At 69.7% G+C, this 54,438-nt stretch carries 53 protein-coding genes, 1 tRNA gene and 5 pseudogenes (1 of these 59 only partly in view); 31 read left to right on the top strand and 28 right to left on the bottom strand.

Annotated elements, in window-relative coordinates:
* Positions 1-316 carry the 3' portion of a LolA family protein gene (locus tag MQH10_RS20190; protein ID WP_242565778.1) on the top strand. It extends 335 nt beyond the left edge of the window, so the window shows 316 of its 651 coding nt (coding positions 336-651); its start codon lies off the left edge, out of view; it ends in the stop codon at positions 314-316.
* A gap of 200 nt (positions 317-516) precedes the next feature.
* Complete coding sequence (gene xth, locus MQH10_RS20185; RefSeq protein WP_242565777.1) at positions 517-1,323, top strand: exodeoxyribonuclease III; 807 nt, start codon at positions 517-519, stop codon at positions 1,321-1,323.
* Here the strand turns inward: xth and MQH10_RS20180 are convergent.
* Entirely contained in the window at positions 1,320-1,529 is a 210-nt protein-coding gene (locus MQH10_RS20180; protein WP_242565776.1) for a hypothetical protein, read from the bottom strand. The genes xth and MQH10_RS20180 overlap by 4 nt on opposite strands.
* A 110-nt stretch (positions 1,530-1,639) precedes the next feature.
* Positions 1,640-2,326, bottom strand: a complete 687-nt coding sequence (locus MQH10_RS20175) for a response regulator transcription factor (protein ID WP_242565791.1) — start codon at positions 2,324-2,326, stop codon at positions 1,640-1,642.
* Between the two features lie 72 nt (positions 2,327-2,398).
* Here MQH10_RS20175 and MQH10_RS20170 point away from each other — a divergent pair, with 72 nt between their 5' ends.
* Complete coding sequence (locus tag MQH10_RS20170) at positions 2,399-2,890, top strand: L,D-transpeptidase family protein (RefSeq protein ID WP_272887050.1); 492 nt, start codon at positions 2,399-2,401, stop codon at positions 2,888-2,890.
* On the opposite strand, the gene MQH10_RS20165 is transcribed toward MQH10_RS20170, so the two are convergent.
* Complete coding sequence (locus tag MQH10_RS20165) at positions 2,881-3,549, bottom strand: YggS family pyridoxal phosphate-dependent enzyme (RefSeq protein WP_242565774.1); 669 nt, start codon at positions 3,547-3,549, stop codon at positions 2,881-2,883. The genes MQH10_RS20170 and MQH10_RS20165 overlap by 10 nt on opposite strands.
* Positions 3,550-3,601: 52 nt before the next feature.
* Here MQH10_RS20165 and MQH10_RS20160 point away from each other — a divergent pair, with 52 nt between their 5' ends.
* Positions 3,602-4,153: a thiamine phosphate synthase gene (locus MQH10_RS20160; protein ID WP_242565773.1), complete on the top strand. Its 552-nt coding sequence runs from the start codon at positions 3,602-3,604 to the stop codon at positions 4,151-4,153.
* Here MQH10_RS20160 and MQH10_RS20155 read toward each other — a convergent pair.
* Complete coding sequence (locus MQH10_RS20155) at positions 4,143-4,523, bottom strand: NtrZ family periplasmic regulatory protein (protein WP_242565772.1); 381 nt, start codon at positions 4,521-4,523, stop codon at positions 4,143-4,145. The genes MQH10_RS20160 and MQH10_RS20155 overlap by 11 nt on opposite strands.
* A gap of 262 nt (positions 4,524-4,785) precedes the next feature.
* Between MQH10_RS20155 and MQH10_RS20150 the strand changes: the two genes are divergently transcribed.
* From MQH10_RS20150 to MQH10_RS20125, 6 genes and pseudogenes are all read left to right on the top strand, one after another.
* On the top strand, positions 4,786-5,301 hold the full coding sequence (locus MQH10_RS20150) for a DUF3576 domain-containing protein (RefSeq protein WP_242565771.1): 516 nt from the start codon (positions 4,786-4,788) through the stop codon (positions 5,299-5,301).
* A gap of 124 nt (positions 5,302-5,425) precedes the next feature.
* Positions 5,426-8,013: pseudogene (leuS, locus tag MQH10_RS20145) on the top strand (leucine--tRNA ligase).
* 2 nt (positions 8,014-8,015) lie between these two features.
* Complete coding sequence (gene lptE, locus MQH10_RS20140) at positions 8,016-8,540, top strand: LPS assembly lipoprotein LptE (RefSeq protein WP_336605137.1); 525 nt, start codon at positions 8,016-8,018, stop codon at positions 8,538-8,540.
* Between the two features lie 9 nt (positions 8,541-8,549).
* Positions 8,550-9,602, top strand: coding sequence for a DNA polymerase III subunit delta (gene holA / locus MQH10_RS20135; protein ID WP_242565770.1), 1,053 nt, complete (start codon positions 8,550-8,552; stop codon positions 9,600-9,602).
* Position 9,603: 1 nt separating this feature from the next.
* The gene (locus tag MQH10_RS20130; protein ID WP_242565769.1) at positions 9,604-11,292 is read left to right on the top strand and encodes a tetratricopeptide repeat protein; all 1,689 of its coding nucleotides are present in this window, start codon (positions 9,604-9,606) and stop codon (positions 11,290-11,292) included.
* Complete coding sequence (locus tag MQH10_RS20125) at positions 11,293-11,967, top strand: glycosyltransferase family protein (RefSeq protein ID WP_242565768.1); 675 nt, start codon at positions 11,293-11,295, stop codon at positions 11,965-11,967. It begins immediately after the preceding gene.
* A gap of 267 nt (positions 11,968-12,234) precedes the next feature.
* On the opposite strand, the gene MQH10_RS20120 is transcribed toward MQH10_RS20125, so the two are convergent.
* The 6 genes from MQH10_RS20120 to MQH10_RS20095 form a co-directional block, all read right to left on the bottom strand.
* Positions 12,235-13,116: a ParB/RepB/Spo0J family partition protein gene (locus MQH10_RS20120; RefSeq protein ID WP_242565767.1), complete on the bottom strand. Its 882-nt coding sequence runs from the start codon at positions 13,114-13,116 to the stop codon at positions 12,235-12,237.
* A gap of 7 nt (positions 13,117-13,123) precedes the next feature.
* Positions 13,124-13,945: a ParA family protein gene (locus tag MQH10_RS20115; protein ID WP_242565766.1), complete on the bottom strand. Its 822-nt coding sequence runs from the start codon at positions 13,943-13,945 to the stop codon at positions 13,124-13,126.
* A complete protein-coding gene (gene rsmG, locus MQH10_RS20110; protein WP_242565765.1) occupies positions 13,935-14,594 on the bottom strand; it encodes a 16S rRNA (guanine(527)-N(7))-methyltransferase RsmG in 660 nt (219 codons plus the stop codon). Before rsmG ends, MQH10_RS20115 begins: the two co-directional genes overlap by 11 nt.
* Entirely contained in the window at positions 14,569-16,422 is a 1,854-nt protein-coding gene (mnmG, locus tag MQH10_RS20105; RefSeq protein ID WP_242565764.1) for a tRNA uridine-5-carboxymethylaminomethyl(34) synthesis enzyme MnmG, read from the bottom strand. The genes rsmG and mnmG overlap by 26 nt, the downstream gene beginning before the upstream one ends.
* A 270-nt stretch (positions 16,423-16,692) precedes the next feature.
* On the bottom strand, positions 16,693-18,030 hold the full coding sequence (gene mnmE / locus MQH10_RS20100; protein ID WP_242565763.1) for a tRNA uridine-5-carboxymethylaminomethyl(34) synthesis GTPase MnmE: 1,338 nt from the start codon (positions 18,028-18,030) through the stop codon (positions 16,693-16,695).
* A gap of 10 nt (positions 18,031-18,040) precedes the next feature.
* A complete protein-coding gene (locus MQH10_RS20095) occupies positions 18,041-18,280 on the bottom strand; it encodes a DUF6489 family protein (RefSeq protein WP_242565762.1) in 240 nt (79 codons plus the stop codon).
* A 165-nt stretch (positions 18,281-18,445) separates the two neighbouring features.
* Between MQH10_RS20095 and MQH10_RS20090 the strand changes: the two are divergent.
* Positions 18,446-19,140, top strand: a pseudogene (locus MQH10_RS20090) (dienelactone hydrolase family protein).
* An 8-nt stretch (positions 19,141-19,148) separates the two neighbouring features.
* A pseudogene (locus MQH10_RS20085) lies at positions 19,149-20,118 on the top strand (quinone oxidoreductase family protein).
* A gap of 323 nt (positions 20,119-20,441) precedes the next feature.
* Here MQH10_RS20085 and rho read toward each other — a convergent pair.
* From rho to hemE, 4 genes and pseudogenes are all read right to left on the bottom strand, one after another.
* A pseudogene (rho, locus tag MQH10_RS20080) lies at positions 20,442-21,865 on the bottom strand (transcription termination factor Rho).
* A gap of 380 nt (positions 21,866-22,245) precedes the next feature.
* Positions 22,246-22,704, bottom strand: coding sequence for a CopD family protein (locus MQH10_RS20075; RefSeq protein ID WP_242565761.1), 459 nt, complete (start codon positions 22,702-22,704; stop codon positions 22,246-22,248).
* Complete coding sequence (gene hemH / locus MQH10_RS20070; RefSeq protein WP_242565760.1) at positions 22,701-23,741, bottom strand: ferrochelatase; 1,041 nt, start codon at positions 23,739-23,741, stop codon at positions 22,701-22,703. Before hemH ends, MQH10_RS20075 begins: the two co-directional genes overlap by 4 nt.
* Positions 23,738-24,769, bottom strand: a complete 1,032-nt coding sequence (gene hemE / locus MQH10_RS20065; RefSeq protein WP_242565759.1) for a uroporphyrinogen decarboxylase — start codon at positions 24,767-24,769, stop codon at positions 23,738-23,740. The genes hemH and hemE overlap by 4 nt, the downstream gene beginning before the upstream one ends.
* 576 nt (positions 24,770-25,345) lie before the next feature.
* On the opposite strand from hemE, the gene MQH10_RS20060 reads away from it, so the two are divergent.
* The 5 genes from MQH10_RS20060 to dnaQ all read left to right on the top strand — a co-directional run bounded on the left by MQH10_RS20060 (position 25,346) and on the right by dnaQ (position 29,028).
* Entirely contained in the window at positions 25,346-26,197 is an 852-nt protein-coding gene (locus MQH10_RS20060) for a pyruvate, water dikinase regulatory protein (RefSeq protein WP_242565758.1), read from the top strand.
* A complete protein-coding gene (locus tag MQH10_RS20055; RefSeq protein WP_242565757.1) occupies positions 26,194-26,784 on the top strand; it encodes a Maf family protein in 591 nt (196 codons plus the stop codon). The genes MQH10_RS20060 and MQH10_RS20055 overlap by 4 nt, the downstream gene beginning before the upstream one ends.
* A complete protein-coding gene (aroE, locus tag MQH10_RS20050; RefSeq protein WP_242565756.1) occupies positions 26,781-27,629 on the top strand; it encodes a shikimate dehydrogenase in 849 nt (282 codons plus the stop codon). The genes MQH10_RS20055 and aroE overlap by 4 nt, the downstream gene beginning before the upstream one ends.
* A gap of 3 nt (positions 27,630-27,632) precedes the next feature.
* On the top strand, positions 27,633-28,256 hold the full coding sequence (gene coaE / locus MQH10_RS20045) for a dephospho-CoA kinase (protein WP_242565755.1): 624 nt from the start codon (positions 27,633-27,635) through the stop codon (positions 28,254-28,256).
* A gap of 64 nt (positions 28,257-28,320) precedes the next feature.
* Entirely contained in the window at positions 28,321-29,028 is a 708-nt protein-coding gene (dnaQ, locus tag MQH10_RS20040; protein WP_242565754.1) for a DNA polymerase III subunit epsilon, read from the top strand.
* Between the two features lie 37 nt (positions 29,029-29,065).
* Here the strand turns inward: dnaQ and secB are convergent, their stop codons facing one another.
* Complete coding sequence (secB, locus tag MQH10_RS20035; RefSeq protein WP_242565753.1) at positions 29,066-29,569, bottom strand: protein-export chaperone SecB; 504 nt, start codon at positions 29,567-29,569, stop codon at positions 29,066-29,068.
* Positions 29,570-29,740: 171 nt separating this feature from the next.
* Between secB and timA the strand changes: the two genes are divergently transcribed.
* The 3 genes from timA to MQH10_RS20020 are packed head-to-tail and all read left to right on the top strand — an operon-like array spanning position 29,741 to position 32,075.
* On the top strand, positions 29,741-30,355 hold the full coding sequence (gene timA, locus MQH10_RS20030; protein ID WP_242565752.1) for a TIM44-related membrane protein TimA: 615 nt from the start codon (positions 29,741-29,743) through the stop codon (positions 30,353-30,355).
* Between the two features lie 5 nt (positions 30,356-30,360).
* Complete coding sequence (locus MQH10_RS20025) at positions 30,361-31,557, top strand: MltA domain-containing protein (protein WP_336605136.1); 1,197 nt, start codon at positions 30,361-30,363, stop codon at positions 31,555-31,557.
* Positions 31,554-32,075: a Smr/MutS family protein gene (locus MQH10_RS20020; protein ID WP_242565751.1), complete on the top strand. Its 522-nt coding sequence runs from the start codon at positions 31,554-31,556 to the stop codon at positions 32,073-32,075. Before MQH10_RS20025 ends, MQH10_RS20020 begins: the two co-directional genes overlap by 4 nt.
* Positions 32,076-32,107: 32 nt before the next feature.
* Here the strand turns inward: MQH10_RS20020 and MQH10_RS20015 are convergent, their stop codons facing one another.
* From MQH10_RS20015 to MQH10_RS20005, 3 genes are all read right to left on the bottom strand, one after another.
* A complete protein-coding gene (locus MQH10_RS20015) occupies positions 32,108-33,364 on the bottom strand; it encodes a dicarboxylate/amino acid:cation symporter (RefSeq protein WP_242565750.1) in 1,257 nt (418 codons plus the stop codon).
* A 77-nt stretch (positions 33,365-33,441) separates the two neighbouring features.
* Complete coding sequence (locus tag MQH10_RS20010) at positions 33,442-35,349, bottom strand: pyrroloquinoline quinone-dependent dehydrogenase (protein ID WP_242565749.1); 1,908 nt, start codon at positions 35,347-35,349, stop codon at positions 33,442-33,444.
* A 79-nt stretch (positions 35,350-35,428) separates the two neighbouring features.
* Positions 35,429-36,349, bottom strand: a complete 921-nt coding sequence (locus MQH10_RS20005) for a CPBP family intramembrane glutamic endopeptidase (protein ID WP_242565748.1) — start codon at positions 36,347-36,349, stop codon at positions 35,429-35,431.
* 46 nt (positions 36,350-36,395) lie between these two features.
* Between MQH10_RS20005 and MQH10_RS20000 the strand changes: the two genes are divergently transcribed.
* The 3 genes from MQH10_RS20000 (at position 36,396) to MQH10_RS19990 (ending at position 40,277) form a co-directional block, all read left to right on the top strand.
* Positions 36,396-37,058: a hypothetical protein gene (locus tag MQH10_RS20000; RefSeq protein WP_242565747.1), complete on the top strand. Its 663-nt coding sequence runs from the start codon at positions 36,396-36,398 to the stop codon at positions 37,056-37,058.
* Between the two features lie 453 nt (positions 37,059-37,511).
* The gene (locus tag MQH10_RS19995) at positions 37,512-39,089 is read left to right on the top strand and encodes a globin-coupled sensor protein (protein WP_242565746.1); all 1,578 of its coding nucleotides are present in this window, start codon (positions 37,512-37,514) and stop codon (positions 39,087-39,089) included.
* 135 nt (positions 39,090-39,224) lie between these two features.
* Positions 39,225-40,277 (top strand): sensor histidine kinase, encoded by a 1,053-nt coding sequence (locus MQH10_RS19990; RefSeq protein WP_242565745.1) that lies wholly within the window; start codon positions 39,225-39,227, stop codon positions 40,275-40,277.
* On the opposite strand, the gene MQH10_RS19985 is transcribed toward MQH10_RS19990, so the two are convergent.
* Positions 40,274-41,284, bottom strand: a complete 1,011-nt coding sequence (locus MQH10_RS19985; protein ID WP_242565744.1) for a sodium:calcium antiporter — start codon at positions 41,282-41,284, stop codon at positions 40,274-40,276. The genes MQH10_RS19990 and MQH10_RS19985 overlap by 4 nt on opposite strands.
* A 280-nt stretch (positions 41,285-41,564) precedes the next feature.
* Positions 41,565-41,640 (bottom strand) — tRNA-Ala (locus tag MQH10_RS19980).
* A gap of 119 nt (positions 41,641-41,759) precedes the next feature.
* Between MQH10_RS19980 and MQH10_RS19975 the strand changes: the two genes are divergently transcribed.
* On the top strand, positions 41,760-42,065 hold the full coding sequence (locus MQH10_RS19975; protein WP_242565743.1) for a YggT family protein: 306 nt from the start codon (positions 41,760-41,762) through the stop codon (positions 42,063-42,065).
* Positions 42,066-42,072: 7 nt separating this feature from the next.
* A complete protein-coding gene (locus MQH10_RS19970) occupies positions 42,073-42,357 on the top strand; it encodes a DUF167 family protein (RefSeq protein WP_242565742.1) in 285 nt (94 codons plus the stop codon).
* A gap of 179 nt (positions 42,358-42,536) precedes the next feature.
* Here MQH10_RS19970 and MQH10_RS19965 read toward each other — a convergent pair whose 3' ends face one another.
* Positions 42,537-43,751 carry an ammonium transporter gene (locus tag MQH10_RS19965; protein WP_242565741.1) on the bottom strand — a complete coding sequence of 405 codons (1,215 nt, stop codon included), beginning with the start codon at positions 43,749-43,751 and terminating at the stop codon, positions 42,537-42,539.
* Between the two features lie 150 nt (positions 43,752-43,901).
* Positions 43,902-44,366 (bottom strand): chemotaxis protein CheW, encoded by a 465-nt coding sequence (locus tag MQH10_RS19960; RefSeq protein ID WP_242565740.1) that lies wholly within the window; start codon positions 44,364-44,366, stop codon positions 43,902-43,904.
* A gap of 153 nt (positions 44,367-44,519) precedes the next feature.
* Between MQH10_RS19960 and MQH10_RS19955 the strand changes: the two genes are divergently transcribed.
* The 3 genes from MQH10_RS19955 to MQH10_RS19945 all read left to right on the top strand — a co-directional run bounded on the left by MQH10_RS19955 (position 44,520) and on the right by MQH10_RS19945 (position 46,097).
* Positions 44,520-45,260, top strand: a complete 741-nt coding sequence (locus MQH10_RS19955; RefSeq protein WP_242565739.1) for an SIR2 family NAD-dependent protein deacylase — start codon at positions 44,520-44,522, stop codon at positions 45,258-45,260.
* Between the two features lie 63 nt (positions 45,261-45,323).
* Positions 45,324-45,653 (top strand): DUF6481 family protein, encoded by a 330-nt coding sequence (locus MQH10_RS19950; RefSeq protein WP_242565738.1) that lies wholly within the window; start codon positions 45,324-45,326, stop codon positions 45,651-45,653.
* A 192-nt stretch (positions 45,654-45,845) separates the two neighbouring features.
* Positions 45,846-46,097 (top strand): hypothetical protein, encoded by a 252-nt coding sequence (locus tag MQH10_RS19945; RefSeq protein ID WP_242565737.1) that lies wholly within the window; start codon positions 45,846-45,848, stop codon positions 46,095-46,097.
* Positions 46,098-46,109: 12 nt separating this feature from the next.
* Here MQH10_RS19945 and MQH10_RS19940 read toward each other — a convergent pair whose 3' ends face one another.
* Positions 46,110-47,876, bottom strand: a complete 1,767-nt coding sequence (locus tag MQH10_RS19940; RefSeq protein WP_242565736.1) for a chloride channel protein — start codon at positions 47,874-47,876, stop codon at positions 46,110-46,112.
* Positions 47,877-47,992: 116 nt separating this feature from the next.
* On the opposite strand from MQH10_RS19940, the gene MQH10_RS19935 reads away from it, so the two are divergent.
* Positions 47,993-48,334, top strand: a complete 342-nt coding sequence (locus tag MQH10_RS19935; protein WP_242565735.1) for a hypothetical protein — start codon at positions 47,993-47,995, stop codon at positions 48,332-48,334.
* 189 nt (positions 48,335-48,523) lie between these two features.
* Positions 48,524-49,033: a hypothetical protein gene (locus MQH10_RS19930; RefSeq protein WP_242565734.1), complete on the top strand. Its 510-nt coding sequence runs from the start codon at positions 48,524-48,526 to the stop codon at positions 49,031-49,033.
* On the opposite strand, the gene MQH10_RS19925 is transcribed toward MQH10_RS19930, so the two are convergent.
* The 4 genes and pseudogenes from MQH10_RS19925 to MQH10_RS19915 all read right to left on the bottom strand — a co-directional run bounded on the left by MQH10_RS19925 (position 49,030) and on the right by MQH10_RS19915 (position 53,320).
* Positions 49,030-50,445, bottom strand: a complete 1,416-nt coding sequence (locus tag MQH10_RS19925; protein ID WP_242565733.1) for a sensor histidine kinase — start codon at positions 50,443-50,445, stop codon at positions 49,030-49,032. The two genes, MQH10_RS19930 and MQH10_RS19925, sit on opposite strands and share 4 nt — an antisense overlap.
* Before the next feature lie 28 nt (positions 50,446-50,473).
* Positions 50,474-51,214, bottom strand: a pseudogene (locus MQH10_RS27150) (CHASE2 domain-containing protein); the annotation flags it as partial.
* A 43-nt stretch (positions 51,215-51,257) separates the two neighbouring features.
* A complete protein-coding gene (locus MQH10_RS19920) occupies positions 51,258-52,616 on the bottom strand; it encodes a FecR family protein (protein ID WP_242565732.1) in 1,359 nt (452 codons plus the stop codon).
* Entirely contained in the window at positions 52,613-53,320 is a 708-nt protein-coding gene (locus tag MQH10_RS19915) for a response regulator transcription factor (RefSeq protein ID WP_242565731.1), read from the bottom strand. The genes MQH10_RS19920 and MQH10_RS19915 overlap by 4 nt, the downstream gene beginning before the upstream one ends.
* Before the next feature lie 269 nt (positions 53,321-53,589).
* On the opposite strand from MQH10_RS19915, the gene MQH10_RS19910 reads away from it, so the two are divergent.
* Positions 53,590-54,054: a helix-turn-helix domain-containing protein gene (locus tag MQH10_RS19910; RefSeq protein ID WP_242565730.1), complete on the top strand. Its 465-nt coding sequence runs from the start codon at positions 53,590-53,592 to the stop codon at positions 54,052-54,054.
* Positions 54,055-54,065: 11 nt separating this feature from the next.
* On the opposite strand, the gene MQH10_RS19905 is transcribed toward MQH10_RS19910, so the two are convergent.
* Positions 54,066-54,438: calcium-binding protein (locus tag MQH10_RS19905; protein WP_419720794.1), on the bottom strand; the 373-nt coding region annotated here is incomplete at its 5' end.

Below are 54,438 nucleotides of genomic sequence, written 5' to 3'. Positions count from 1 at the left end.
GCTGATGGCCACGCCGCTCTCGATCTTCCTGGCCCGGCAGATCCGCCTGGACCGCGGCATCGTCGTGCGCAGCGTCTCGCGCATGGCCGACGGCTTTTCGCTGACCGCCCGCGACGGCAAGAAGGAGGCCGAGGGCGAGATCACTCTCACCTTCTCCAACACGCCTTTTGCTTTGGTCGGCTGGTCGGTGACCGACGCCCAGGGCATGTCCACGCGCATCCGCCTGGTCGACCTGGAAAAGGCCCCCGGCCTGCCCCCGTCGCTCTTCGTGCTGAACGATCCGCGGCCCAAATCAGTCGGCCGCGCGCGAATGTGACAATTCAACAACACGCAAGTTTTCGCGTCTTGTTAATTGACTTTTCATTCTGCAGTGGCATTAATGCAACTCATGACGCCAGTGCGAGCCGGCGTGATCCGTGCCGGAACCTATCCCCTCCCGGCCGCGGCATGAGAGACATCACTGCGCCCGGGCTTCTCCAGTGCCCGGGCGTTTTCTTTTAGGCTAAAGCCTCTCGCATGCGCCTTCGCCTCTGCACCTGGAACGTCAATTCCGTCCGCCTGCGCGCCGAACAGGCCGCCCGTTTCGTGGCTGAGAACGCCCCGGATGTCCTGTGCATGCAGGAGATCAAGTGCCAGGAGGCCGAGTTCCCGCGAAAGGCCTTCGAGGAGATGGGCCTGCCGCACATCCGGCTGGCGGGGCAGAAGGGTTGGCATGGCGTCGCCATCGCCTCGCGCCTGCCGATCGAGGACGCGCCCGCCCTCGCGGTCTGCCGTGAGGGCCACGCCCGGGTGATCGGCGCAAAGGTCGCCGGGGTCGAGATCCAGAACTTCTACATCCCGGCCGGCGGCGATATACCGGACAGGGCCGCCAATCCCAAGTTCGACCACAAGCTCGACTTCTTCGAGAAGCTGACCGCCGAGATGGCGCGGCGGGATCCGTCGGCGCCGCTCGCCATCGTCGGCGACCTGAACGTGGCGCCTGGGGAATACGATGTCTGGAGCCACAAGCAGATGCTCAAGACCGTCAGCCATACCCCGCCGGAGATCGAGGCCATGGCGAAGCTGAAGTCCAGCCTCGGCTTCACCGACATCGTCCGCGAGGCGATCCCTGATCCGCAGAAGCTGTTCTCCTGGTGGAGCTATCGCGCCGCCGACTTCCGCGCCTCCAACCGCGGCCTGCGTCTGGACCACATCTGGATCTCGCCGGGCCTGAAAGAGGCCGCTCTGCGGCTTGGGGCGGCGGCCGCCCGGGTGCATGACGATGTCCGCGAATGGGAACGCCCCAGCGACCACGCCCCGGTCAGCGCCGACTTCGTGCTCTAGACCGCGTGCAGGCCGGTCGCGGCCGAGCCCACCGCCACGCCGAGACCGAAGGCGACCAGCATCAGGCCGGCCGCGGCGATCAGGCCAAGCGCGAACCCGAACAGCAATATGGCGTCTTCCGAGGTCTGGGGCCGACGGCGCGGGCGGCCGGGCGTGCGCCGCCAGATCTCTCCCCAGGACCAGGCCCTGCTGACAATGGGCTCCATGACCGCCTCCCGACGTCCTGCCTTGACGGGCAAGATAGGCGTCGCCTCCCGCGTGGGGCGAGTCAGCCTACGCCCAGAGCGGGCGCATAGTCGGGGTGCGGATCAAGTCCTCAGGGCGCCAGCCGATAGCCGCCGGCCTCGGTGAGCAGCAGCTTGGCGTTGGAGGGGTCGGGCTCGATCTTCTGCCGCAGCCGGTAGACGTGGGTCTCAAGCGTGTGGGTGGTGACCCCGGCGTTATAGCCCCAGACCTCGGCCAGCAGCTCCTCGCGGCTCACCGGCTTCTCGCCGGCGCGGTAGAGGTACTTCAGGATGTTCGTCTCTTTTTCCGTCAGCCGGATCTTTTTCTGCGACTGGTCGATCAGCAGCTTGGCCGACGGCCGGAACTCGTAGCCGCCCAGGTGGAAGACCGCGCCCTCCGACTGCTCGTGGCTGCGCAGCTGGGCGCGGATCCGGGCCAGCAGCACGGCGACCTTGAACGGCTTGGTGACATAGTCATTGGCCCCGGCGTCGAGCCCGCGGATGGTGTCGTCGTCGGTGTCGGCGGCGGTGAGCATGATCACCGGGCAGGTGACGCCCTTGATCCGCATCTGCCGGCAGGCCTCGCGGCCATCCATGTCCGGCAGGTCGACATCCAGCAGGATCAGATCCGGCCGCCGCTCCACGGCCTCGCGCACGCCGTCCGTGGCGGTCGCCGCCTGGTGGACCTGGAATTCATCATGGAGTTCGAGCTGCTCGGCGAGTTCGCCGCGCAGATCGTCGTTGTCATCGACAACGAGCAGGGTCTTGCGTTGTGCCATGGGCGGAAACATGCACCGTGTCGGGCTTTCCCGCCAATCCTTCGAGGGGCTTAGGGCGTGATCTTCACGGCGATGTCAGATGGACGCTTCGATCTGGACGGGCGCTGGACCCGCTGCGCCCTGGGCAAGGGAGGGGTGAAGACGGCGGAGGCCAAGCACGAGGGCGACGGCGCCTCCCCTCTGGGGACCTGGACGCTCCGGCGCATTCTCTACCGGCCCGACCGCGGCCCGCCGCCGCTCACCGCCCTGCCCGCCCAGGCCATCGGCCCGGACGACGGCTGGTGCGACGCCCCGGCCGACCCGGCCTACAACACCCCGGTCCGCCTCCCCTACCCGGCCAGCGCCGAGCACCTGTGGCGCGAGGACCATGTCTACGACCTGATCGGGATCCTGGCCTATAACGACGACCCGCCGGTTCCCGGCAAGGGTTCGGCCATCTTCCTGCACATCGCCCGCGACGGCTATTCGCCCACCGAAGGATGCGTGGCCCTGGCCCGCGAGGACCTTTTGGAACTGCTGAAGAAGGCCCGGCCGGGCGACGCCGTGGCGATCGTTCAGGCCTGAGCAGCCGGCGCCCGCCCGCCGAACAGGGCCGAGCCCACCCGCACGCTGGTCGCGCCGAAGCGGACGGCGGTCTCGAAATCGTCGCTCATGCCCATGGAGAGTTTCGCGATCCCGTTGCGTGCGGCGAGGGCGGCCAGCAGGGCGAAGTGCGGGCCGGCCGGTTCGCCCACCGGCGGGATGCACATCAGTCCCTCGATCTCGAAGCCATGGGTCTTGCGCAGATCGGCGACGAAGGCGTCGGTCTCGGTCGGGATCACCCCGGCCTTCTGAGGCTCCTCGCCAGTATTGACCTGGACATAGAGCCGGGGCGCCTTGCCCTGTTTCTGGATCTCTTCGGCCAGCGCCCGGGCGATCTTCTCGCGATCGACGCTTTCGATGACGTCGAAGAAGGCGACCGCATCCCGCGCCTTGTTCGATTGCAGGGGGCCGATCAGCCGCAGCTCGATCTCCGCCCGGCGCTCGGTCCAGCGCTCCATGGCTTCCTGAACCCGGTTCTCGCCGAACACCCTCTGTCCCGCAGCCAGGACCGGCGCGACCTTGTCCCAAGCCTGTTGCTTGGAGACCGCGACCAGGGTCACATCCGCCGGCGCCCGACCGGCCGCTTCGGCGGCGCGGGCGATGCGGGCGAGCACGTCGTCGAGAGCGGGGGACGCGGACATTTCGGGTTCAGGCTTCTGGTCGGTGGCGAGGACGGCGCAAGCCTTAAGGCGCATGGCGGCCGCGCGAAAGCCCCTGCCCGCCCTGCTGGCCTTCACCGATCCGAGCCGCACCCCCGACGTCCTGGCTCTGGCCAGGTCCCTGCCCCGCGGCGCGGCCCTGGTCTATCGCGCCTTCGGGGCGCCGGACGCCCTTGCGGTGGCTCGGGCCCTGAGGGCGATCACCCGGGTCCGGGGCGTGACGCTGCTGATTGGCGCGGACGCGGGCCTCGCGGTCCGGGCCGGGGCGGACGGCGTCCATCTGCCGGAGCGGCTGGCCCATCGGGCCGCAGCGCTGAAGCGCGCCCATCCCGGCTGGATCGTCACGGCGGCCGCCCACGGTCCGCGGGCGAGCCGGGTGCGGGCCGACGCCCTGGTGGTCTCGGCGATCTTTCCCTCGCGCAGCCCCTCGGCGGGCCCGCCCCTGGGACCGGTCCGACTGGCGATCCTGGCGCGGCGCGCGATCGCGCCGGTCTACGCCCTGGGCGGGGTTAATGACAAAACAGCCCGCAGGCTGTTGCCTACGGGCGTGATCGGCATAGCGGCCGTGGAGGGCCTTAGAACTTGAAGGCGGTCTCGAGCTTGACCCGCGGCGCGCTGTCCTGCGGTTCAGTCTGCTTGTAGTTCGGCGCGACCTTGTCGCCCAGGGCCACGGCCCCGCCGATGCGGAGCGACGGCGTGACGCGGAAATAGGCGCCGGCCTGAATGTCGTTCCATTGCGCGTCCCGCCCGACCGGTTGGTCGAGGTTCAGCGTAACCCCCCAGCGCCCCTTGCGCGCGTCCCACTTCAACGACTTGGTCCCTTGCGGGGCCAGGGTCGAAACGTCGCTGCGCACGGTGAAATCGGTGGTCTTCTTCGCGGAGTCGGCATGCGCCGAGGACGCCGCGCCCGCGAGGAGCGCCGCACCCAGCAACGAAATGACCGTCCGGTAGGACATGACCACCTTCATGGGCCCCCATAGCCCCGACCCCGCCGTTTCGGGCGAGACCGTCGATTGGGCTTAGTCTTCCGCAGACCGCGGGGTCAACAGGTTCAGACGTCGCACCGGTCACATTGGTACGGTTCGCTCGCTTATGTGGCGACCATGCCACGCGATTCCTGTTTGGAGGTTCAAGAGCCGTTGTTATAGAGGGCACGGCGCGGGGCGGCGCCGCGCGGCGAAACCACCGACGCGGATCAACTGTTGGGAGCGGATACATATGCCGTTTGTGCGCGGAGTCTGGATGCGGGGCGTTGCGGCCGGGGTGTTGGCCCTGAGCGTGGCGACGCTTGGCGCCTGCTCAAGTGGTTCGGGACCCCGGACCTACCAGACCCAGAAGCCGGGCGGCTTCAGCCTTTTCCATATGGGCGGCGGCGGCGGCAAGGCCTCGACCCCCAGCGACCAGCCCGCCATCGGCGTCAACGGCTATCTCTGGCGCGCGACCCTGGACACCCTGTCCTTCATGCCGCTGGCCTCGGCCGACCCCTATGGCGGCACGGTGATCACCGACTGGTACACCAATCCGGAAAAGCCGGACGAGCGCTTCAAGTGCACCGTCTACATCCTGGACTCGCGCCTGCGCGCTGACGGCCTGAAGGTCGCGGTGTTCAAGCAGTCCAAGGACGCGAGCGGAACCTGGGTCGACACCGCCACGGCCGGCCAGACCGAGACGGATATCGAAAACGCCATCCTGACCCGGGCCCGGCAGCTTCGACTCTCGAACATCCGGGGCTGACGCTCCCGCGCGTTCGGGCGATTTCACGCAAACACCGGTCGAACGCGCGCCCGCCCGCCGGGCCGCGCGTTTTACCGTGCGCGCCTGGTTTCCCTAGACCCTGAAACCACGCTAAAGCCTGCCCATGGCCCGCTACAATCCCAAAGAGACCGAGCCCAAATGGCGTAACGCCTGGGCCGAGGCTGACGTTTTCCGCGCCGACCCGCCGTCGAGCGGCCGGCCGAAATACTATGCGCTGGAGATGTTCCCCTATCCGTCGGGACGTCTGCACATGGGCCATGTGCGCAACTATGCGCTCGGCGACGTCAAGGCCCGCTACATGAAGGCCAAGGGATTCAACGTCCTGCACCCCATGGGCTGGGACGCCTTCGGCCTGCCGGCGGAGAACGCGGCCATGGAGCGCGGCGTCGATCCGCGCGCCTGGACCTATGACAACATCGCCAAGATGCGGACCGAGCTGAAGCAGCTGGGCCTGTCCATCGACTGGAGCCGCGAGTTCGCCACCTGCGACGAGGCCTATTACGGCCAGCAGCAGGCCTGGTTCCTGGACCTGTGGACGCGCGGCCTGGTCTATCGCCGCGAAGGCGTCGTCAACTGGGATCCGATCGACCAGACCGTGCTGGCCAATGAGCAGGTGGTCGACGGCCGGGGCTGGCGCTCCGGCGCCGTGGTCGAGAAGCGCAAGCTGAACCAGTGGTTCCTGCGCATCACCGACTATGCCGACGACCTGCTGGACGGGCTGAAGACCCTGGATCGCTGGCCGGACAAGGTCCGGACCATGCAGGAGAACTGGATCGGCCGCTCCAAGGGCCTGAGGTTCGCGTTCAAGTTCGCGGACAAGGTTCCGGCCGGGTTCGAAAGCGGGCTGGAGGTCTACACCACCCGTCCCGACACCCTGTTCGGGGCGAGCTTCGCCGGCATTGCGCCCGACCACCCCCTGGCCGAGCAGATCGCCGCCGCCGATCCCAAGGCCGCGGCCTTCATCGCCGAATGCCGGCGGGGCGGGGCGTCCGAGGCCGAGATCGAGACCGCCGAGAAGATCGGCTACGACACCGGCCTGACCGTCGCCCACCCGTTCGACCCCGACTGGAAGCTGCCGGTCTGGATCGCCAATTTCATCCTGATGGACTACGGCACGGGCGCGATCTTCGCCTGCCCCGCCCACGACCAGCGCGACCTGGACTTCGCCCGCAAGTATGGCCTGCCGGTCAAGCCGGTGGTCCTGCCGGCCGGCGAGGACCCGGCGACCTATCAGGTCGGAACCGAGGCCTATGTCGGCCCGGGCAAGATCTTCAATTCCCAGTTCCTGGACGGCCTGGAGATCGAGGCGGCCAAGGCCGAGGCCATCGCCCGCATCGAGGCTCAAGGCGCGGGCAAGGGCGCCACCGTCTTCCGCCTGCGCGACTGGGGCGTCGCCCGTCAGCGTGGCTGGGGCTGCCCGATCCCGGTGGTCCATTGCGACAAGTGCGGCGTGGTCGCCGTACCCAAGGACCAGCTGCCGGTCGCCCTGCCGCTGGACCTGGACTTCTCCAAGCCCGGCAACGCGCTCGCGCGGCACCCGACCTGGAAGACCACCACCTGTCCGACCTGCGCCGGCCCCGCCCAGCGCGAGACCGACACGCTGGACACCTTCGTCGACAGCTCCTGGTATTTCGCCCGCTTCACCGATCCGACCGCGCCCGAGCCGATCAGCCACGAGGCGGCCGACTACTGGATGCCGGTGGACCAATATGTGGGCGGGGTGGAGCACGCGGTGCTGCACCTGCTCTATTCGCGCTTCATCACCCGCGCCCTGTCCGACGAGGGCATGTTGAGCGTGAAGGAGCCTTTCACCGGCCTGTTCACCCAAGGGATGGTCACCCACGAGACCTATCGCCGTCAGAGCGGCGAATGGCTGGAGCCGGCCGACGTCGAGATCACCGCCGAGGGCAATATCCGCCGGGCGGTCATGGTCGACAGCGGCGAGCAGATCATCATCGGCGACGTCGAGAAGATGTCGAAGTCCAAGAAGAACACGGTCGCGCCGGAAGAGATCTTCGACGTCTATGGCGTCGACGCCGCGCGCCTGTTCGTCCTGTCCGACAGCCCGCCTGAACGCGACACCCAGTGGACCACGGGGGGCGTCCAGGGCGCCTGGCGTTTCGTCAACCGGGTCTGGGACGAGTTCGACAGTCAGCCCGAAGCGGCGCCCGCCGCCGACATCGAAGGTGACGACGCGGCCAAGGCCGTCCGCCGCGCCTCGCACCGGCTGATCAAGGCCATGACCGAGGCCATCGAGACCTTCCGGTTCAATTCCGGCATCGCCCGGCTGTATGAGTTCCTGAACACCCTGAAGGAGCACAAGGCGGAGGGCGCGAGCCCCGCCCTGCTGGCCGCCCGCGCCGAGGCCCTGTCGGCCTTCGCCCGGCTGATCTCGCCCTTCACCCCCCACCTGGCGGAAGAATGCTGGGCGCGGATCGGCGGAACCGGCATGGTGGTCAACGCCCCCTGGCCGGACTTCGACCCCGCCCTGACCGAGGACGCGGTGCGGATCCTGCCGGTGCAGGTCAATGGCAAGCGCCGGGGCGAGATTTCGGCCCCGCGGGCGCCGAACCGGCGGATGTGGAGAAGTTGGTGCTTGACGATCCCGAGATCACACGGCGCCTTGAGGGCCTGACCATCCGCAAGGTGATCGTGGTCAAGGACCGCATCGTCAACATCGTGGCCGCGTGAGGATGATGACCCGAAACCCGCTCTCCGCCCTGGCGACCGCCGCCGCCCTCCTGGCCACGGGCGTCAGCCTGCAGGCCTGCGGCTTCACCCCGCTCTATGCGACACCGGGCGTCTCCAGCGCGCTGTCCTCGGTGCATGTCACCACGCCGGAAGGCCGGGTCGGCGAGCTGATCCGCGAGCATCTGGACGACGCCCTGGCGCATAACCCCAGCGCGCCTTCGACCTATCGCATGGACCTGCAGCTGGGCGAGCAGCGCTATCCGCGGGGCGTGCGGGTCGACAACGTCGCCACCCGCTACGAATACGTGCTGACCGCCGTCTACACCCTGGTCTCCAGCGCCACCGGCGCGACGGTGAAGACCGGCCGGGTGCGGGTCGAGGTGACCTACGATTCCGCCGACCAGCCCTATGCCTCGATCGCCGCCCAGCAGGACGCCCAGGACCGGGCGTCGGAAGAGGCCGCGCGCAAGATCGAGCTGGAGCTCGCCACCTGGCTCGCCAAGCCGAAGACGGCCAAGAAGCCCTGAGGGCAGGGGATGATCCTCAGCCGCCGGCCTGATATCGAGCGCTTCCTGGGGCAGCCGGACAAGGAGATCCGCGCCGCCCTGATCTATGGCCGCGACATGGGGGTGGTGCGCGACCGCGCCAACCAGCTGAGCCTCAAGGTCTGCGACCGGCCGGACGACCCCTTCGACACCGCGCTGCTGACCGATGTCGACATCGAGGCCGAGGCCGGCCGGCTGGAGGGCGAGCTCGCGGCCCAGTCGATGATGGGCGGCCGCCGGCTGGTGCGGCTGAAGCTCGGCTCCGACAAGGTGGGGCCCGACCGCACGGCCGCCGAGGCCCTGGCCCGGCACATGGCGGGCGAACTCAATCCCGACGCCTTCTACCTCATCGAGGCCGGCAATCTCGGCCGCGAGTCGGGCTTGCGCAAGGCCGCCGAGAAGGCGCCGGGCTGCGCGACCATCCCCTGCTATGAGGATGAGCCTGGGGATGTGGCCCGCCTCGTCCGCGAGACCCTGGCCAAGGACAATGTCTCCCTCACCTCGGACGCGCTCGCCATGTTCGTGGCCCGCATGCCCAAGGAACGCGGTGTGGCGCGCCAGGAGATCGAGCGCCTGGCCCTGTTTCTCGGCCCGGGCTCGGGAATCTCGGCCAATCCCAAGGACCTTGAGGACTTCCTGGGCGTGGAACCCGAAGCCTCGCTGTCCGACGCCGCCGCCGACGCCTTCGGCGGACGCCTGGGCGAGGCCCAGCAAGGGCTCCGCCGCGCGGCCCAGGAAGGGGAGGCGGGTCCCGCCGCCGTCCGGGCCATCGGAACCTATCTCGGCCGGTTGCGCCGCACCCTGACCCTGGCCAAGAGCGGCGCCGGCCTGCAGGAAGCGGCCAAGGCGTCGGGCGTGTTCTGGAAACAGGAGCGGGAGTTCCTGCGCCAGGCCCGCAGCTGGACGCTCGCCGAACTCGACAAGCTGCAGCCCGAAGTGCTCGCCGCCGACAAGGCCTGCAAGACCGCGGGATCACCCGACAGCCTGATCGCCGAACGCCTGGCCCTGCAGATCGCCGGCCGGGCCCGTCGACTGGGGCTCTGACTTGGCCCCGGACGGCTTCCAGACGGCGAGCCGGCTGGCGCAGGAGGGTCAGTTCGCCGCCGCCGAGCAGGCCGCGCGACGTTTCGCCCGGGACAATCCGCGCCACCCCGGGGTGTTCAGCCTGCTGGGGAGGTTGGCGGCCGACGGCCGCGCGGAGGAGGCGCTCGCCGCCTATGACCAGGCCCTGGCCCTTGCGCCGGATCATGCGCCGACGGTGAGCAATCGGGCCCAGGCCCTGCGGGCGCTCGGCCGGTCCGCGGAGGCCCTGGCGGCCTATGACCGGGCGCTGACCCTGAAACCCGACTACGCGGTCGCCTGGTGCAATCGGGCCGAGACCCTCTGCGCCCTGGACCGGGCGGAGGAGGCGGTCGAGTCCGCGGACCGGGCCGTCGCCCTCGATCCCACCCTGGCCGAGGCGCACGCCAACCGGGCCCAGGCCCTGAACGCCCTGGGGCGACACGCCGACGCCCTGGCCGCCGCGCAACAGGCGCTCACCCTCCGTCCCGCCGCCCCCCGCGCCTTGCGTCACGGAGGCGACGCCCTGACCGGTCTGGGTCGCAGCGCCGAGGCCGAGCAGGCCTATTGCCAGGCCCTGTCCCTCGCGCCGAGGCTCGCCGAGGCCTGGATCGGGCGCGGCCTCGCCCGTCAGGCCCAGGGCCGTCACGCAGAAGCCCTGGCCGATCTCGATGAGGCGGTCCGTCTCGACCCGGATTCCGCCGACAGCCGTTATCACCGCGGCCTGCTGCGGCTGATGACTGGCGATTTCGCCGGGGGCTGGGACGATTATGAGCACCGCTGGGGGCGGGAGGGCTTTCTTCGACGCTCAGCGCCGGCCCGGCTCGTGGCCCTGCGCGATCAACTCCGCATCCGCGCCGCGCCCGCGGATCTCGCAGGCCGCAAGGTGCTGGTCGTGGGGGAGCAGGGGATCGGCGACCAGGTGATGTTCGCCAGCCTGCTGGTCGATCTCGCGCGGGACGCGGCGGAGATCACCTGCGTCTGCGATCCCCGGCTCCTGCGCCTGTTTCGCCATTCCTTCCCGCAGATCGCCTTTGTCGGTCTCGACCGCCTCGGCGCAGTGGAGACGGCCGGCTTTGACGAAATCCTGCCCCTGGGAGGGCTGGCCTACGCCTATCGGCAGGGGCGCTCGGCCTTTCCAGGCGCGCCCTATCTGTCGCCGAGCCCGGAGGTGGTCGCCAGGTGGCGCGCGCGCCTGGGGCCGGGGAGACCGAAAATCGGGGTGTCCTGGCGCGGGGGCACGGATCTGACCGGGGCCGCGGGACGTTCCCTGTCCCCCGAGGCGCTCGCGACCTTGATCTCCATCAAGGGCGTGACCTGGGTCAGTCTGCAGTATGGCGACACCGCGCCGGTCGAGGCGCGGCAGGCAGGCGGTGACGCCGTCACCGTCTTTCCGGCGTCGGAGATCGACGATTTCGAGGACCTAGCCGGCCTGGTCATGAGCCTCGACCTGGTGGTGTCGGTCCAGACCGCCTTGATCCATTTGACCGGCGCCCTGGGCCAGCGCTGCCTAACCCTGATCCCGAGCGCGCCGGAGTGGCGATATGGCGCGACGGGAGCGACCATGCCCTGGTACAGCTCGGTGGAACTATGCCGCCAAACGACGCCCGGGGACTGGAACGGTCCGTTCGATCGCGTCGCCGCCGCGGTCCGCGCTGCAAGAGAGTCTGTCTGAATGCTCAATATCTATATCGGCTACGACAAGAACGAGATCGTCGCCTACCACGCCCTTTGCCAGAGCATTCTGGAGACCGCGTCGCAACCCGTCCGCATGACGCCGATCAATCTGCGCAACCTGACCCAGGTGTTCACCCGCGACCGCAACACCCTGCAGTCCACCGAATTCTCGATGTCCAGGTTCCTGACGCCCTGGCTGTCGAACTACGAGGGTTGGTCGCTGTTCATGGACTGCGACATGCTGGTGCGGGCCGACCTGGCCGAACTCTTCGCCCTGGCCGATCCGGCCTATGCGGTCATGGTCTGCAAGCACCTCTATGAGCCGAGCGGCGACGTGAAGTTCCTCGGCAACGTCCAGACGCGCTACGCCAAGAAGAACTGGTCGAGCGTCATGCTGTTCAACAACGACCGCTGCCGGGCGCTGACGCCCGACTATGTGAACACCGCCACCGGCCTGGAGCTGCACCAGTTCAAATGGCTGGAGGACGACAGCCTGATCGGCGGCCTGCCGCTGGAGTGGAACTGGCTGGTCGGGGAGTACCCGTACGAGGACAAGGCGAAGATCGCCCACTACACCCTGGGCGGCCCCTACTTCCCCGCCTATCGCGACACGGACTACGCCGATGAGTGGCGGGCCGTCCGCGACCGCACCTTCTCAGCCAAGGAAGACTGAGAACGCTTCTCGCCCGCCTGATGGGCGAGGGGAGGGCGGTATTTGTACGCGCCTGTCAAATCACGGCGGGGCGTGTGGGGCTAGGGCCTCCAGGGGCCGAAAATCGGGTGTTTGCGGCCGCTCGTACCTGTTCCGATTTCTCTCGATTCCAGAACCGGTTAGGGCCGAAAACCCGCTTATCCACAGGCTGTTCTGGCGAACCGGCCGCACTCGGCTACGGTTCTCGGGCTTCTGTGCGCCACAGAGGCGATTTCAGAAGCCCGATTTTCAGGCCTTGGTGAGCCGGCGGCAGACCTCGTCCAGCTGCTCGAGGGTGGCGTAGCGGATGCGAAGTTCGCCGACCCCACCGCGGTCGAGCACCTCGACCTTGAGACCCAGCACCTCCGACAGGTCGACCTCCAGGGCCTGGGTGTCGGTGTCCTTGGCAAGCGGCGCCTTGGCCGACTTCGGCGCGGGCGCCGGGCCGCCGGCCGCCTTGCGGGCCAGGGCCTCGGTCTCGCGGACCGACAGGCCGCGGGCGATGACCTGCTCGGCGAGCGCCACCGGATCGGGCGCGCTGAGGATCGCCCGGGCGTGGCCCGCGCTAATCTGGCCGTTCAACACATAGTCGCGAACCTCGGGCGGCAGGTTCAGCAGGCGGACCGCATTGGCGACATGGGCGCGGCTCTTGCCGACGGCGTCGGCGACCTCGCCATGGCTGCGGCCGTGGATCTCGACCAGCTGCTGATAGGCGCTGGCCTCTTCGATCGGGTTCAGCGCGGCGCGCTGGACGTTCTCGATGACCGCGATCTCCAAGACCTGGGCGTCGTCCAGCTCGCGAACCAGGGCCGGCAGCTCATGCAGGCCGGCCTTCTGGCTGGCGCGCCAGCGGCGTTCACCGGCGACGATTTCGAAGTGGCCGTCCATGTCGGGGGCGGCGCGCACCAGGATCGGCTGCAGCACGCCCTTCTCGCGGATCGAGGCGGCGAGCTCCTCGATCTCAGCCTCCGCGAAGACCCAGCGGGGCTGCTTCTCATTGCGGTGGATCAGCTCGATCGGAATGTCGCGCAGGCCGGCCGCCGCGGCGGCACCGCCCGTAACCGGCGTCTCTTCGACCTCGCCCAGCAGGGCCGAGAGCCCCCGGCCCAGTCCGCGTTTCTCTGCCATCATAGGATCCTCAGGCGGCTTGGGCGCGGCGATCGCGCTCGCGCACCACCACTTCGCGGGCGAGCTTCAGATAGGCCTGGCTGCCGGCGCATTTCAAATCATAGACCAGGGCGGGCTTGCCGTAGCTCGGCGCCTCCGACACCCGGACATTGCGGGGGATGACGGTCTGATAAACCGTCTGGCCGAAGTGGCTGCGCACGTCACTGGCCACCTGTTCGGACAGGCTGTTGCGCCGGTCGTACATGGTCAGCACCACGCCCTGGATCTCCAGGTTCGGATTGAGGCTGCCGCGCACCAGCTCGATGGTCCGCATCAGCTGGCTGAGGCCTTCGAGGGCGAAGAACTCGCACTGCAACGGCACCAGGACGGCGTCGGCGGCGGCCATGGCGTTGACCGTCAGGAGGTTGAGCGACGGCGGGCAGTCGATCAGCACATAGGTGTATTCGCCCGACTGGCGGATCGGATCGATCGCGTCGCGCAGCTTGAAGGAGCGGCGGGCCTGCTGGCCCAGCTCCAACTCCACCCCGGACAGGTCCGGATCGGCCGGCACCAGGTCGAGACCCGGCAGCTCGGTCTTGACCACGGCCTGGGTGATGGGGGTCTCGCCCATCAGCACGTCATAGAGGGTGGTCTTGCGCTGGGCGTGGCGGATGCCGAGCCCCGTCGAGGCGTTGCCCTGGGGATCGGAATCGATCAGCAGCACCTTTTCCCCGACGGCGGCGAGCGCCGTGCCGAGATTGATGGCCGTGGTGGTCTTGCCCACCCCGCCCTTCTGATTGGCGATCACCAGCACGCGTAGGGCGCGTTTTCCCGGTTCAGACTTAACGGCCACGGCCCAGCCTCCTAACGCGCACGATCTGGCCTCTCACATCACTCAAGCTGGGCAATACTTCGGCCTCGAAATCCCAAGATTTAGCTGCATCGTCCAATTCGGCCGCAACATCTTGTCCCTTTAGGAACAGTGCCACCGCGCCACGCTGCAGGTAGGGCCGGCTATACCCAAGCAATCGCGAGAGGGGCGCGCAAGCCCGAGCCGTGACGATATCCACAGCCAGTGACAAGTCTTCCGCACGAGAATTATGAACGGTCGCCGGAAGCGCCAATCCATCGACCACTTCGGTCAGAAAGCGGCAGCGCTTGGCCATGGATTCCACCAGATGGACGTGGAAGCCTGGACGGCTTTTCCCGAGGATCGCCAGCACGATGCCCGGCAATCCTGCGCCCGTTCCGAGGTCGGCCCAGGTGAGCGCCTCGGGCGCCAGGGGCAGGATCTGAGCGGAGTCCCAGGCGTGCCGCGACCAGAAGATATCTAGCGTCGCGGGACCCACCAGGTTCATCCGCTGGTTCCAATCGACCAGGTATGACCGGTATTGCTCAAGGTCGGCGAGGGCCTGGGCGTCAGCCCCCGTCACCGCGGCGAAGCTCGCGGCGTCGGTCACCACGGGGAGGACCGGATCAGGCTGCGGTGCGGCGACGGACATGGGCCAACAGGGCTGAGAGGGCGCCGGGGGTCACGCCCTCGATGCGGGCGGCCTGGCCAAGGGTCAGGGGGCGGACGGCGATCAGCTTCTCGCGGACCTCGTTGGAGAGGCCGCCGACCGCGCGATAGTCGAGTTCCGGGTCGAGGCGCAGGTCCTCGTCGCGACGGAAGGCCTGGGCGTCGGCCGCCTGGCGGTCCAGATAGCCGGCATAGGCCGCGTCGATCTCGATCTGCTCACGAATCTGGGGCGCCCAGTCGGAAAGCTCCGGCCAGATCCGGGCCAGATCCTCGAAGGCGATCGTGGGATAGGCGAGCAGCTGGGTCACGTCCCGGCGCTGGCCATCCGCCTTCACCGGCAATCCGGCCTTGTCGGCCTCATTCGGGGTGAGGGTCAGAGCGGCGGCGCGGGCGCGGGCGGCGGCCAGCGCCTGGGACTTGGCGGTCCAGGCGGTTTCACGTGCGTGGCCCACCAGGCCGAGCGCCAGACCACGGTCGGTCAGGCGCTGGTCGGCGTTGTCGGCACGCAGGGACAGGCGGAATTCCGCCCGGCTGGTGAACATCCGATAGGGTTCGGTGACGCCCCGGGTGACCAGGTCGTCAATCATCACCCCGATATAGGCCTCGTCCCGGCCAAAGATGGCCGGTTGGGACCCGCCTGCGGCGCGGGCGGCGTTCAGGCCGGCGACCAGGCCCTGGGCGGCGGCCTCCTCATAGCCCGTGGTGCCGTTGATCTGGCCGGCCAGATAGAGACCGGGCAGGCGCTTGACCTCCAGAGCCGGCGAAAGCTCGCGCGGATCGACGTAATCGTACTCGATCGCATAGCCGTAGCGTTTCACGTGCACGGCCTCGAGGCCCGGAATGGTCCGCAGGAACAGATCCTGGGTCTCCGGCGACACCGAGGTCGAGATGCCGTTGGGATAGACCGTGTCGTCGTCCAGGCCCTCAGGCTCCAGGAAGATCTGATGGCTGGTCTTGTCGGCGAACCGGACCACCTTGTCCTCGATGGACGGGCAGTAGCGGGGGCCGCGGCCATTGATCCGGCCGCCATAGACCGCCGACTCCGACAGCCGCTCAGCGATGATCTTGTGGGTCTCTTCCGTCGTGAAGGTCACGCCGCAGGCGATCTGGCGCGTGGTGATCCTGTCGGTCAGGAAGGAGAAGGGGACCGGATCGGCGTCCGCCTCCTGGGTTTCCAGCCGGTCCCAGGCGATGGTGGTCCCGTCCAGGCGCGCCGGGGTGCCGGTCTTCAGCCGCCCCATGCTGAGGCCCAGGCTGTAGAGCCGGTCGGACAGGCCGATGGCCGGCGCATCACCGACCCGCCCCGCCGGGGTGCGGGTGTCGCCGAGGTGAATGATCCCCTTCAGGAAGGTGCCCGTGGTCAGCACCACACGGCCGGCGGCATAGGTTTCACCGGTCGCGCCGACCACGCCGGCCACCTGGCCGTCCTTGATCACCAAGTCCTCGACCGCTTCGGCCCGAATGGTGAGGTTCGGCGTGGCAGAAAGCTCCGCCTGCATGGCCTGGCGATAAAGCTTGCGGTCGATCTGAGAGCGGGGTCCCCGCACTGCCGCGCCCTTGGAGCGGTTCAGCATGCGGAACTGGATGCCGGCGACATCGGCCAGACGGCCCATGACCCCGTCCAGGGCGTCGATCTCGCGGACCAGATGGCCCTTGCCCAGGCCGCCGATGGCCGGGTTGCAGCTCATCTCGCCGATGGTTTCGAGCTTGTGGGTCAGGAGCAGGGTGCGCGCGCCGAAGCGGGCGGACGCCGCCGCCGCCTCGCAGCCCGCATGGCCGCCGCCGATGATGATCACGTCCCAGACGCTCAAGGTCTCGCCCTCATCCACCCCATATGGGCGGGCTGGTCCTATAGCGGAAGGCGCGCGGGGTTTCACGTGAAACCGAGAGATTCAGGCGGGGAATGGACGAGTATGGGTCGTGGCGGGGATTACCCCTCACCCTGACCCTCTCCCGGCAAGCGGGGAGAGGGGACAGTTTGGCGCTTCAGGCCTGGGCCTGCTCCCTCGCCCCGTTTACGGGGAGAGGGCGGGGTGAGGGGCTATCCACGGCCTCTCCGAGGGTGTTTCACGTGAAACAGCTTATTTTCCAATGCAGAAGCTGGAAAACACCCGGTCCAGCACGTCCTCGGGGTGGATGCGGCCGGTGATCCGGTCCAGCGCTCGGCCGGCGAGGCGCACGTCCTCTGCGGCCAGTTCCAACTCCTCTTCATGCGCACGGGCCCGGGTCAGACGTTCCAGGGCCTCGCCGAGCAAGGCCGCATGGCGCAGGCGGGTGGCGGCCGGGGGTTCGGAACCGGCCAGGGCCTCGACCACGTGGTCGGTCAGAACGGCTTCCAGGGCCGAGAGGTCGGCCGTTTCACGTGCGCTGATCCGGTGCAGCTCCAGCTCCAGGGCGCGGCATTCCAGCTGGGCGCGACCCGTCTCGGCGCCGGGGGGCAGATCGGCCTTGCTGATCACGCAGAGATCGCCGGCCTTCAGACCCGGCGGCGGCGGGGCGGGGGTCTGGCCCGCGCCGTCCACCACCCAGATCCGCAGATCGGCGCCCCGGGACCAGGCCCGGGCGCGCCGCACACCCTCGGCCTCGATCTCATCGGCGGTGTCCCTTTGGCCCGCGGTGTCGGCGAGCACGACCTTGTAACCGCCCAGGCGCAGATGGACCTCGATCACGTCCCGTGTCGTGCCCGGGGTGGCGGTCACGATCGCGGCTTCGCGGCCCGCCAGGGCGTTGAGCAGGGTGCTCTTGCCGGCGTTGGGCGCCCCAACCAGGGCGATCCGGTAGCCGTCGCGCACGCGCTCCGCCCTCTGGACGCCCTCAAGGGCGGCCTGAAGCTCGGCGATCAGGTGATCAAGGTGCGGCCCGGCCCGCTCGGCGACATCGGCCGGCACCTCCTCGTCGGGAAAGTCCACGGCGGCTTCGAACATGGCGAGGGCCTCGACCAGGGCGTCGCGCCATCCGGCCTGGGCCCGGCCGAGCGCGCCGCGCAGCTGATCCAGGGCCTGGCGACGCTGGGCCTCAGTCTCCGCGGCGATGAGATCGGCGACCCCCTCGGCCTGGGCCAGGTCGAGCTTGCCGTTCTCGAAGGCCCGGCGGGTGAATTCGCCGGGTTCGGCGAGGCGGAGACCCAGGTCCGTGAGCGCCTGGAGCAGGGCGGCGACCACCGCGGCCCCGCCGTGCACGTGAAACTCGGCGCTGTCCTCGCCCGTATAGCTGGCGGGTCCGGGGAACCAGAGGGTCAGGGCCTGATCGATGGCCTGGCCGTCGGGGGTCTTCAGGGTTCTCAGGCCCGCCATGCGCCGGCGGGGCAGGCGGCCGGCCAGGGCGGCCAGGGCGCGACGGGTCTGCGGTCCGGACAGCCGGACCACCGCCACCGCCGCCTGGCCCGGGGCCGTGGCGGGGGCGAAGATCGTATCGGTCACGTGAAACGGCTCACTTCGGCCGGGCGGCGGCCATGCCCATGTCCATCAGTTTGCGGAACTGCTCCTGGGCGCCGACGCCGAAGGCGGTCCAGTTCTTCAGGAGCTCCTCGGGCGACAGCATGGAGATGTTGGCGCTCATCCGGCTCTGCATCTCCTCCACCAGCTTCTCATTGAGGGCGGTGACGTCGGGCAGGCCCAGAAAGGCCCGGGCTTCCAGCGGGGTGCAGTCGATCTCGACGGTCATCTTCATGGCACGGACCTTTCGGTTGAGGCGCCTGTTATGGGGGGCGTCGGCGAGGCGCCGCAAGGGGAGTCGCCCAACGGGCTCTCCCCAACCGCTTTTCCCATACCCACCTGTCGCCCTGGCGCGTTAGGAAGGCGCCAGACCTTTCACGTGAACCCCAGGGAGCCGCACATGGGCGAGACCATCAGCATCACCACCTCAGACGGAAGCTTCTCCGCCTATCTGGCGCGGCCGGCCAAGGACAAGGCCCCGGCCGTCGTGGTCATCCAGGAGATCTTCGGGGTCAACGCCGTCATGCGCGAGATCGCCGACGGCCTGGCCGCCCAGGGCTATCTGGCCATCTGCCCGGACCTGTTCTGGCGGATCGAACCGGGCGTCGACATCACCGACAAGTCGGAGGCCGAATGGAAGAAGGCCTTCGCCCTGATGAACGCCTTTGACGCCGACAAGGGGGTCGAGGACATCGCCGCGGTGATCAAGTACATCCGCGCCGAACCCTCCTGCACCAGCAAGGTCGGCGCGGTCGGCTTCTGCCTGGGGGGCAAGCTCGCCTTCCTGACCGCCGCCCGCACCGACTGTGACGCGAGCGTGTCCTACTACGGCGTGGGCATCGAGGGCCTGACCGGCGAGGCCGACAAGATCACCCGGCCCCTGATGCTGCACATTGCCGAGGAGGACCAGTTCGTCCCCAAGCCGGCCCAGGCGATCATCCTGCAGAACCTGAAGAATCATCCGCAGATCACCATCCACACCTATGCCGGCCGCGACCACGCCTTCGCCGGCCGGGCGGCGAGCACTATGACGAGGCCGACGCCAAGCTGGCCGGCGGCCGCACCCTGACCTTCTTCCAAGCGAACCTGGGATGAGCCGGACCATGCGCGCCATCCGTTTCGACCGCACGGGCGGTCCCGAGGTCCTGACCCTGGCCGAGGTCCCGGTCGGCCCCGAAGGCCGGGGAGATCCTGGTGAAGAACCAGGCCGTCGGCATCAACTTCATCGACACCTATCACCGCACCGGCCTCTATCCGGTGAAGCTGCCCTCCGGGATCGGCATGGAAGGCGCGGGCGTGGTCGAGGCCGTGGGGGAGGGGGTCACCCGCTTCGTTCCCGGCGACCTGGTCGCCTACGCCTCGGGACCGATCGGCGCCTATGCCGAGTTTCACGTGGTCGCCGCCGAGCGGGCCGTGAAGCTGCCGGCCGGGGTCACCGCCGAGGTCGGGGCCGCCGTGTTGCTCAAGGGCATGACGGCCGAGTTCCTGATCCGGCGCTGCTATCCGGTCCAGGCCGGCCAGACCATCCTGGTCCACGCCGCCGCCGGCGGGGTCGGCCAGATCCTGGTCCAGTGGGCCAAGATCCTGGGCGCCACCGTGATCGCCACCGTCGGGTCCGATGACAAGGCCGCCCGGGCCAAGGCGCTGGGCGCCGACCACGTGATCCTCTATCGCGACCAGGACGTCGCCGCCGAGGTGCGCAAGCTCACCGGCGGGGCCGGCGTGCCAGTCGTCTATGACTCGGTCGGCGCGGCGACCTTTGAGGGCTCGCTCGGCAGCCTCGCCCGGCGCGGCATGCTGGTCTCCTATGGCAATGCCTCGGGACCGGCGCCGGCGATCGAGCCGGGGCGGCTGTCGCGGATGGGTTCGCTCTATCTGACCCGCCCGACCCTGTTCGACTATGTGGCCACCACCGCCGAGCTCGATGAGAGCGCCGGCGCCCTGTTCGGCCTCATCGCCGCAGGCCGGATCGAGGTCGAGATCGGCCAGACCTTCCCGCTGGACCAGGCCCGCCAGGCGCACGAAGCCCTGGAAAGCCGGGCGACTGTGGGCGCGAGTTTGCTGATTCCGTAGTCGAGGACTCCCTCCCCCTCGTGGGGAGGGACAGGCCGCGTCAGCGGCCAGGGTGGGGGACTGCGGCGACAGCTAGGGCCCCACCCGTCTGGCGCTTCGCGCCAGCCACCCTCCCCATGAAGGGGAGGGAGTGGGGGATTTCACGGGAAACCTTCGGAATTTCAGGGGCTTAGGCGTCTGCCGCCTCGGCTCCGCCCCTGTTTCACGTGAAACACCAATAGATTCAACACCCTAATTCCCAAACAGAAACCCCCCGGCGCGGAGGCCGGGGGGTGTTGCCGTTCGGGGTCTGGCCGAGGCCGGGGACGCGCCCCGGCCGGTCGTCAGGTGTTCATCGACTGGAAGAAGTCGTCGTTGTTCTTGGCGTTGCGCAGCTTGTCGAGCAGGAACTCGATCGCGTCCTGGGCGCCCATCGGGTTGAGGATCCGGCGCAGGATGTAGGTCTTCTGCAGCTGGTCCTTCGGGGTGATGAGCTCTTCCTTCCGCGTGCCGGACTTGAGCACGTCGATGGCCGGGAAGATGCGCTTGTCGGCGACCTTGCGGTCCAGGATGATTTCCGAGTTACCCGTGCCCTTGAACTCTTCGAAGATGACTTCGTCCATCCGGCTGCCGGTGTCGATCAGGGCGGTGGCGATGATGGTGAGCGAACCGCCTTCCTCGATGTTCCGCGCCGCGCCGAAGAAGCGCTTGGGGCGCTGCAGGGCGTTGGCGTCCACACCGCCGGTCAGCACCTTGCCCGAGGACGGGACGACGGTGTTGTAGGCACGGCCCAGACGGGTGACCGAGTCCAGCAGGATGACGACGTCGCGCTTGTGCTCGACCAGGCGCTTGGCCTTTTCGATGACCATCTCGGCCACCTGCACGTGGCGGGTCGCCGGTTCGTCGAAGGTCGACGAGACCACTTCACCGCGCACGGTGCGGCGCATGTCGGTCACTTCTTCCGGCCGCTCGTCGATGAGCAGCACGATCAGATAGATCTCGGGGTGGTTGGTCTCGATCGACTTGGCGATGTTCTGCAGCATCACCGTCTTGCCGACCCGCGGGGGGCGGTGATCAGGCAGCGCTGGCCTTTGCCGAGCGGGGCGACGATGTCGATGATCCGGCCGGAGCGATCCTTGATGGTCGGATCGTCGAGCTCCATCTTCAGCCGCTCGTCCGGATAGAGCGGGGTCAGGTTGTCGAACAGGACCTTGTGGCGGACGTTCTCGGGGTTCTCGAAATTGGTCAGGTCGACCTTCACGAGGGCGAAGTAGCGTTCGCCTTCCCGCGGCGCCCGGATGCCGCCGTCGACCGTGTCGCCGGTGCGCAGGCCGAACTTCCGGATCTGCGAGGGGCTGACATAGATGTCGTCGGGGCCGGGCAGGTAGTTGGCTTCCGGCGAGCGCAGATAGCCGAAACCGTCGGGCAGGACCTCGAGCGTGCCGGAGCCGGAGATCTCGATCCCCTCCTCGGCCAGCGTCTTGAGGATCGCGAACATCATGTCCTGCTTGCGCATGGAGTTGGCGTTCTCGATCTCCAGGGTCTCGGCGAAGGAGAGCAGGTCGGCGGGCGACTTGTCCTTCAGCTCCTGCAGCGACATGCGGGTCAGGCCAAGCGCCGCGATGGCGGCCTTGACCTCGGAGGACTGGCCGTCCTCGTCGTCGCCCTCGGCGTCCTGGGTGGTCTGGCTTTCGGCCTCGGCGGCCTGATCGGCCTGGGCTTCAGCGGCCAGGTCTTCGCCGAGGGTGTGGGGGGTGTCTTCAGACATCAATTCAACTCGTCATAAGGCGCGCGCGACCCGGGGCCGCGACGCCATGCTGGAAACTCTGTCGACGGCCTGGCGGATGTGAAAATCCGGGGGCGGCGCGTCGTATGGATCTTTTGGGGCCGGGCCGCGGCGGCGTCCATGGGGGAGCGCGCGGCGCCGGAAAGAGGCGGGGCGTGGGCCACGGCGAACCGCCAGCGAACCACGTGGGATCAGCGGAACCACGTTGGGGAGCGTGGGTCAAGGGTGGTGGTGGTTCTCAGCCCGATGCCCTCTCCCTCGGGAGAGGGTGGGGTGAGGGGCCTGGCGCCAAAGACGTCTCGCTCCGCGAGCCGCCCCTCACCTAACCTCTCCCCGTATGCGGGGAGAGGAACAGGGCGGTTCTAGTTCCCGAATTCCGTCGTCACGGCGATGACCATGATCGCCGCGGCGAGGAAGGGGAGTTCGTTGGTGGCGCGCCAGAACTTGGCCGACCGGGGCCGTTCCCCCGCCGCCAGCTTCTTGCGGGCGCCGGCCAGGAACCCGTGCCAACTGACCAGGAAGATGATCCCGGCGATCTTGGTCAGCATCCAGGGCTTGAGCAGGAAGCCGTAGCCGCCGCGGATCTGGGTCGCATCGATATATATGAGCGCTAGGCCCAGAATGAAGGTGATGATCATCGCCGGGTTGATGATGATCCGCAGGAGCTTGGCCTCCCACACCTGGAAGTGGGCGTCGAACTCGCTGCCGGGAGGCGCCGTCTCGGTGTGGTAGGCGTAGAGCCGGGGCAGGTACATCATCCCCGACATCCAGGCGATCACCGCGATGATGTGCAGGCCGCGGATCAGGTCGTACCAGTTCATGCGAGCGTTCCTTCCCGTCGTTTCGCACATTGGCCATGACCGGCCGGACAGAGCCAAGCGCCCTCAGGCGCAGAACCGCCGGCGCGGGGCAGGGCGTGATCGACCGCCTGCTTCAGGGCGCCGATGAAGGCCTCGTCGATCCCCACGGCCGGCGCGCGCAGATAGGGGGCGCAGCCGACCTGATGGGCGATCTCGGCGTATTCGTGGTCGAGCTCGACCAGGGTTTCCACATGCTCGGACACGAAGGCGATCGGGGTGATCAGCACCCCCTTGCCCTCGGCGCCGGCGCGGCGGATCTCGGCGTCGGTGGGCGGGCCCAGCCACTTCATCGGCCCGACCCGGCTCTGATAGCAAACCTTCCAGTCCGGCAGCTGGGGCAGGCGGGCGGCGACGGCGGCGGCCGTGGCCTCGATCTGGGCCTGGTAGGGATCGCCGCCCTGGATCACCTTTTCCGGCAGGCCGTGGGCGGAGAACAGCAGGCGGACATTCTTGGGCTCGCCGGCCTTGGCCCAGGTTGCGGCGATCTGGCCGACATGAGCGGCGATCAGCCCCTCGGCGGTCGGATAGCAGCAGACGGTGCGCGTGCGGCCCGGCCCCTTATAGTTCGCTGCCCAGTCCTTCAGCGACGAGGCCGAGGTGGTGGTCGAGAACTGGGGATAGAGCGGCAGAAGCACGATCTCGTCCGGCGCGAAGTCGGCGACCTCGGCCGCGGTCTGATCGGCGAACGGCTTCCAGTAGCGCATGGCGATGAACACGCGGGCCTCGCGCCCAGGTTCGGCCAGGTTCAGCGCCGTCTCCAGCGCCTGGGCCTGGGCCTTCGTCTCCGGCAGCAGGGGCGAGCCGCCGCCCATGATCGCGTAATTGGCCTGGGCCGGCTTTTCCCGACGCGAGGAGATCAGGGCCGCGAGCGGATAGCGCAGCAGGGCCGGGACCGAAATGATCGCCGGGTCCTTGAACAGGTTGTAGAGAAAAGGGCGAACCGCGTCGGGCCCGTCCGGGCCGCCGAGGTTGAAGACGACGACCGCGAGCCGGCTCATGCCCCCACCACGCGGCGGATGGCCCGGTCGAGATGCTCGATCGGCGTCTGGGGCATGACCCCGTGGCCGAGATTGAAGATGTAGGGGCCCTGGTTCCAGGCCTCGATCAACGCATCGATGCGCGCGTCGAGCGCCGGCCCACCCGCGAGCAGCAGCAGATTGTCGAGCGCCCCCTGGATGGTCTTGCCGCCCGCCTGGATCTGACGCCCGAGCGCGAGCGGCGCCTGGGTGTCCAGCCCCACGGCCTGAACCGGAACCCGGGCCGCATAGTTGGCGACCAGGGCGCCGGCGCCCCGCGGGAAGCCTATGAACGGAACATCGATCCCGGCGGCGCGAACCTTCTCCACGATCGCCGTGTGCGGGCCGATGACGATCCGCTCGAACAGGTCCTCGGGCAGACCTTCCGCCCAGCTCTCGAACAGCTTCAGGGCCTGGGCGCCGGCCTTGGCCTGCATGACCAGATATCGGGCGGTGGCCTCCACCAGCACCTCCAGCAGGGCGTCGAGCTTCTCGGGGTTCTGATAAGCCCAGAGCCGGGCCTCCTCGCGCTTCGAGCCCCGACCCTCGATCATGTAGGTCGCCACGGTCCAGGGCGCCCCGGCGAACCCGATCAAGGCCCGCTCGGGCTCCAGCTCGGCCCGGACCCGGCTGGCGGTCTCGCCAATATTGGCCAGGCGACCGGTCGAGGCTTCGATCTGGTCAGCCAGGGCGGCGATCTCCGGCAGGGGCTCCAGCCGCGGCCCCTCGCCGGTCTCGAACCAGACCTTCTGGCCCAGGGCCTGGGGGATCAGCAGGATATCGGCGAAGAGGATCGCGGCGTCCAACGGGAAACGGCGCAGGGGCTGGAGGGTGACCTCGGCCGCCATCTCGGGATTGTAGCACAGGGTCAGGAAGTCCCCGGCCTTCTCCCGCAAAGCCCAGTACTCCGGAAGGGATCGGCCCGCCTGCCGCATGAACCACACCGGCGGACGCGCCAGGGTCTCGCCGGCCAGGGCGCGAAGAAGCTTGGGTTTCACGGGATCGGTCATGGCCCCCTTAAATCGCCTTCGCCGCTCAGGCTCAAGTGCGACCCTTGATCCGGGATGCGCCCTCGTCCCGGAAAGCCTCTCTACCTGTCTTAAGGTTTGATTAGGTTTTTAGGAGGGGTAGCGACAGGGCCTGGGAATCGTGGGGGAAAACGCTCGCGCGGATCGGTCGGCGCCGGTCCCGTCCCCAGCCTTTCCCACGCCTGTCCGCCCTGGTGATTCACCGGCTGTGGAAAACGGGGACGACGCCCAAGCCCCTCGAAGGCCTTAACCTTTCATTAACCCCGCCGGGGGCGCCCGCGGGGCGGAACGGCGACGCTCGTTAATCCTCTCTTAACCTTTACACACCCACCCCGAAGCCTGCGGGACCTGAGGACGGCTCGTGCGCCGAAGGCCGCTTTCATCCCCGTCATTGTGCGGCGGTCGGCGAACGCGGCGCCTATCCCCAATCGCCGCGGGCTTCGCTAAGAAGATGTCGACCGTTTCGTCCCCAAGTTTATGTCTCGCCGACGGTGCGGCCTCCTGTCCCAGGGCCCGTTCCCGCCAGGGTTCCAAGACAAGGCGCGCTTCCGAGCTCCCATGACCACTAACCCCACGCGCTTCGCCACCTACTTCCATGTGCACCTGGTCTCCGACTCCACGGGCGAGACCCTCAACGCCATGGCCCGCGCGGTCTGCGCCCGGTTCGAGAACGTCCTGCCGATCGAGCACATCTACGCCCTGGTCCGTTCGCCCCGGCAGCTGGAGCGGGCGCTCACCGATATCGAGGCGGCGCCCGGCGTGGTGATCCACACCATCGTCGACGACGGCCTGCGCGCGGCGCTGGAGGACGGCTGCCGCAAGCTCGACATGGCCTGCATCGCCGCCCTCGACCCGCTGGTCTCGTCCCTGTCGCGCTATCTGGGCGCCTCGCTGAGCCGGCGGGTGGGCGTGCAGCACGCGCTCGACAACGACTATTTCAACCGGATGGACGCCCTGAACTACGCCATCGGCCATGACGACGGCCAGGGCGGGCAGGATCTCGACCAGGCCGATGTGGTGCTGGTGGGCGTGTCGCGGACCTCCAAGACCCCGACCAGCATCTATCTGGCCCACCGCGGCATCCGGGCGGCCAATGTGCCCCTGGTGCCGGGCCGGCCGATCCCGGAAAAGCTCTACACCCTGCGCCACGCCCTGATCGTCGGCCTGTCGATCTCGCCCGACCGGCTGATCCAGATTCGCAGGAACCGGCTGCTCAGTCTGAAAGAGAACCGCGAGTCGACCTATATCGACATCGAGGCGGTGCGCGACGAGATCGTCCAGGCCCGCCGGCTCTATGAGCGGATGGGCTGGCCGGTGATCGACGTGACCCGCCGCAGCGTCGAGGAGACCGCCGCCTCGGTGCTGAACCTGCTGCATGGCGGACACGGGTCTGTGGAGGTGATGGGGTGAGCGTGATCCTGGCGTCGAAGAGCGCGGCGCGGACCGCGGTGTTGAAGGGCGCCGGCGTGCCGTTCGAGACCGCGGTGTCCGGCGTCGACGAAGACAGCGTCAAGACCGCCTTGCTCGCCGAAGGCCAGGACGCCCGGGCCATCGCCGAGGCCCTGGCCGAACTCAAGGCCGTGAAAATCTCGCGAGGCCGTTCCGGCCTCGTCATCGGGGCGGACCAGACTCTGGAGTTCGAAGGCGGGCTCTATGACAAGGCCGAGACCCTGGAGGCGGCGCGCGGGCGGCTGAAGATGCTGCGCGCCAAGCCGCACCAGCTGCATTCGGCGGTGGTGGTGGCGAAGGACGGCGCGCCCATCTGGCGCGAGCTGGTGTCGGCCACGCTCACCATGCGCGACTTCTCCGACGCCTTCCTGGAGGACTATCTGGCGAATGAGGGCGAACAGGCTCTGGGGTCGGTCGGCTGCTATCGGCTGGAAGGGCCCGGCGCCCAGCTGTTCTCCAGGATCGAGGGCGACTATTTCACCATCCTCGGCCTGCCGCTGATGGGTCTGCTCGAGCTGCTGCGAAACCACGGGATCGTCGCCCGATGACGCTCAGCGGAAAGACCCGGGTCGCCGGCGTGGTCGGCCAGCCGATCGCCCACTCGATGAGCCCGGTGCTGCACAACGCCTGGATCGCCGCGACGGGGCTCGACGCCGTCTATGTGCCTTTCGCCATCGCGAACGGCCGCTTCGCGGCCTTTGTCGAAGGCTTGCGTGGCGGATCGGTGGCGGGCCTGAACGTCACCCTGCCGTTCAAGGGCGAGGCCCTGGCCGCAGCGGATGAGGCGACCGCCCGCGCGACCGCCGCCCAGGCCGCCAATGTCCTGGTGTTCCGCACTGACGGCTCGGTCCTGGCCGACAACACCGACGGCCTCGGCCTGCTGCGGGCCTTCGCCGAACAGGCCCCGGGGTTCGACCCCAAGGCCGGGGCGGTGACGATCCTGGGCGCCGGCGGCGGCGCACGGGGCGCCGCGGCGGCCTTCGCCGAGGCCGGCTGCCCCGACATCCGCATCGTCAACCGCACAAAGGCCAAGGCCCAGGCGATCGCCGACAGCCTTGGCGGCGCGATCTCGGCCTGGGGCCTCGATGAGGTCTCGGCCGCTTTCCGCGGGATCCAGGCCCTGGTCAACGCCACCTCGGCCGGCATCGCCGACGGCGCGACCCTGGACGTGCCGCTGGCCGCGACGCCGCAGGTCTGCGTGGTGATGGACATGGTCTATAAGCCACTGAAGACCCCGTTCCTGGCGGCGGCCGAGGCGGTGGGCCGGCGAACCGTCGACGGCCTCGCCATGCTGATCGGCCAGGCGGTCCCGTCCTTCGAAGCCTTCTACGGCCAGAGCCCGCCCGCGGACGTAGACGTGCGCGCCCTGGCGATCCAGACCCTGGGACTTTGAGACATGATGATCATTGGCCTGACCGGCTCCATCGGCATGGGCAAGTCGACCACCGCGGCCATGTTCCGCGAGGCGGGGATCCCGGTCTATGACGCCGACGCCGCCGTGGCCGACCTCTATGTGAAGGGCGGCGCCGCGGTCGAACCCCTGGAGGCGGCCTTTCCCGGCGTGACCCGCGACGGCGCCGTCGACCGCGAGGCCCTGCGCCAGCGCGTGCTGGGGAACGACGAGGCCATGGCCAAGCTCAATGCGGTGGTCCATCCCCTGGTGGGCAAGGACCGCATCGGCTTCTTCGAGCGCGCCAAGGCGGCGAACGCCGACATCGTCGTGCTCGACATCCCCCTGCTGTTCGAGACCGGCGGCCACGCCAATGTCGACGCCGTGGTTGTGGCGTCGGCCCCCGCCCACATGCAGCGCGAACGGGTCCTGGCCCGCGAGGGCATGACCGAGGCGCGGCTCGACGACATCCTCAAGCGCCAGACCCCCGACGCCGAGAAGCGCGCCCGCGCCCAGTTCGTCGTCGACACGAGCCAGGGCCTGGACCACGCTCGCGCCCAGGTCCGCGAGATCATCGCCGTCCTGCGCGACCCCCTTCGGCGGCCGGCGAGGGTCGTCGAGCCGAAGTGATCTAGCCTGTGCGTATCGTCGCGGGCGGCTTGAACCCCGCCCCGGATCGCGCCAAGAAAACCCCATGGCCCGAGAGATCGTCCTCGACACCGAGACCACCGGCTTCGAGCCGCACCTGGGCCACCGCCTGGTCGAACTGGCCGCGCTGGAGATCGAGGAGTTCCTGCCCACTGGGCGGAGCTTCCACGTCTATATCGACCCGGAGCGCGACATGCCGCCCGAGGCCGAGAAGGTCCACGGCCTGTCGGCGGAGTTCCTGCGGGGCAAGCCCAAGTTCGCCGCACCGGAAGTGAGCCAGGCCTTCCTGGAGTTCGTCGGCGACGCCCCGATCATCGCCCACAACGCCAGTTTCGACCGCGCCTTCGTTAATCACGAACTGGCCCAGATCGGCCTGCAGGTCCTGCCGGAAGAGCGCTGGATCGACACCCTGGCCATGGCCAAGAAGCGGTTCCCGGGGATGCACAACTCCCTGGACGCGCTCTGCAAGCGCTACAAGATCTCGCTGTCGGAACGGGAAAAGCACGGCGCCTTGATCGACGCCCGCCTGCTGGCGGCGGTCTATCTGGAGCTGAAGGGCGGCCGCGAGCGCGGGCTGGAGCTGGTCGCCGAGCAGAGCCGCAACCAGTATGTCGGCGCCCGCCGCGACAACGCCTACGCCGCCCGGCCCCGGCCGCTGGCTCCCCGCTCCACCGACGAGGAGCGTGCGCGCCATGTGAGCTTCATCCTCGAGGTGATGAAGAACGACACGCTCTGGAAGAAGCACGGGTTCTAAGGCCCTCGCCCGCGCAGCGGGCGAGGGAGAAGAGCGATCAGGCGTTGCCGAGCACCACGACGCCGTCAGATTGGGCCTTGCGGGCCGCATAGACGCCGGCGAAATCGATCGGGTCGAGCAGGAAGGGCGGGAAGCCGCCGTCCGAGGTGACGTCGGAAATGACCCGACGGGCGAAGGGGAACAGGAAGCGCGGGCACTCGATCAGCAGCACCGGCTCGAGATCCTCGGGGCTGACGCCCTCGATCTGGAACACGCCGCCATAGAGCAGCTCGATGTGGAACACCGGGCCGTCCTCGCGGGTGGCGCGGGCCGACAGCTTCAGGTCGACTTCGAAGAATCCGTCCTCGCGACCGCGGGCGTTCATCTCCACGCCCATGTCGATCTGAGGCTGGGTGGCCCCGGCGCGCAACGCTTCGGGCGCCCGCGGGTTCTCAAAGGAGAGGTCGCGGATGAACTGGGCCAGGACGCGAATGCCCGGCTCGGCCGGAGCCTGGCCGTTCCCACCACCGTTTGCGGCCGCCGCCGGGTCGATATCGCTCATCTGAAAGGAAAATCCGTCTGATCTGAGCGTCTGTTCACGCCCTGTTTGTGGGCGGGGCTGCTATCATGGCGACCCCGTCTATGCAATCTCGCCTCCGGTCCGCGCGACCTTACGCGACAGCCCCGACGTTCTATATTAATCCCACGTCTCCCTGCGAGCCCCGATAGTCGATTGCAAGTCCTCCAACTGATCATCTTCGCCGGTCTCGCCGCTGTGGTGCTGTTCCAGCTCTATTCCGTGCTGGGGCGCCGTGTCGGCCGCCAGCCCGAGGACGCCGCCGCCGAGGCCGTGGCGCCGGCTGGCCGCGTGCCCGATCGCCCCGCCGAGGATCCGGCCCAGGGCGGGGTCACCCTGTCGGGCCTGGCCGCCGTGAAGAGCCGCGATCCCGGCTTCGACCTGCCGCACTTCCTGCAGGGCTCGCGCCAGGCCTATGAGACCATCGTCCGCGGCTTCGCCGCCGGGGACCGCGCCGTGCTCAAGCCGCTGCTGGCGCCGGTGGTGATGGACGCCTTCGAGGCCGCCATCGCCCAGCGCGAGACCGAGGGGCGGACCGAGAGCGTCGAATTCACCCACAGCCCGCGGGCCGATCTGGAGAAGGCCGACATGGTCGGCGACCTCGCCCAGCTCACCGTGCGCTTCCTGGCCGAGTTCCGCAGCCGCGGCAAAGGCCCGGAAGGCGAAAGCGTCGAGGATCGCCGCACGGCTGAGCTCTGGACCTTCGAACGCAATCTGAAGAGCCGCGACCCCAACTGGATCCTGATCCGCGTCGACGCCGCCGAGGCGTGAGGCCGGTGATCCCGTCGCTCAATCCCTCTCTCTCCCGGGGGAAGGGAAGGTCGTTCGCCGCCGCCCTGGGCCTGGCCCTGTTCCTCGCCGCCTGCGCCACCGCGCCGCCGCCCAAGGTCACGCCGGGTCCGCCGCCGGGGTCGACCCCCGCGCCCGCCCCGGTCGAGCAGGTCCAGCCCGAGACCTTCGCCGATCTGCCCGGGTGGGACGCGGAGGACCACGCCGCGGCCTTCACGGCCTATCGCTCGGTCTGCGGCGCGGCCAAGGATCCGATCGCCAAGGCGATCTGCCGCCGGGCCCGGTCGGTGGAGAGCTTGGCCGAACCTGAGGCCCGCGCCTTCTTCGAGGACAGTTTCCGCCCCGAGCGCATCGTCGGCGAAGGCGTCATGACCGCCTATTTCGCCCCGGAATATCCGGCCCGCAAAGCCCCCGACGCCGAGTTCTCGGCGCCGCTCCGGCCCCGGCCCGCCGACCTGGTGCTGGGCGGACCCGCCGGCAAGGACCCGATGCAGCGCCAGGCCGACGGGTCGCTCGGCCCCTATCCGGACCGGGCCTGGATCGAGACCGAGGGTCCGCCGGACGCGCTCGCCTGGATGCGGCCCGAGGACCTGTTCTTCCTGCAGATCCAGGGCTCGGGCGTGCTGACCTATGAGGACGGCTCGCGGATCAAGGCCCTGTTCTCCGCCACCAACGGCCGACCCTTCGTGGGCGTCGCCAATCTGATGCGTGACAAGGGCCTGCTCGCCCCGGACAATATCTCCGGCGAATCCATCCGGTCCTGGCTGGCGGCGCACCGCGGCCCAGAGGCCGATGCGGTGATGCGGCTCAATCCGCGCTTCGCCTTCTTCCGCCTGGCGCCCGACGACGGCCAGCCGCCGATCGGCGCCGCGGGCGTGCCCCTGCCGGCCGGTCGCGCCATCGCGGTCGACGCCAGCCGACACGCCATGGGCGAGCTCTTCTATGTCGACGCCACCGCCCCCATGCTGACCGGCGCCTTCCCGACCTATCGCCGGCTGGTCACGGCGCTCGACGTCGGCGGGGCGATCAAGGGCGATATCCGCGCCGACCTCTATCTGGGCCAGGGCCCCGTGGCGGGAACCGAGGCCGGCCGCGTGCGCCATGTGCTGCGGATGCACCGCCTGGTCCCCAAGCCCGGCGACGACCCGATCGGGACGGTGCTGGGCCAGGGCGCGCCCAAGTGAAACGGCCGATCCGGGCCGAGGAGCTCAGGCTCTGGACCATGGTCGCCCAGACCGTTCACCCCCTGCCTGGCCGGGCCCTGCCGCGCGACGCCGCCGATCCGCCCGCGCCCCCCATCGATCCCCAGGCGCCGGCCGCGCGCATCCCGCCGCCGGAACGCCCCGCCCCGCGCAAGGGCCGGACCCCGCCGCTCGATCCCATCGAACCCGGCCGCAAACACCGCATCGCCAAGGAGCGGGAGGAGATCGGCGCCCGCATCGACCTGCACGGCCTGACCCAGGACCGCGCCCGCGCCGCCCTGGAGGGCTTCATCCGCCGCAACTGGGACGAGGGCCATCGCGCCGTGCTGGTGATCACTGGCAAGGGCCTGCGCGGCGACGGGATCCTGCGGCGCGCCACCCCCGAATGGCTGGCGGCGCCGGCCCTGCGCGAGATGGTGGCCGGGGTGTCCGAGGCCCACCGCCACCACGGCGGCGGCGGCGCGCTCTATGTGGCGCTGAAGCGCCGCCCCCGCCCTTAATCCCCCGCCCCGCTTTGCGGGGAGAGGAGAAGTCAGGCCGGCTCCGTGTCCGCCACGCCGCCCTTGCCCCAGCGGTTGGCCCAGGCGGTGACGCCGACATGGGCGGTCACATTGCCCACAGTGCGCGAGAAGTCCGGCAGGGTCTCGACCGCCAGCAGCAGGGGCAGCAGGTCCATGGGCAGGCCCATGGCCATGGAGATCGGCACCAGGGTGGTGAAGAAGGTGACCGAGCTGGCCACCCCCACGGTCGCCAGGCTGACCAGGCAGGCCACCACCACCCCAATGGCCAGCCGGCCGGGATCGAGATGGATGCCGTAGATGTGGGCGACATAGATGGCGACGGCCAGGTTGCCGGGCGGGCTGGTCAGGCGGAACACCGCCACGGCCATGGGCATGACCACGCCGCGCACCCGCTGGGTGACGCCGATCTGCTCGGTCGCCTCCAGCATCACCGGCAGGCAGGCGAGCGAGGATTGGGTCGAGATGGCCATGGCCTCCACCGGGATCAGGGCCGAGATCAGCCGCCCGAAGGGCACGCGCCCGCCGATCACGGCCATGACCAGGCCGAAAGCCCCGGCCATCAGGCACATCAGGCTGACGATCACCACATAGTGGCCGAGCACGCCCACCGCGCCGAATCCGGTCTGGGCGCCGACCACCAGGGCCAGGAAGAAGACGCCGACCGGGGCGGCGAACAGCACCCAGTCGACGATCACCATCATGGTCGCCTGGACCGCGTCGAACAGGGCGAAGAGATGGGCCCGGCGGGGTTCGCTGATCCGGCTGGCGGCGAGCCCGAAGGTCAGGGCGAAGACGCAGATCGAGGCGATGGCCCCGTCCGCGGCGGCCTTGATCGGATTGGCCGGCACGAAGGACTTCAGCCAGTCGGCGAGGGGCGGGACCGGCGGGATGCCGGCGGCCGCGCCCTGGGCGGCGCGACGCAGGCCCTCCGCCGCCTGGGACGGAGCAGGCCAGAGATTGAGCAGGGCCGGGGCGACGAAGGCGGTGAGCGTCGTGGCGGTGAGCAGCACGATCGCGAAGGTGACCAGGGCGCGGGCCGCCAGTCCCCCGGTCTGGACCGTGCCCGCCGCCTGGGCCACCCCCACCACCAGCAAGGAGAAGACCAGCGGAATGATGGTCATCCGCAGGGCGTCGAGCCAGACCCCGCCCAAAGCGCTGGCGTAGCCGACAAGCTGGGCCTGGAAGGCGGGATGGGCGGCGCCGAGGGCGCCCCCCAGGGCGAGGCCGAGCAGCAGGCCGGCCAGGATGCGGGTCGTGAGCGAATTCATGCGCCCTAGACTTAGGGCCAAGATCGATCCTGACCAGCGTAACTTTGTGACCCAGCGCCCCGCGACGCCGATGGCGACTATTGCGGCAGGGCGAAAGCCACGACCTGGTCGCCCGGCTTGGTCTGCGACTTGGCGTGGCCGCCGGCGGCGATGACCACATATTGCCGGCCCTTCCAGACATAGGTCATGGGCGTCGCCTGGCCCCCGGCCGGCAGCCGGCCCTTCCACAGCTCCTTGCCGGTGCGGGCCTCGAAGGCGCGCAGGTAATTGTCCATGGCCGCCCCGATGAACACCAGCCCGCCGGCGGTGACGATGGGGCCGCCGAAATTGGGCGTGCCCGACCCCTTCAGCAGCAGTTGGGAGCCGGGGGCCAGGTCGCGGGTGGTCCCCAGCGGGACCCGCCACAGCACCTTGCCCTCGTGCAGGTCGACGGCCGACAGCTCGCCCCAGGGCGGCGGGTTGCAGGGCAGGCCGATGGGCGAGCGCAGGAGTTCGCGCTTCATGCCGAAGGCCGCCCCCGCGTTGGGGCTGACCTCCAGGTCGGGATGGGCGGCGCGCTCGGCGGCGAAGCGGTCGCGGGGGATCAGGGTCACCTTGTGGATCGCGCTGGAGGTGTTGACGAAGACCAGGTCGAGGCCGGGATCGAAGGCGATCCCGCCCCAGTTCGAGCCGCCGCCGGTGAAGGGATAGAGGATCGTGCCCTCGACGCTCGGCGGGGTGTAGAGCCCCTCATTGCGGGCGCCCTTGATCTGATCGGCGCAGGCCTGGCGCTCCCACGGCGTGACGCCGAAGGCGTCGGCCGCCTTGATCCGGTTGGGGGCGAGAGGCGCGGGCGCGATGGGGAAGGGCTGGGTCGGCGACAGCTGCTCGCCGATCGCGCCGCCCTGGGGCACGGGCCGTTCCTCCACCGGAATGATCGGCCGGCCGGTCTCGCGGTCGAGGGTGAAGATCAGGCCCTGCTTGGTGGTCTGGATCACCGCCGGCGCCGTGCGACCCTTGTAGGTGACGGTCGCGAGCGTCGGCTGGGCCGGGACGTCATAGTCCCAGACATCGTGGTGGGTGGTCTGGAACGCCCAGGCGAGCTCACCCGTGGCGGCGCGCAGGGCGACGACCGAATTGGCGTGGCCGTCATTCCCCGGCCGGGCCGCGCCATAGAAGTCGGGGCTGGGGCTCGACGTCGGCAGGAAGACCAGGCCGCGGGCTTCGTCCACCGACATCGGCGCCCAGACATTTGCCGCGCCCGCATGGACCTTGGGACCGGCGCCGGCCAGGGGGTCGAAGCTCCAGCGCGGCGCGCCGGTCACCGCGTCGAAGGCGTGGACAGCGCCCGAGGTCTCGACCTGGCGCTGATTGTCGTCGATCGAGGAACCGGTGATCACCACGCCTCCGACCACCACCGGCGGGGAGGTGATCTGGGCGCTGCCGGGCCGCGACAGGCTGACGCCCGGCATGGCGTCGACAAAGCCCTGGGCGCCGAAGCCGGCGCAGGGCTTGCCGGTCGCGGCGTCCAGGGCGAACAGGCGCCGGTCATTGGTCGCCATGAAGATCCGCTCGGCGCAGGGCGCGTCCGGCGCCCTGGCCGGGTCGCGCCACCAGGTCAGGCCGCGGCAATTGTAGCTGTTGGGATAGTTGAGGGTCGGATCGATCCTGGGATCGAACCCCCAGAGCCGGCGACCGGTCCCCGGGTCGAGGGCGAAGGCGGCGTTGAACGGCGAACAGAGATAGAGCCGCCCCCCAGCCAGGATCGGGGTGACCTCGAAGGCGGCGCGCTTGATCGCCTTGCCGCGCAGGGCGAGCTCGCCGGTGGAGAAGCTCCAGGCGGGCTTCAGCCGGGCGACATTGGCGACATTGATCTGGGCGGCCCGGGAATAGCGGGTTCCGCCCGTGTCGCCGCCATAGTGGGCCCAGCCCGGAGGCTCGGTGGCGACGGCGGGCGAGGCGGCGATCAGGGCGGCGGCGGCGAGGGGAGCGAGGCGCTGGGTCATGGGCCCAGGACAGCCGCCCTTTCCGGTCCTGAACAGCCGATTGGGACGAGCGGCGGACCGGGCGGGACGAACGGCGGGGCTAGGCGGTGGCGGCCAGGGCGCGGCGGGCGGCGCGGCGGCGGATCAGCTCGGCGCAGACCGCCAGATAGACCGCCATCAGGGTCTCGGTCGCCACGCCGAGGGCGTCGCCCGGATCGGCGCTGGCCCCTGGCAGCATGGGCGCCCCGAACAGGGCGATCATCAGATTGTTGGCCAGGTGCGCGCCGATGGCGAACTCCAGCCCGCCCAGCCGCAGGGCCGTCCAGGCGAAGGCGGCGCCGATGATGGTGCGGGCCGCCAGCGCCCAGGGGCTGAACTCCAGATGGATCAGGGCGAACAGCACCCCGGAGATCCACAGGGCGGCATAGGGGCGCCGGGTCAGGGCTGCCGCCTGCTGCAGGACATAGCCGCGGAACACCGCCTCCTCCGCCCAGGCGGCGAGCAGGAAGCCCGCGGCGTTGGCGAGCACATAGACCAGGCGGCGCAGGATCGGCTCGGCGGACTCGAAGATCGGCGCCCCGTCGACCAGGGATCCGCCCTTGAACACCCCGACCGCCTGGGACACCAGGGCGACCCCGACAAAGGCCAGGCCAAACCCCTGGGCCAGCTGCAGCCAGCGAAAGCGCGCGGCGGCGGTGATCCAGCTGCGGATCGGGCGGGCGAAGATCCAGCGGGCGGCGACCAGGGCGCCCAGGGCCGCGGCGGCGAGCGCCAGGCTGAGCTCCAGGACATAGAGCGCCGCGCGGATCAGGGTCGGCTCGTGAAAGCTCGTGGACTGGGAGTTCAGGTCGATCCCGACCTTCAGCAGGCCCTCCATCACCACGAAAGTCGCGATGAGGCCGAAGATGAAGGACAGGGCCAGTCCGCCGCTGACCATGGCGGCGACACGCGACCAGGAGCGGTCGCGCGGCCCGATGGCGGCGAGGAAGGGGGTTTCGCCCAGGTCTGGAAGCGGGATCATCGCCGCGGAGGTTAGCCTGCGCCGATCGGTCCGGCTATGCTTGGACATGCGCCGCACATCGCCACGCCCCGCCCTGCTCTTCCTCGCCGCCGGCCTGCTCTGCGCCGGGGCGCCCGCCCATGCCGAAGACCCGCCGGTCCGCCAGCCCGACCGCGGGGTGATGCAGCAGAAGGACAGCTTCCGCGACGCGGCCCTGGCGCCGCTCGAGGACCTGAACCTCAAGCAGAAGGGCATTCCAGACGTGCTGGTCCGGGCCAGCGCCGATCCCTACGACCTGGAGGGGCTGAAGCGGTGCGAGGGCCTGGCTGAGGAGATCGGGCGCCTCGACGGGGCGCTGGGGCCGGATCTGGACGAGGCGCCGCCGCCGGACCATCGCACCAAGCTCCAGAAGGCTGGCGGCGCGATCAAGGACGCGGGTGTCTCGGAGGTCCGCAGCGAGACCCGCAGCGTCCTGCCGTTCCGCGGCTGGATCCGCAAGCTGACCGGCGCCGACCGCCACGACAAGAAGGTCGCCGCCGCCGTGCGCGCCGGGGAGATTCGCCGCGGCTATCTGAAGGGGGTCGGCATGCGCATGAACTGTGCGCCGCCGGCCGCGCCGTCCTGGTTTGTCCCCGAGCCGCCCAAGTCGCCGGTCGCCGAGGCGCGGGGCGTTCTGGAGACCCTATGGCTCAAGATTCTGGCCTGGTTCCACAGCTGGTGGCCCTTCTAGGGCCCGGTCTGCGACAGTCGGTCACAACCCGTCGGTGCATTCAAGACAAAACCCCCGGCGCATGCCCCGCCGGGCAGACCCTCGCGCGAACTATCCCCCAAACTGGGGGAAAGGCGGAGAGACGAAAAGTTGAATTACGCACAACGGTTCAGATTGAGCCGCTTAAACCTAACGTCTCATTGTGATAGTGCAGTATAATCGTCGACTTAGAACCTGGGGCTCGGATTTGATCACGCGTTAAGCTTAACATACCAGATGTATCACTTGCGAATTCGGACGCCATAGACCTATTATCGATTGATCCGCGTCAAAAATCCAAGTCAAGGGGGGCCCGATTATCCGGTCGGGCGGGCTCAAACCCAGCCGATTAGAGTCTCGTTAACTTCAAAATCCTATCCCGAAAGCGCACGCTAAGAGCCCGTAAGGGCCGGATTTCGACTTTCGAGGACACCTATGGATACGGACCAGTCGCTATCTCAACGCCTCGACTTCATCGGCCTGGGCCCCGCTGAGCAGGACCGGCTGCGGAAGCTGAAGCCTCTGGTTGAGCGCTCTGTCGGTCCGGCCCTCGACGTGTTCTACGCCAAGGTTCGCCAGGTTCCGCAGATGCGGGCGATGTTCCGCGACGACGCGAACATGGACCACGCCAAGAGCAAGCAGGCCGAACACTGGCAGGTGATCACCCGCGGCGAATATGGCGACGACTATGTGAAGGGGGTGCGCGCGATCGGCGCCACCCACGCCCGCCTGGGCCTGGAGCCCCGCTGGTACATCGGCGGCTACGCCCGGGTGACCGAGCAGTTCATCCACGCCCTGATCGAGGATCGCTGGCCCAAAGCGATCATGGGCGGCAAGTCCGGCGCGAAGGCCGCCGCCGAGGACATGGGCGTGATGGTCAAGGCCGCCATGCTAGACATGGACCTGGCGATCACCATCTATCTCGACGTGCTGGAGCAGAAGCGCCAGGCCGCCGAGGCCGAGCGCCAGATCGCCCAGGACCACCAGAACGAGGCCATGGACGCCCTGGCCGCCGCGCTCGACCGGCTCGCCGCCGGCGACCTGACGGTGAGCTTCGACGCTCCCGTCGCGCCGGAATTCGACAAGCTGAAGAGCGATTTCAATCGCACCGTGGCCCGGCTGGCCGAGGCCATGACCGGGGTGGCGGAAGCCGCCGCCGGCATCCAGGTCGGCGCCGATGAGATCTCCCAGGCCTCCGACGACCTGTCGCACCGCACCGAACACCAGGCGGCCAGCCTGGAGGAGACGACCGCCGCCCTGAGCGAACTGACGGGCAGCGTCAAGCGCATGGCCGGCGACGCCAAGCAGGCCTCGACTGTGGCCACCCGCGCCCGCCAGGACGCCGACCAGTCCCACACGGTGGTCGGCGAGACGGTGGTGGCGATGAGCGCCATCGAGGAGAACTCCAAGCAGATCGGCTCCATCATCGGCGTCATCGACGAGATCGCCTTCCAGACCAACCTCCTGGCCCTCAACGCCGGGGTCGAGGCGGCCCGCGCCGGCGAGGCCGGAAAGGGCTTCGCGGTCGTCGCTTCGGAAGTCCGGGCTCTGGCCCAGCGCTCGGCCGACGCGGCCAAGGACATCAAGGGCCTGATCAGTTCGGCCACGACCCAGGTCAATACCGGCGTCCAGCTGGTGGGCCAGACCGGCGAGGCCCTGCAGCGGATCACCGCCAGCGTGGTCGAGATCGACCAGCTGATCGCCGACATCGCCCGCACCGCCAGCGAACAGTCCGGCGGCCTCGGCGAGGTCAATGTCGCCATCAGCCAGATGGACCAGGTCACCCAGCAGAACGCGGCCATGGTCGAGGAGGCGACGGCCGCCACCCACTCTCTGCGCGCCGAGACCGACCGCTTGGCCGAGCTGGTGGCCAGCTTCAAGCTCGCGGCCCGCGCCTGGACCCCGCCGGCGCGCGCCATCGGCGCCGCCCGCAAGCCCGCCCGCGCCGCCGCCCGGCCCCAGACCCAGGGCGCTCTGGCCCTGAAGCCCGCCTCGGACTGGCAGGACTTCTAGGGTCCAGGGCGACGGTCGAAACCGCGCCGCCTCGGGGCGACGACGTGCTATAGACCCCGTGGCCTTCCGGCCTGACCGGCCGGAGCGCCTGCGACCTGGGCCCGCTGTTCGCGCCTGGTCGACGGAACCGCCGCCATGGACGTCATCGCCGGCCGACCTGAAGCGGCCGAGACCCTGGCCCGCGCCCTGATCGACACCGCCCTGCTGCCGCTGCTGCTGTTCGACGGCGACCTGCGGATCCTGCGCGCCTCGCCGGCCTTCTGCGAGGCCTTCGGCATGACCGCCGACGCGGTGGCCGGCTGTAATCTGGCCAGCCTGGGCGCCGGGGAATGGAACCTGCCCGACCTGCGGCGCCTGCTGACCGAGGCGCGCGGTGCGGTCGCGGCCAGCCCCGGCTGCGAGGTCGATCTCGTCCGCGAGGGCCTCGCCCCGCGACGCCTGGCCCTGAACGCCGGCAATGTCATACCCGGCGACGGCCCCCAGGCCCGCGTGCTGCTCACCATCCACGACGTGACCGACGCCCGGCGCATCGAGACCGCCAACATCACCCTGCTGCTGGAGAAGGACGAGCTCCTGAAGGAGCGCGAGATCCTGCTCCTGGAGATGCAGCACCGCATCGCCAACAGCCTGCAGATCATCGCCAGCATCCTGATGCTCAAGGCCCGGTCGGTGACCTCCGAGGAAAGCCGCCAGCATCTGCGCGACGCCCATGACCGCGTGCTGTCGGTCGCCGCCGTGCAGCAACACCTGCAGTCCAGGCTGGGCGCGGTGGAGGTCGGCGACTATCTGGACAAGCTCTGCGACAGCCTGGGCGCCTCGATGATCACCCAGGGGCGGGATCTCACCCTGCGGGTGACCGCCGATCCGGCGACCGTCAGCTCGCAGGAGGCGGTCAGCCTGGGTCTGATCGTCACCGAACTGGTCATCAACGCCCTGAAGCACGCCTATCCCAACGGCCGGTGCGGCTGCATCGAGGTCGGCTACCAGGCGGGGGCCGAGGGCGGCTGGACCCTGTCGGTCGCCGATGACGGCGTGGGTCGACCCGCGGCCGGGGCGCCGGTGCGGGTTGGGCTGGGCTCCAGCGTGATCCAGGCCCTCGCTCAACAGCTCGACGCCGAGGTGGTCCTGTCCGACCTGGACCCCGGCTATCGCGTCGCCGTGACCCAGGCCGGAACGCCGGCCGCCTAGAGCCGCAGCGCCATCAGCAGGCCAGCGAACACCGCATAGAACAGGCCCATGCTGGCCAGGAACCCGCGCGAGATCACCCCGCGGCGGAACGAGACGAACATCACCGCCACGGCGATCGCCGTAAGACCGCCGGCCAGGATCAGCGACCGGTCGAGCAGCCAGGGCGTGAAGAAGATGCCGAAGGCCGTGGGCACCGTGGCCTGGATCATCATGGCCCCGCTGATATTGGCGAGCGCCAGGCGGTGCTTGCCCTGTCGCACCCAGATGATGGCGTTCATGGTCTCCGGCAGTTCGGTGGCGATGGGGCTGAGCAGCAGGGCCAGCAGCTGGGGCTTGATCCCGAGCGCCGGGCCCAGCGCATCCAGCTGGCCGACGAACAGCCGTGAGGCGAAGAAGATCACCACCAGGGCGCAGAGCGTCTGGACCAGGCTGAGCACGAGCGACGGATCGCCGGGCGCCTTGCGGGCCAGGATCAGGGGCTCGAGCTCTTCCTCCTCCTCGCCGCTCTCGTCGCGCCGCATCTCCTGCCAGAAATAGAGGGCGTAGGCGGCGAGGAAGGCGATCCCCAGCCAGGGCTTGAAGCTGAAGGCGACCAGGCCGACCGTGAGCTTGACCAGGAAGATCGCCAGGAACCAGCCCTGGTCGCGGGCCAGGCGCTGGAAGTCGCGCTTCACCTCGGCGGTGCGCTTCAGATGCTGGTGGGCGAAGATCAGGGTCAGGCCGACCGTGGCGTAGGCGATGGTGGACAGCACCAGGGGGCCGCCGAGCGCGGCGCCCACCCCCAGCTCGCGCTGGGCGTCGCTCTTGCCAAAGGCCACGGCGACGAAGGTGATGACGCTCTCCGGCAGGGCCGTGCCGAAGGCCGCCAGGATGGTGCCGGTCGCCGTGGCGCCGACGGAGAGCTTGCGCCCCACCCATTCCACCCCGTTCACGAAGAACTCGCAGGCGAAATAGATGACGGCGGCGGCGCCCAGGAGGAGCGCGATATTGAGGATCAGGGGAGACATGGGCGTGGTCGATTCGGTCCCGGGTCAGGCGGCGCGCGACAAAAGGCCAAGCTCCCCCGCCTGACCCACAGGCGGAAGCCGGCCCTCGGTCTCGCCAAGCCTGACTGGCCGCGCGCGCCATGCCCCGGAAATCCCGACGCAAGTTTGTTGACGCGAGCCCCGCTGAACGCGCGGGCGACTACTCCCCAAAGGAAGTCAGAGCCCTAGCGGCTCGCGGCCCCACGCGCAAGGGCCCCCGGAAGGGGGGCCATGTGGCGAATTTGCTTGAAAGAAAGGTTCCTGGTGGAGCCGAGGGGAATCGAACCCCTGACCTCCTCATTGCGAACGAGGCGCTCTACCATCTGAGCTACGGCCCCAGGAGGCGCGGAATAAGCGTTTTCAGACCCGCCCTGTCAAGCACAAGAAAGGCGTCTTGCCGCCGCAGGGGTCCGGCGGGCGCTTGCCAGGGGGCCGCGCGCGCCGGTAAACCCAGGCCATGGGCAAATTCATCTACTTCATCGTCGACAACCTTTTCGGGCTCCTGTCGCTGGCGATCGTGGTCAGCGCGGTCCTGTCGTGGCTGGTGGCCTTCGACGTGATCAACCTGCGCAATCCCATGGTGGCCAACATCTGGCGCTTCCTGGACGCGGTGACCCAGCCGATCCTGCGGCCCTTCCGTCGGATCATTCCCTCTCTGGGCGGGGTGGATATCAGCCCGATCATCGTGCTGCTGATCATCGAGGGCGCCCGCCGCTATCTGCTGCCGCTGATTTTCGGGCCCATCATTTCCGTCCTGGGCTGAGATCGCCATGCGCCTGGCGGTGCGGGTGACGCCCAAGGGCGGCCGCGACGCCGTCGACGGCTGGGCCCTGGATCCCGCCGGCCGGCCGCTCCTGAAATTGAGGGTCAGCGCCGCCGCGGCCGACGGCGCGGCCAACGCCGCGGTCATCGCCCTGCTGGCCAAGGCCGTGGGCCGGCCGAAATCGGCCCTGCGCATCGTCTCGGGCGACACGGCGCGGGTGAAGTTGATCGAGATCGAGGGGCTGGAGGCCGAGGCCCTGGCCGCGAAGCTGGGCGCGCCGCCGGCGAACTGACCAGGGTTCTGGGCGCCGCAGGCGCCGCGAAGATTTGTCCACGAACCACACAAACCCCACGAACAGGTTGGCGCCGACCTGGACCGACCTAACGAACATCTGGGCGCTGTATCGGGGCGTGACCGCCCCCTTTCTGTTCGTGTGGTTCGTGTGGTTCGTGGATAAATTCTCTTTCCGCGTCAGGGATTATAGGCCCGCTCGCCATGGGCGGCCATGTCCAGGCCCTCCTCGATAGCTTCCTCGCGGGCGCGCAGGCCGAGCGTGGCCTTGAGCGCCAGGACCAGCGCCAGGCTGGCGATCGCCGACCAGGCGCAGACCGCCGCCACGCCCATCGCCTGGACGCCCAGCTGCCGGGCCATGTCCATGCCGGCCGCATAGCCCGCCCCGCCGAGCTTCGGCGCGGCCAGCACCGCGACCACCAGCGTTCCCAGAATGCCGCCGACACCGTGGACGGCGAAGACGTCCAGGCTGTCGTCGATGCGCACCTTGTGCTTCACCAGCTCGACCGCCTGGTAGCAGATCAGGCTGCCCGCGGCGCCGAGGGCCACGCCGCCCAGGGGACCGACAAATCCGGAGGCCGGGGTGACGGTGGCGAGGCCGGCCACGACGCCGGTGACCAGGCCGACCATGCTGGCCCGGCCGAAGCGGCGCTGCTCAATCAGGGCCCAGGTCAGGCCGGCCGTGGCCGCGGACAGATGGGTGGCGATCAGGGCCGAGCCGGCGTCGCCATTGGCGGCGAGCGCGCTGCCGGCGTTGAACCCGTACCAGCCGACCCAAAGCATGCCGGCGCCGATCATGGTCATGCCCGGATTGTGCGGCGGAGAGACATGGTGCGGATAGCCGTCCCGCGGCCCGACCGCCCAGGCGATGACCAGGGCCGAGACCCCTGCGGTGGCGTGCACCACCAGCCCGCCGGCATAGTCCATGACGTGCAGCCGCCCCAGCCAGCCGCCGCCCCAGACCCAGTGGCAGACCGGGGCATAGACCAGGAACAGCCACAGGCCGGAGAACACCAGCACGGCGGAAAACTTGATGCGCTCGACGAAGGCCCCGACGATCAGGGCCGGGGTGATGACGGCGAAGGTCATCTGGAAGCCGAAGAACACGCTCTCGGGCAGGCTGCCCACCTTGGCGTCGCGGGGCACGCCGACCAGGCCGAACTTGGCGAGGTCGCCGATCAGCGGGCCGGCTCCGGAGAAGGACAGGCTGTAGCCGCCGAGGAGCCAGAGCACCGAGGCGAGGCAGGCGATGGCCACGCAATGGGCCATGACCGACAGGACGTTCTTGGCGCGGACCAGACCGGCGTAGAACAGGGCCAGGCCCGGCAGGGTCATGAACAGGACCAGCGCCGTGGCGCTGAGGATCCAGGCGGTGTCGCCCGAGTTGGCGGTCATGGCGTCGTCTTCCCCCCGTGTTGTCCGGCGGACGCGAGACGCCGGAAGGGGGCTCTATTGCCAGAGGCGCAGGCCGAGGGGCGCCCGCTTTTTCAGCGCATCAGCGGAATTTTTGACCCGCTGACGCCAAAAAACCACGCATGCGCGGCGTCAGGCGGCCATGGCCGGCATGTTCGCGGGCAGGACATTGTCCAGCGCCAGCAGGCTGACAATGCCGGTGTCGATGGTCATGACCCCGGCCACGAAGGCGTTGGAATCGGCGCTGCCCACATCGGGCGCGGCCTGGATCAGACCCTCGGTGACTTGCAGGATGTCGGAGACGGCGTCGACCACCAGGCCGACCTGGGCGTCGCCGATCTGGGCGACCACGACGACGGAGGAGGGGCCGGGCGTGGCGGGGCCGAGCCCCAGGCGCGCGCCGAGGTCGATGACCGGCAGGATCGCCCCGCGCAGGTTCATCATCCCCAGCACATGCGGCGGGGCGTGGGGCAGGGGCGTGGCGGCGGTCCAGCCGCGGATCTCGCGTACGGCCATGATGTCGATGGCGTAGGCTTGGTCGGCGATGCGCACCGAGATCAGCTCGGCGCCGGGCGACGGAATTCGGGAATCCCCCATGGGCTCAGACCTTCTCGACAGGACGGGGCCCGCGACGCCAGGGAGGGCGACGGGCCGAGGACATACTGCATCGACAGGTTTTGTAAGCCGTTAACAGCGCTCGGTTTTCTCGGGTGTCTGGCGTCTTTCCGCCGGGCGCCCCAGGATGCGGCCATGTCCGACCGCGCCCAGCTCGCCCGCCTGATCGGCCAGGCCCGCCGCATCGTCGCCTTCACCGGGGCGGGGATCTCGACGGAGTCCGGCATTCCCGACTTCCGCTCGCCGGGCGGGGTGTGGAGCCGGATGAAGCCGATCACCTTCCAGGAATTCGTCGGCGACGAGGACAAGCGCCGCGAGGCCTGGAGCCGCGCCTTCGCCGGCAAGGCCGGCTGGACGGGGCGCGAGCCCAACGCCGGCCACTACGCCCTGGCGCGGCTGGCGGCCCAGGGCCGGCTGTCCGGCATCATCACCCAGAACGTCGACAACCTGCACCAGGACTCCGGGGCGCCGGCCGATCGGGTCATCGAGCTGCATGGCAACGCCAGCTATGCGACCTGCCTTGAATGCGGGACCCGCTACGAGCTGGCCGACCTCCGCGAGCCGTTCCTGGCGCGCGGCGAGATTCCGACCTGCCGCTGGTGCGGCGGCCTGGTGAAGACGGCGGTGATCTCCTTCGGCCAGGCCATGCCGGCCGGGCCCATGCGGGCGGCCGAGGAGGAGACGCTGGCCTGCGATCTGTTCCTGGTGCTGGGTTCGTCGCTCACCGTGTTTCCGGCGGCCGGATTCCCTCTGCTGGCCAAGCGCTCGGGCGCGGTCCTGGCGATCCTCAACCGCGAGCCGACCGAGCTGGACCGAATGGCCGATCTGGCGGTCCGCGACGAGATCGGCCCCGTCTTGAGTGAAATCGTGCCGTAAAGGGCGAAAAAACACGCCCGGGGGGGTTCGCAAGCGCGCCCAAAGACATTAATCGGCCGCGACATGATCCATCCCAAGAACCATACCTTCAACGATCGTCAGGCGGCCTCGGCCGCGGCGAAGAAAGCCCTGCTCGAAAAGTTCAAGCCCAAGCCCATGGTCACCGACCCGCTGATCGAACAGCGGAAGGCGGAGAAGGAGCTCGAGCTCGAGATCCTGCGCGAGGAGCGCCGCAAGGAGCGCGAGGCCCGCCGGGCCGCCGCCGCCGCCGCGGAGGCCATCCGCCGCGAGGAAGAGGCGATCACCGAAGAGGCCCGCGAGCTCGCCCTGCGCGCCGCCCAGAAGGCCGCCCGCGACGCCCGCTACGCGGCCCGCAAGCAACGCCGGAACTAGGACCCGCCCATGCGCCCCGACCTGATGATCGTGGGCGCGGTGGTGGGGGTGGTCCTCATCGCCCATCTGGCGGTGTTCGGTTTCGTGCGCCATATGATGCGCAAACGCTGACCCTGCGGCAGTCGGGCCCTTGGCCCGGGCGCTATGACGTGCGAGTTTGGCGGCAATCTCTACTTCAAGTTGGCGAGTTCCATGATCCTCCCCCTGTTGCTTTCCGCCGGCCTCCTGATGAGCGCCGAGACGACCCCTGCCGCGGGTGACTCCGCGACCCCGCCGGCCGCGGCCGCGCCCAAGCCCAAGAAGATCTGCACGACCACGACCGAGCTCGGCTCGCGCCTGCCCGTGCGGGTCTGCCGCACGCCCGAGGAAGCCGCCGCCCTGGCCCAGGCCTCCAAGGAAGCGGTCCAGGACCTGCAGAAGGTCGGCGCCGCCAGCTCGAAATAGGGCGCGGCCGGATCAGGCCTCGCCGGTGAGATCCCGGCGGGCCTTTTCCAGTTCATCGGCGTAGCGCCGGGTGGCGTAGGCCTCCGACAGCACCCCCAGAACCTGGCCCTGGGCGTCGACCACCACCAGCTCGTCGCTCTGGGTCTGGTCGAAGGCGGTCATGATCTCCTTGATGCTCAGCTCCGGCGTCAGCACCGCGTCGCGGTTGATGGCGAGCGTGGTCAGACTTTGGCCGTCCGCATCGTCGGCATAGGCCGCGGCGGTCTGGACCAGGCCGGCATAGCGGCCGGCCGGATCGGTCAGCACCACGCGCTTGGTCCCGCCGAGCGGGAAGCGGCGGCGGAACTCGGCCAGGTCGGCGTCCGCGGCGATGGTCGGCGCGCCGGTCCGCATCATACGCCCGGCGGTCAGCGTGCGGATCCAGCCCACGTCATGGGCCGAGCGGATCGTCTCGCCGCGCAGATGCAGCCGCCAGGTCGAGAAGGAATAGCCGAAGGTCTCGCGGACCACGGCGCTGGCGATCAGCGAGGCGACCAGGGTGGCGGCGGTGACGGTGAAGTCGCCGGTGGTCTCCAGCACCAGGAAGGACATGGTCAGCGGCCCGCCGACGATGGCGACGCCGAGCGCGCCCATGCCCACCAGGGCCGCGACCGTGGGATCGAGCACCGGCAGGAAGGTCGCGAAGGCCGCGAGATGGGCGAAGGCCTGGCCGATCAACGTCCCCAGGAACAGGGCCGCGAAGAACAGCCCGCCCCGGAAGCCGAAGCTCAGCGAGATGATCGAGGCCGCCGCCTTCATGGCCGCGAGCGTCAGCAGGAGCTTCAGGCCGAGGTCGGCCTCAAGGTCCAGGGCCAGGGCGCCGTGGCCCGCCGACAGGGTCTGGGGCGTGAGAAGGGCGATCCCCGCCAGCAGGACCCCGCCGGCCGCGGGGCGCAGCAGCGGGGGAATGGGCATCTTGACGGCCCACTTGTCGGCCAGCGCCACCAGCCGCATCATCATCACGCCCACGCCCGCCGTGACCAGGCCCAGCAGGGCGTAGAGCCCATAGACCGGCCAGGTCTGGACGGCGGTGACCGAGGTGCCCAGCAGATAGGTGGGCGCGCCCAGGCTCTTGGCCACCAGCACGGCGGCCAGGGCCGCGGCGGCGACGGGCGCGATATTGGCCACCGTATAGGCCCCGATGACGATCTCGAAGGCGTAGAAGGCGCCGGTCAGCGGCGCGCCGAACGCCGCGGCGATGGCGGCGCCCGCGCCGGCGCCCACCAGGGTGCGCAGGTCGGCGCGGCGCAGGGCGAGGGCCCGGCCGATCAGCGAACCGGCGGCGCCGCCGGCCTGGGCGTAGGCCGCCTCCAGCCCCACCGAGGCCCCGGAGCCGTTGGAGACCAGGGTCTGGGCGCAGATGAACGCGCTGTCGCGGCCCGACATCCGGCCGCCATGCAGGGCGTTGGCCTCGACCGGGTCGACCGCCCCGCCGGGGCTGTAGCGCTGCCACAGCCAGGTCCCGAGCCCCAGGGCGAGCCCGCCGGCCGGAATGGCCAGCACCCGCCAGGGGACGATGGCCGCCTGGGCGCTCAGCCGCTGCTCGGGATCGAAGGCGAACAGGAAGATCTGCAGGGCATGCGCGATCTTGGCCTGGAAGGTGGCGAGCGCCCCGGCGGCGGCGCCGACCACGATGGCGACGGCGATCAGCCACAGTTCGCTGGACCGGATCTGACGCCGGATGAAGGCCAGCCACTTCAGGGGCTGGGGATGCGAAAGCGAGGTCGGAACCTGGACCATGGCCGCTGTTATCTTGGAATGTAAACAATAGTAAAACCATAGGAATTCCCCAGGCGCGGCGGAGACGGGACGGTTAAGACGCCCTCGATCCTCAACCGCTGGTCCTGGAGAGCGACATGGCCGAGAACCTGGTGAAGCTGGCTGACAGCCGCGACGCGCGCCTGAGCCGCGCCCCTGACGCCCACCCCCTGGTCGCCGAGATCGTCGAGGCCCTGATGGCCCTGAGCGGCGAGGCCCACCGCGACATCGTCATCGACCGCATCGCCCAGGGTCGCCACCCCGGCGCCCGCGCCGCCAGCCAGGCCCTGAGGGACGAGATCTTGCGGGCCTTCCACGCCCATTGCGAGACCGGGAGCGAGCGGGCCCTGTTCCGCCTGCGCTTCGGCGAGGGGTCGCACCGCTGGGCCCTGGCGCCGGCGGCCATGGCCTTCATCACGGCGCGCGGGGAGATGTGCTGATGCCCCGCAGCCGGGCCATGCCCCTGACCCTGATGAGCCGGGCCTGCGTCTGGGCGGGCCTGTCCTGCATGGCCGCCTCTTTCGGGGTGGTGCTGGGCGCCTGCCTGCGTTGATCTGAGCAACCAGGCTTGTCATCGGCGTCCGTCAGGGCGAGGGTCCGCAGCAACCTCAGCCTGTACCGGAGCCGTCATGATCCCGCGTTCCTCCCTCGTCCGCCTGGGCCTGGCCCTGTCGGCCGGCGTCGTTCTGGGCGGATGCGCCGGACCCCGCGTTCTGACCCGCCTGACCCCGGACACGAGGTTGGCCGCCGGCGCCGCGACGGTGCTGCCGGGATCGGACGCGCCCTCGCCGGTGCGCGATCTGGTCAGCGCCCGGCTGGCGGCCCACGGCCCCAAGGCCGGCCAGGCGCCGGCCTATTATGTGATGGCCGCCCAGTCGGCCCGGCCCGGCCAGGTCGGGGTCATGGGACCTGGTCCCGCGGGCGCTCCGCCGGCCTGGGTCGAGGCCCCGCGCAAGGCCGGCTGGCGGTTCTGGACCAAGGACAAGCCGGTGCGCACGGTCTCGCTCACCGTGCTGGACGCGCAGACCGGCAAGACCCTGACCCAGGTGACCGCCGCCGACGGCCGGCCGGGCGATCGCCAGCCCCTGTCGGCGCTGGTCGACGCGGCCCTGGCGCGCGCAGGCCTGGTCACCCCCTAGGCCTTAACCCCGAAGGCGAAGATCGCCCCGCGGCCGGGGGCGCTGTCGCAGTCGACGAAACCGCCCTGCCGCTGGGCCACGACCCGCACGAAGCTCAGGCCCAGGCCGACGCCCTCGCTCTTGCCGTCCCCGAACCGCTTGAAGGGCTCAAACAGCGAGGCCTTGTCCTCGGCGCTCAGGCCGGGCCCCTCATCGGCGATCTTCAGCACCCAATAGCCGGCCCTGGCCCCGCGCCCGCGCGCCAGGGTGCAGGTGATCCGCCCGCCCTGCGGGCTGAACTTCACCGCATTGCCGAGCAGATTGCCCACCGCCCGCGCGGTCAGGGCCGCGTCGCCCAGGACGATCACCTGGTCCGGCGCCTTGGTCTCGACGCTGAGACCCTTGGCCCGCCATTGTGGCCAGAGGTCGTCGACCGCCTGGATCAGGATGTCGGCCAGGTCGAACTCGGCCGGCCGCAGGGTCGAGGACTCCGCCCGCGCCAGCTGCACGAAGCCGTCGGCGAGCGCCAGGGTGCGGCGCGCATAGCCGGCGATCCGGGCCGCCAGCGCCTCGGGCTCGCCGGCCTGGCGAGGATTGTCCAGCAGGGCCAGGATCGAGCTCTGCGGCGAGCGCATGTCGTGGGTGAGCAGCTGCAGGGCCTGTTCCCGCTGCCGGTGGGCCGATTCCAGGGCGCTGACATCGGCGAAGCGCAGGATGCGGCCGGCGGCCTGGCCCGGGGCCGACTGACGGGCGGCGATCCCCACCTGCAGGGTGCGACCGTCGGCCAGCCGCAGCTGCCGGCCGTCGACCGCCAGGGCCTGGGCGATCGGCTCGGGCTCGGCGAGCGGCAGCAGGTCGGCGAGATCCGGCCAGGCCCGGCCCTCCAGCGGCCCGTCGTCGGCCACGGCGAACAGCCGCCCCGCGGCGGCGTTGGCCATCTCCACCCGGTCGTCCGCGTCCAGCACAAGGGTGGCGTCGGGCAGGGCGGTCAGGGCGTCGGCCGCGAAGCGGCGCAGCAGGCTCATCCGGTCGATGGCCTGCTCCAGCAGCCAGGCCTGGCGGCCGACCAGGTCGGCGGCCGGCGCGGGGCCCGGGCGCATCGGCCCCATGGCCGGATCGGCGGCGAGGCGGTCGATCTCCAGGCCGAGGAAGGCGCTGGCCGCCGCCAGCCGTCGCCAGCCCCACAGGGGATAGACCAGCACCAGACCGGCGAGGGCGGGAACGGGGGCGACCCAGACCTTCAGCCCCATCAACAGGCCCGCGCTGATCGCCAGAACCGCCAGACCGATTACGGCGCCGGCGGCCATGGCCGCGCGGGGCGACAGGCGGAGCACCGCGATCAACAGCACCCACAGGGCGGCGAGCGCGAACAGGGCCTGGGCCCAGGCGGGCGACAGGCGGATCTCGCGCCTGCAGCAGGGCGCTGACCACATTGGCCTGGACCTCCACTCCCGACAGATCGGCGCCATGCCCGCTGACCGGGGTGGGGAAACGGTCGCCCAGCCCCGCCGCTGTGGCGCCGACCAGGACGATGCGGTCCTTGAACGCCTGGGCCGGGACCTCGCCCTTAAGCACGCTCGCGAAGGCGATGGTGGGGAAGGATCCGGGCGGTCCGGCGAAGGGGATCAGCAGGGCGTCGGGCGAGGGCGGCGCCTGCGGCGCCGCCAGGCGGAAGCCCTTCAGCGCCAGGTGATCGATCCAGTGGCCCGGCCCGCCGTCGCGCAGATGAACCTGGCGCAGCAGGCCGTCGGCGTCATAGCGCACATTGACCTGGCCCAGGCCGGCGGCGGCCCGGGCGATCAGCGGGGTGGGGGGAACGACGGCGAAGGCCGCGCCGTCCGGCCCCGGCGCCTGGGTCAGGACCGGCAGGACGGTGGGAACCTTGGCGAGCGCGGCGGCCAGGGCCGGGTCCTCAGCCGACGGCTCCAGGAACAGCACGTCATAGATCACCGCCTTGGGCCCCGCGGCGGCCAGCTGGTCCAGCAGCCGGGCATGGACCGCCCGGTCCCAGGGCCAGCGCCCGATCTCGTCGAGGCTGCGATCGTCGATGGCCACGATCACCACCTGCGGGTCGGGCCGCAGAGGCGAAAGCGCCATCAGCCGGTCATAGACCAGGTTGTCGGCCCGGGCGAACAGGCCGGTCAGGGCCGCGCCGGCCACGACCAGCGAGGCGGCGGCCGCCACCGCCAGCCATTCGCGCATCAGGCGCGATCGTGGTCCCCCGCGTTCGCGCCCGGCCATGGACCTATTCGCCGATCTGCAGATCCTGCAGCGCGCCGGCCTTCACGCTGGGCGGCTGGCCCGGCTTGAAGCGGGTCGCCACGACGCGCCAGTGATAGGCGCCGGGAGGCAGGTCGGTCACCGACAGCTCGGGCTCGGTCAGGCCTGGCGCATCGACGAAGGGCACGGTCTCGGCGCCGCGAAACAGCTGCAGCTCGAAGATCCTCTGGCCCGCCCCCGCCGCGCTCCAGCGGAACTTGAAGCGGCGCATCTTGCCGGTCTTCTCCTGGGCGGGCCCGCCGCCGGCGTCGAGCGTATTGAGGTCGCGCTCGAAGCCGTAGTCGCGGGGCAGGCCCTCCAGGCCGTCGGCGTCGATGGCGGTGGCGCGGACGAAATAGGTGCCGTCCGGGACCTTGTCGAACTGGGCCTGCGGCGTCGGGCTCACCGTCTCGGTGAAGACGTCGACGAAGCCGGCGTCATTGGCGAGCTGCAGGTGATAGGCGGCGGCGCCCGTCACCGGCTCGACCGCAAAGGCCACGACCGGGTCCTCCTGGGTGCGGCCGCCGCGCACCAGGGCCGGGGCGGGCAGCAGGGGCTGGGGCGGCTTGACGCCGTCGGCGCTGGCCCGCGCGCCAAATCCGGCGGGGACCGGGGTCTCGGCCGCCGACGCGGCGGGCGCGGTCGCGCCGACTCCGACCACGCCCTTGATCACCTCCGCGGCGCTGCTGGCGCGGGCGGGATCGAAGGCGACGCGGTATTCGGTGCCGCGCACGGCGGCGACCGAGAGCGGCGTGCGGATCAGGAACTGGGAATCCTTGGTGGTCATGGGGGTGACCGAGGCGGTCCCCTTGCCGAGATCCAGGTCGAAGGCGCGGCGCAGACCGCCGGTCAACAGCACCTGACGCAGGCGCACGATCTTCAGCGTCGAGTTGGACGGCAGGCTGACCCGCGACTCGTCCGGGAGATCCAGGGTGGCGAAGGCGTTGGCGCCCGTGGCGATGCGGTCGTTCTCGACAAGCGCCATGTTGCGGCTCACCGCCACGGCCTGGCCTGCGCGGGTCACGGTCACCGCCCCGCTGAAGGCGCCCAGCCGGGCGTCGATGACCTCGGTCTTGAGCAGGGCGTAGGGGATCGAAAGGGTCGAGCCGGGGCGCAGATGGCGCGGATTGGGCACCTTGTTCAGGCTCTGCAGGGTCCGGTAGTCGCCAAGCTTGACCAGATAGCGGCTGGACAAGCCGAACAGGGTGTCGCCCGGCTTGACCAGATAGGCGACCGGCGCGTCGGCCTCGGGCGGCTTCGCGGGCGCGCGCGTCTGGGCGGCGGCCGGCGCGGCCAGGCTGAGGGCGACGACGAGCCACGCCCCAGTGTCAGTCCAGCGCGTCATGCGGATTCCCCCTCCGGCCCCAGGCTGGGTTCAAGCCGATAACCGAAACCATAGATGGTCACGAGCCGAAATCCGTTTTCCGGCCGAAGTTCCAGCTTGTTGCGCAGCCGCGACAGGTGGGCGTCGAGCGTGCGGGTCTCGAGATCCGGATTGCGGCCCCAGACGGTCTCCAGGAGATAGTCCCGCGACAGGGCCCGCGCCCCGCTGCGGAACAGGGCCAGAGCCAGCTGCAGCTCCTTGGCGGTGAGCTCGCGGGGCGTCCCGTCCAGCAGGATCGCCGTGCCGCCCGGCCGGTATTCGTAGCGGCCGAAGGTCTCCGGACCGGTCTCGCGCCCCGCGCTCGGGAAGGCCCGCCGCAGCAGGGCCGCGACCCGGGCCTGCAGGACCGCCGGCTGGATCGGCTTGACCACATAGTCGTCGGCGCCGGCCTCCAGGCCGCGGACGATGTCGCCCTCTTCCGAGCGGCTGGTGATCAGCAGCACCGGCGGCGGCGAGGCGATCAGCTTGAGTTGGGCCAGGACCTCCATGCCGTCGAGACCCGGCATGTTCCAGTCCAGCAGCAACAGGTCGAAGGTCTGGCGGCGCAGGTCGCGCAGAGCCGCCTCGCCGCGCTCGAACAGCACCGGATCATGTCCGGCGCGCGTCAGCACCTCGGCGATCAGCTCGTTGTGCGCCGGATCATCGTCGAGCACGGCGATCTTCATCGGGCAGGGAGACCCTTGGGTTGCAAAGCCAGACTATAGGCCAAGCCTGTGTCCCAGCGCGACCGTCGGCGGCCGATTCCGGCAGGTTTCGCGGCCGGGCGGCCAGACGCCCGTTCCGGTGGGGCGGTGCAGCTCTAAATGGTGATTTTACAATTGTTTACACCTCGTTCCCGTGACGGTTGGCCGCGCCAGGTCCTACAAAGACACCCAATTCGGGGCAGATCGCCGCCTTGAGGCGTTGTGGTCGGAGGACCCTGAAAGGGACAGGCATGCATATTGACCTCGTGGAACTGGACCGCGCGCCTCCCGGCGCCCTGATGGCCGCGCATGTGGCTGTCGAGAGCTTCTGTCTCCGGCGATCCGAGGCCGTAGCCGCGACCCATGGGCTGGGCCCGACCTCGGCCCTGATCTTCCGCACGCTCTGTGTCGCCGCCCTGGCCCCCAATGGCGGCCCCGCCGAGACCGACCTCGACGCGCCCCTGCGCTGGGTGTCGCGCACGGCGCTGGCGGAATCCTGCGGCCTGCCGCGCGAGACCGTGCGGCGCAAGTGCGAGCGCCTGGTGAACGCGGGCCTCATCGAGGGCGACCGGGTGCGGGGCGTGACCCCGTCGCGCCGGGCCCTGACCGCGGGCCTGGGTCCCGACAGTTACGACACCCTGATCCGCGACCTGCGCCAGCTGATCGAGGCGCTTGAGCGGCTCAATGTCGTGGCCGTGGCCCGCGAGGCCGCCTAGAGCCGCCTCGTCTAGGCCACCGCGATCCAGCCGGCCGGCAGGGTCGAGAGCGTCACCCCGACCAGGATCATCTGATCCCCATTGCCCATGTCGACCACGGTGTCGGCCCCGACCTGGCTCAGCGAATAATGGGTCCCCGGATCGAGCAGGACGTGGTCGCCCTCGGCGGCCGAGAAGTCGATCACCCGGTCGATCCCGGCCCCTGAGAACGACCGGAACACATCGGCCCCGGCCCCGCCGCTGATCGTGTCATTGCCCCGGTCGCCATAGATCAAGTCGTCGCCAGCCCCGCCGGAGACGCTGTCATTGCCCTGGCCGCCGCGCACCCAGTCATTGCCGTCGCCACCGCTGATCGTGTCGTCGCCGAGGTTGCCGTAGACGATG

The organism is Phenylobacterium aquaticum, assembly GCF_022695515.1.
Classification (GTDB): domain Bacteria; phylum Pseudomonadota; class Alphaproteobacteria; order Caulobacterales; family Caulobacteraceae; genus Phenylobacterium; species Phenylobacterium aquaticum.
The sequence above is the reverse complement of the archived record's forward strand: the minus strand, read 5'-3'. Positions and strand labels throughout refer to the sequence as shown.

Bases quoted from the DNA above. Each gene is read 5' to 3' on its own strand.
- xth (WP_242565777.1), top strand. From the start codon at position 517: ATGCGCCTTCGCCTCTGCACCTGGAACGTCAATTCCGTCCGCCTGCGC.
- MQH10_RS20180 (WP_242565776.1), bottom strand. From the start codon at position 1,529: ATGGAGCCCATTGTCAGCAGGGCCTGGTCCTGGGGAGAGATCTGGCGG.
- MQH10_RS20175 (WP_242565791.1), bottom strand. From the start codon at position 2,326: ATGGCACAACGCAAGACCCTGCTCGTTGTCGATGACAACGACGATCTG.
- MQH10_RS20170 (WP_272887050.1), top strand. From the start codon at position 2,399: ATGTCAGATGGACGCTTCGATCTGGACGGGCGCTGGACCCGCTGCGCC.
- MQH10_RS20165 (WP_242565774.1), bottom strand. From the start codon at position 3,549: ATGTCCGCGTCCCCCGCTCTCGACGACGTGCTCGCCCGCATCGCCCGC.
- MQH10_RS20160 (WP_242565773.1), top strand. From the start codon at position 3,602: ATGGCGGCCGCGCGAAAGCCCCTGCCCGCCCTGCTGGCCTTCACCGAT.
- MQH10_RS20155 (WP_242565772.1), bottom strand. From the start codon at position 4,523: ATGTCCTACCGGACGGTCATTTCGTTGCTGGGTGCGGCGCTCCTCGCG.
- MQH10_RS20150 (WP_242565771.1), top strand. From the start codon at position 4,786: ATGCCGTTTGTGCGCGGAGTCTGGATGCGGGGCGTTGCGGCCGGGGTG.
- lptE (WP_336605137.1), top strand. From the start codon at position 8,016: ATGATGACCCGAAACCCGCTCTCCGCCCTGGCGACCGCCGCCGCCCTC.
- holA (WP_242565770.1), top strand. From the start codon at position 8,550: ATGATCCTCAGCCGCCGGCCTGATATCGAGCGCTTCCTGGGGCAGCCG.
- MQH10_RS20125 (WP_242565768.1), top strand. From the start codon at position 11,293: ATGCTCAATATCTATATCGGCTACGACAAGAACGAGATCGTCGCCTAC.
- MQH10_RS20120 (WP_242565767.1), bottom strand. From the start codon at position 13,116: ATGATGGCAGAGAAACGCGGACTGGGCCGGGGGCTCTCGGCCCTGCTG.
- rsmG (WP_242565765.1), bottom strand. From the start codon at position 14,594: ATGTCCGTCGCCGCACCGCAGCCTGATCCGGTCCTCCCCGTGGTGACC.
- MQH10_RS20095 (WP_242565762.1), bottom strand. From the start codon at position 18,280: ATGAAGATGACCGTCGAGATCGACTGCACCCCGCTGGAAGCCCGGGCC.
- MQH10_RS20075 (WP_242565761.1), bottom strand. From the start codon at position 22,704: ATGAACTGGTACGACCTGATCCGCGGCCTGCACATCATCGCGGTGATC.
- hemH (WP_242565760.1), bottom strand. From the start codon at position 23,741: ATGAGCCGGCTCGCGGTCGTCGTCTTCAACCTCGGCGGCCCGGACGGG.
- hemE (WP_242565759.1), bottom strand. From the start codon at position 24,769: ATGACCGATCCCGTGAAACCCAAGCTTCTTCGCGCCCTGGCCGGCGAG.
- MQH10_RS20060 (WP_242565758.1), top strand. From the start codon at position 25,346: ATGACCACTAACCCCACGCGCTTCGCCACCTACTTCCATGTGCACCTG.
- aroE (WP_242565756.1), top strand. From the start codon at position 26,781: ATGACGCTCAGCGGAAAGACCCGGGTCGCCGGCGTGGTCGGCCAGCCG.
- coaE (WP_242565755.1), top strand. From the start codon at position 27,633: ATGATGATCATTGGCCTGACCGGCTCCATCGGCATGGGCAAGTCGACC.
- dnaQ (WP_242565754.1), top strand. From the start codon at position 28,321: ATGGCCCGAGAGATCGTCCTCGACACCGAGACCACCGGCTTCGAGCCG.
- secB (WP_242565753.1), bottom strand. From the start codon at position 29,569: ATGAGCGATATCGACCCGGCGGCGGCCGCAAACGGTGGTGGGAACGGC.
- MQH10_RS20015 (WP_242565750.1), bottom strand. From the start codon at position 33,364: ATGAATTCGCTCACGACCCGCATCCTGGCCGGCCTGCTGCTCGGCCTC.
- MQH10_RS20010 (WP_242565749.1), bottom strand. From the start codon at position 35,349: ATGACCCAGCGCCTCGCTCCCCTCGCCGCCGCCGCCCTGATCGCCGCC.
- MQH10_RS20005 (WP_242565748.1), bottom strand. From the start codon at position 36,349: ATGATCCCGCTTCCAGACCTGGGCGAAACCCCCTTCCTCGCCGCCATC.
- MQH10_RS20000 (WP_242565747.1), top strand. From the start codon at position 36,396: ATGCGCCGCACATCGCCACGCCCCGCCCTGCTCTTCCTCGCCGCCGGC.
- MQH10_RS19995 (WP_242565746.1), top strand. From the start codon at position 37,512: ATGGATACGGACCAGTCGCTATCTCAACGCCTCGACTTCATCGGCCTG.
- MQH10_RS19990 (WP_242565745.1), top strand. From the start codon at position 39,225: ATGGACGTCATCGCCGGCCGACCTGAAGCGGCCGAGACCCTGGCCCGC.
- MQH10_RS19985 (WP_242565744.1), bottom strand. From the start codon at position 41,284: ATGTCTCCCCTGATCCTCAATATCGCGCTCCTCCTGGGCGCCGCCGCC.
- MQH10_RS19975 (WP_242565743.1), top strand. From the start codon at position 41,760: ATGGGCAAATTCATCTACTTCATCGTCGACAACCTTTTCGGGCTCCTG.
- MQH10_RS19970 (WP_242565742.1), top strand. From the start codon at position 42,073: ATGCGCCTGGCGGTGCGGGTGACGCCCAAGGGCGGCCGCGACGCCGTC.
- MQH10_RS19965 (WP_242565741.1), bottom strand. From the start codon at position 43,751: ATGACCGCCAACTCGGGCGACACCGCCTGGATCCTCAGCGCCACGGCG.
- MQH10_RS19960 (WP_242565740.1), bottom strand. From the start codon at position 44,366: ATGGGGGATTCCCGAATTCCGTCGCCCGGCGCCGAGCTGATCTCGGTG.
- MQH10_RS19955 (WP_242565739.1), top strand. From the start codon at position 44,520: ATGTCCGACCGCGCCCAGCTCGCCCGCCTGATCGGCCAGGCCCGCCGC.
- MQH10_RS19950 (WP_242565738.1), top strand. From the start codon at position 45,324: ATGATCCATCCCAAGAACCATACCTTCAACGATCGTCAGGCGGCCTCG.
- MQH10_RS19945 (WP_242565737.1), top strand. From the start codon at position 45,846: ATGATCCTCCCCCTGTTGCTTTCCGCCGGCCTCCTGATGAGCGCCGAG.
- MQH10_RS19940 (WP_242565736.1), bottom strand. From the start codon at position 47,876: ATGGTCCAGGTTCCGACCTCGCTTTCGCATCCCCAGCCCCTGAAGTGG.
- MQH10_RS19935 (WP_242565735.1), top strand. From the start codon at position 47,993: ATGGCCGAGAACCTGGTGAAGCTGGCTGACAGCCGCGACGCGCGCCTG.
- MQH10_RS19930 (WP_242565734.1), top strand. From the start codon at position 48,524: ATGATCCCGCGTTCCTCCCTCGTCCGCCTGGGCCTGGCCCTGTCGGCC.
- MQH10_RS19925 (WP_242565733.1), bottom strand. From the start codon at position 50,445: ATGTGGTCAGCGCCCTGCTGCAGGCGCGAGATCCGCCTGTCGCCCGCC.
- MQH10_RS19920 (WP_242565732.1), bottom strand. From the start codon at position 52,616: ATGACGCGCTGGACTGACACTGGGGCGTGGCTCGTCGTCGCCCTCAGC.
- MQH10_RS19915 (WP_242565731.1), bottom strand. From the start codon at position 53,320: ATGAAGATCGCCGTGCTCGACGATGATCCGGCGCACAACGAGCTGATC.
- MQH10_RS19910 (WP_242565730.1), top strand. From the start codon at position 53,590: ATGCATATTGACCTCGTGGAACTGGACCGCGCGCCTCCCGGCGCCCTG.